We start from the raw sequence: 57,671 nt of genomic DNA on the forward strand, positions 1-57,671 counted from the left end.
ATGGAAACAAAAGCACTTTGAGAAAAATTAATTAATAAGTTAAAGAAGGAAAAATTAATAGATCAAGACATTATTGAAGAATATATTGTTACTTCAGAATTAATTAAAATTTCAAATACAGAGTTCGTAATCCTTGTTAGATCTAATCTTGGTGTAACTATTTTAAATGAATTTAAAGAAGTATTTGTGTACGAATTTAAATCAGTTTTAAACAGTTATGTGTCTGTTGATTTTTTAACTAAAGAAATTTTTGAGAAAAATACAAAAAAAGAGAATAAAAAAGAACCCATAAATACTGTTTTATCTGAAAATGCACTTACTTTTGAGAATTTTATAGTTGGGTCAAGTAATAAACAAGCTAATTTAGCTGCTAAAAATGTTGTTGCAAACCCTGGTATGAGTTTTAATCCTTTATTTATTTATGGAGATTCAGGACTGGGTAAAACACATTTATTACAAGCTATTAAAAATCAAGCAGAATTAAATGGAAAAAAAGTTTTATATTTAACATCTGAAGAATTTACAAAAAGAATTGTTAATGCTTTAAACAAAGGTGATTTAAGTGAAATAGAAGAATTAAAAACTGAGATAAATTCTAATGAATTCTTTATTTTAGATGATGTTCAATTTTTAAGTAAAAAAGATAAAACAAACGAGTTTTTCTTTAACATTATTAACAATTTTACTGAAAATGGTAAACAATTAGTTTTTTCTAGTGATAAAACTCCTGAATTGTTAAATGGTTTTGATAAAAGAATGATAACTAGATTTAATTCAGGTTTATCAACACCTATTAATGCTTTAGATATTCCAACTGCCAAATTGATAATTGAAGCTGAAATTAAAAAACAAGGTTTAAAACAAAAAATTAAAGAAGATGCCGTTGTTTACTTAGCTCAAAACTTTAGCGATGATGTTAGAAAAATTAAAGGTTTAGTTAATAGATTACTTTTCTTTGGTATTCAAAACGATTTAGGTCACATAATTGATTTGGAAGATGTTATTGACTTATTTAAAGATACACCTTCAGCTAATTTAGGATTATTAAATGTTAAAAAAATTAAAGAAGTTGTTGCTAAAAAATATGATGTTACTATAAAAGCCATCGATGGTAAAGCAAGAACAACTGCTATAAAAAATGCTAGACATCTTTCTATGTATTTTGCAAAAATAATTTTAAACCATACATCAACTCAAATTGGTGCAGAATTTGGTGGAAGAGATCATAGTACAGTTTTAAGTGCTATTTCGCGTATTGAAAAATTAATATATAAAGAAAAAGAATTCAAAAAAATAGTTGAGTCTTTAAAAAACGAAATAATAGGAAAATAGATGTAAATTCGCATCTATTTTTTTTGTGTGGAAAAGAAATTAAACTTGTTGAATAAAAAGTCATTTAAACCTTTATTTACCGTTGTTTTATGAGTGTTTTCCACATATCAACTGCATTATAAATATTACTTATATAAAGAATAATATAATATATAAAAGCATGCGTATTTCTTTTGTTTTTATTTTATAAATATGAGATAATATATATTGTAAATAAGAGGTGTTATATGAGATTAAGTATAAATAAATCAGTTCTATTAAATGAATTAACAAAGGCAAGTAAATTAATTGAACTTAAAAATGTTAACCCAGCATTACAAGGGGTTTATATGGAAGTTAGTTTTGATAAACTTGTTATAGTTTCATCAAACACGTCTACATCTTTTAAAGCTGAATTAAATAATGAAAACTCAGATTTAATCATAGAACAACCAGGACGTATATTAGTTAAACCTAAATTTATTTTAGAATTACTTAGAAAGTTAGACAGTGAGTTTGTAACACTTTCTACATTTGCTGAAAATGAATTAGAAATAATAACAGAAAAATCAAATTTAAAAGTTTCTATATTAAATGTAGAAGAATTCCCATTAATTGGTTTTGTTGAAAATGGTTTAGAATTATCTATTGATTCTCAAGAATTTAAAAGCACACTTACTCAAACTATTAGTTCAATTAATGAATGAAACCAAAAAGTTGTTTTAGCTGGAATGAATTTAAAAATAAAAGATAACAAAATATCATTTGTTACAACTGACTTATTTAGAGTTAGTTTAAAAGAAATCATTTTAAATGAAGCAACTAATCAGGAAGTAGATATTATTATTCCATACAAAACTTTAATAGAATTAAGAAACTTAATAGAAAACGTTAAAGAATTTAAAATTATAATACATGATACTAATGCAACATTTAAATTAGATAATGATTTATTACAATCTACTTTAATTGATGGAAGATATCCAAATGTTCATTCAGCATTCCCTACAACACATGAAATAAAATTAGAATTAAAAGCTAAAACATTATTAAAAGTTTTAAGTAGATTTGAATTAACAAACGATCAAAACATTACTTCAGTTGTTAATTTAGAAATTCAACAAAGTGGAATTATATTAAAAACAACAATTGCTGAAACAGTTAAATATGAAGAAAAATTTACAGAATATAAATATGAAGGTTCAAGTAATTTAAATATTAACTTTAATACAAAATATTTAATTGAAGCTATAAGAAGTTTTGATGATCAACTAATTCATTTAACTTTTAATTCTCAAAATAAACCTGTATTAATAACAGGAGCACAAAAAAGAGATTTGAAACAAGTAGTTTTACCAACTTATGCATAATAAAAAAATCAGGAAATTTCCTGATTTTATTTTTTTGTATTATTAAACTTTAAAGAACCTTCAATATCTGAATATCCACGTTTTTTTGAAATAGTAACTGGGAAGTTAAAGAAATCTTCAAAGAAATCTTTAACACCACTTATACCAGCTAATTCACCAGTAACATATAATCCATTTTTAACAACACCACTTCTAACTAATGCTGAAGAATTTTCTAAAACAGATGTTATTAAGCTTTTGTAGTTTGTAAAAGATTTAATGAAAATCTTTTTAAATTCTTCACTAACGCAAACAACACTTCTTCTTTCGTTAGTAATAATATCTTTACCTACGATACTTAATTCTAATTCATCTCTTAATTTAATAATTGTTCCAAGTGATCATTTAATTTTTTCAATCATATCACTATCAACAGAAATAGAATATTCTTCTTTAATAAATTGATTTAAAGAATCATCTAAAAATTTCTCAGCATAAATTGTTTCTTTTTCTTTAATTATTTTACCTTCAACAATTAAAGCAACTTTAGCGTAAGCTTGATTAATATCTAAAATTAATACTCCATATTCATCTTTAATATCTGCATTAGCACCTAAAGCAGAAAGTATTATTCTTGGAGAAAAAGAAATTGAAGCAAAGTTTGTATTCTCGCTAAATAAATTTTGGAAGAATTCTTGAATGAAGTCATTATCTGAGTTAGGACAAGATATAACAATTTTAGCTCCGTCAAATTCGTCTTTAAATCTTTCAACAAGAATTGTTACATATTGTTTAAAAATTTCTAAATCTTGAATAATGTACTTATCAAGAATATTAACAACTTTTAAAGGATCATCTAGTCTACCAATAGTATTTTTAACATCACGACCATATAAAACAATTTCAGTTGTTAAAACGTTTCAACAAACTAAACTAAAGTCATCGTAAATTTTGCCTTTCTCAGATGAAATTATTCTTGTAAATTCTTCACCAAAAACTATTCCTATTTTTTTATCACTCATAATATTCCTCACTTTTCTCACATTAATTATAGTATATAATAAACTTAATGTTAGATATAGGTGAATTAATGGCAAATGAAATAATTATTGTTGAAGGTAAATCAGATTCACAAAAATTAAAGAAAATTTATGGCGAAAATTTAATAACATTCGAAACAAATGGACTAGGAATTGATGATAAAAAATTAAATTCCATAAAAGAATTAAGTAAAAAAAATAAAATTATAATTTTTACAGATCCAGACGGACCAGGTAAAAAAATTAGAGAAACAATAATTGAATTTTTAGATGTTGATGTTTTTAATGCATTTGTTTCAAAGCAAGATATTGATAAAAATTCTAAAAAAATAGGTTTAGCTGAAGCAAGTGAAGAAGCTATTAAAAAAGCTTTAGATAATTTAATTACATATAATAAAAAAAATATTTCAATTTCTTGAGATGAATATGTTAAAAATGATTTTTACATAAAAGCAAACAGAATTATAATTGCTAATCATTTTAATTTGAGTGAAGATATGAGTTCAAAGAGTTTATTCAAATGATTAAATTGAATGAATTTAAAAGTTAAAGATATAGAAAAAATAATAGGTGAGTAGAATGAAAGTTGAAGCAAAGAAAAAATTTGGTCAAAACTTTATTAGTGATCAAAATTTAATTAATAAGATAGTTTCAATATTAGGTAATGATAAAGATCAACTAATTATAGAAATTGGTCCAGGAACAGGAGCACTAACTAAATTACTTGCACAAAAATATAACAAAGTAGTAGCAATAGAAATTGATACTGACATGGAGCCTATTTTAAAAAAAGAAATAACAAATGACAATTTCGAATTATTTCTTTCAGATGTGTTATTAGTTGATTTTGAAAAATTAATAAAAGAAAAAAGACAACATGAAAATCAAAAAGTTTCAATAATTTCTAACATGCCTTACTATATAACAAGTGAAATACTTTTTAGAACATTAAATGTAAGTGATAAGTTAACAAAAGCTGTTTTTATGATGCAAAAAGAAGTTGCTATTAGAGTGTGTTCATATAAAGGCGAAAATAATTACAATAATCTTTCAGTTGCTTGTGAATTTTATGCAGATAAAAAATATGAGTTTACAGTTCCTAAACATATGTTCTACCCAGTACCGAAAGTGGATTCTGCAATAATATCATTAACATTCAACAATAAATACACTGAACAAATTAAAGACAAAGATAAATTCTTAACATTTTTAAGAAAAATATTTAATAACAGAAGAAAAACAATATTGAATAATTTATCAAATGTAACTAATGACAAAACAAAAGCTAATGAAATCCTTGATAATCTTAATATTGATAAATCATTAAGACCTGAAGTAGTTGGTTTAGAAGACTTTATTAGAATTTACAACAAAACTAGATAATATTTTGTAATTAAAAGTGGCTTCTTGCTACTTTTTTAATTTTTATTTGTGCTAAAAACTTGAAATAAAGCAATTTAAGGGCATTTTTTAAGCATTTTATTAAAAATCAGTACTTTTTATGGGTTTTAACTCCATTGCCTGTTTTTATAGTAAAAATGGCTTAATTAATATATAATATATATTAAGGAAACTTAGAAAGAAACGGGTGAACAAATTATATGGCAGAACAAAATTATGGTGCTGAATCGATTAAAGTTCTTAAGGGTTTAGAAGCTGTTAGAAAACGTCCAGGTATGTATATTGGATCAACTTCTAAAGCAGGTCTACACCACTTAGTTTGAGAAATCATGGATAACTCAGTCGATGAAGCAATGGCAGGGTTTGCAAACAAAATTATTTTAACTATTACTAAAGAAGGGGAAATCATTGTTCAAGATAATGGACGTGGTATTCCTGTTGGTATTCAAGCTGACTCAGGGAAATCAGCTTTAGAACTAGTTTTTACTCAGTTACACGCTGGGGGAAAATTTGACTCAGATTCATATAAAATTTCAGGAGGATTACATGGGGTTGGTGCCTCAGTTGTTAATGCCTTATCATTATATGTTGATGTTCAAGTTAAACGTGAAGGTAAAATTCATCATCAAGTATTTAGTGGCGGGGGAACTCAACAAACTGAAATTGAAATTATTGGTGAAACAAATGAAACAGGAACAATTGTTAGATTTAAACCAGATCCAGAAATCTTTTTAGAAGGAACTGAATTTGATTATGAAACAATTAGAAATAAAGTTAAACAACTTTCATATTTAAATAAAGGTTTAGTAATTGAATTAAACGATTTAAGAATTGACAAACATGTAGAGTACCACTTCCCAAATGGTATCTTGGATTATGTAAAAGAAAAAAATGAAACAAAAGTAAAAATTAACCCAAGCATTTTCTATGTTGATGATAAACATGATGATATTGAAGTTGAAGTTGCATTACAATACAACGCAGAATATCAAGAAAACTTAATCACATTTGTTAACAATATTAATACTCATGAAGGTGGAACTCATGAAGACGGTTTAAGACAATCTTTAGTTAGAGTTATTAATCGTTATGCTGAAAAAGTTGCAACAGGTAATAAACCAGCTGCTAAATACTCATGAGATGATATTAAAGAAGGAATGGTATGTATAGTTTCAATTAGACATACTGATCCACAATATGAAGGGCAAACTAAAACAAAATTAGCTAACCCTGATGCTAAAAAAGCTGTTGATGCTGTAGTTGGTGATGCATTTGAAGAATTCTTATTAAAATCACCAGAAGATGCAAAAGCAATTATTGATAAAAATGCAAATGCTCAAAAAGCTAGAATAGCTGCACAAAGAGCTAGAGAAGAAACTAGAAGAAAATCAGCTCTTGATACATTCTCACTTCCTGGTAAATTAGCGGATTGTGAAAGTAAAGATCCAGAAATCGCTGAACTTTACTTAGTCGAAGGGGATTCAGCCGGAGGTTCAGCAAAAACTGGACGTAACCGTAGATTCCAAGCTATCTTACCTTTAAGAGGGAAAGTATTGAACGTTGAGCGTGTTGCTGAAGTTAGAGCTTTTGCAAATAATGAGATTAAATCAATTGTTACAGCAATTGGTACAGGTATTAAAGAAGATATTGATTTATCAAAATTAAGATATGGAAAAATTGTTATTATGACTGATGCCGATGTCGATGGTGCTCATATTCGTACTTTATTATTAACATTCTTTTACAGATACATGAAACAATTAGTTGTTGATGGTCACGTGTACATAGCACAACCACCGCTTTATAAAATTGAAGCAGGTAAAAAAGTTGCTTATGCATATAGTGATGTTGAACTTGAAGAATTAAAAGCAGGTGACTTTAAAGATTCAAGATTTACAATTCAACGTTACAAAGGACTTGGAGAAATGGATCCAATCCAATTATGAGAAACAACAATGGACCCTGAAAAACGTACAATGTTACAAATTAAATTAGAAGATGCTGCAATCGCTAATGAAGTTTTCTCAGACTTAATGGGAGAAGACCCAGAACTAAGAAGAAATTATATTCAAGAAAACGCAGAGTTTGTTGAAAACATTGACTTCTAGACAAAGAATAGAAAAGGTGAATTAAAATGAGTGAAAAAAACTTAGAACATAACCACGGTATTATCAAGGGTATTGATATTGCTGCTGAGGTTAGAAAAGACTTTTTAGAATATTCAATGTCTGTTATTGTTAGTCGTGCGCTTCCAGACTTGAAAGATGGTTTAAAACCTGTTCACCGTCGTATTATTTATGCGATGAATGACTTAGGTATTACTGCAGATAAACCACACAAAAAATCAGCACGTATTGTTGGGGAAGTTATTGGTAAGTACCACCCCCATGGTGATACAGCTGTTTATGATTCAATGGTAAGAATGGCTCAAGACTTTTCATACCGTTACCCATTAGTTGATGGACATGGTAACTTTGGTTCAATCGATGGTGATGGAGCTGCTGCTATGCGTTATACCGAAGCTAGATTAGCTAAAGTATCAAACTTCATCATTAAAGATATTGATATGAACACCGTTCCTTTTGTTGATAACTATGATGCTAGTGAAAGAGAACCTGCTTATTTAACAGGATACTTCCCTAACTTATTAGCCAATGGAGCTATGGGTATTGCTGTTGGGATGGCAACAAGTATTCCACCCCACAACTTAAGAGAAGTAATTAGTGCAATTCATGCTTTCATTGATAATAAAGACATTACAATTGATGAAATTTTAGATAACCACATTATGGGACCAGATTTCCCAACAGGTGCGTTAATGACAAATGGAATCAGAATGCGTGAAGGTTATAAAACTGGTAGAGGTGCTGTAACTATTCGTGCTAAAGTAGCTCTTGAAGAAAATGATCGTCATGCAAGATTTATAATTACTGAAATTCCATACCAAACTAATAAAGCTAAATTAATTGAAAGAATTGCTGAATTGGTTAAAACAAAACAATTAGAAGGTATCTCAGATATTCGTGATGAATCTAACTATGAAGGTATCAGAATTGTTATTGAATTAAGACGTGATTCAAATCCAGATGTTGTTTTATCTAAGTTATATAAATTTACTAACTTACAAACAACATATTCATTAAACTTATTATCATTACATAATAACATTCCTGTGTTATTGGATTTAAAATCAATTATTAAACATTATGTTGATTTCCAAATCAATGTAATTATTAAACGTTCAATTTTTGAAAAAGATAAAATTGAAAAACGTTTCCACATCTTAGAGGCTTTAGATACTGCATTAGATAACATTGATGCTATTGTTAATATTTTAAGAAACTCACCAGAGTCAAACGAAGCTAAAATGAAATTAACAGAAGCGTTTGGATTTGATGAAGAACAAAACAAAGCTATCTTAGATATGAGATTACAACGTTTAGTTGGATTAGAACGTGGAAAAATTCAACAAGAAATGGCTCAAATCAAAGAAAGAATTGATTATTTAACATTATTAATTTCTGATGAAACAGAACAAAACAATGTTCTTAAAAATCAATTATCTGAAATTGCTGAAAAATTCGGTGATAACAGAAGAACTGAAACAATTGATGAAGGATTAATGGACATCGAAGATGAAGAATTAATTCCTGATGTTAAAACAATGATTCTTTTAAGTGATGAAGGATATATCCGTCGTGTTGATCCAGAAGAATTTAGAGTTCAAAAACGTGGTGGTAGAGGAGTTAGTGTTAACTCATCTAATGAAGACCCAATTGTAATTGCTACAATGGGTAAAATGCGTGACTGAGTATTATTCTTTACTAATTCAGGAAAAGTATTTAGAACAAAAGCATATAACATTAGACAATACTCACGTACAGCACGTGGATTACCAATTGTTAACTTCTTAAATGGATTAACAGCTGGAGATAAAATTACAGCTATTCTTCCATTAAGAAATGTAAAAGAAAAAATGAATTACTTAACTTTCATTACTGAAAAAGGAATGATTAAAAAAACAGATATTTCATTATTCGACAATATTAACAAGAATGGTAAGATTGCTATTAACTTAAAAGAAGATGATCAATTAGTAACAGTATTTGCAACAACTGGAGAAGATACAATTTTTGTTGCTAATAAATCAGGAAAAGTTATTAGAATCCAAGAAAATATTGTTAGACCACTTTCAAGAACAGCATCAGGAGTTAAAGCTATTAAACTTGATGAAAATGATGTTGTGGTTGGAGCAGTTACTTCATTTGGAATTGAAAACATAACAACTATTTCATCAAAAGGAAGCTTCAAGAAAACAAATATTGATGAATATAGAATTTCAGGCCGTAATGGAAAAGGAATTAAAGTAATGAACCTAAATGAAAAAACAGGTGACTTTAAATCAATTATTGCAGCTAGAGAAACTGATTTAGTATGTATTATTTCAACTGATGGAAACTTAATTAAAACTAAAGCATCAGACATTCCTGTTTTAGGAAGAGCTGCGGCGGGAGTTAGAGGTATTCGTTTAAGTGAAGGTAATAAAATTCAAGCAGTAATGCTTGAGTACCGTAAACATGGAGAAGAAAACCAAGAATTCGAAGAAGATTAAAAAAGAGGGCAACCTCTTTTTTTTATAAAGTATTTCGATAAAAACGAAATACTTTATAATTTTAAGATGCTAAAAGAAAAAGCTTTATATTATGGGAAAATATTCCAGAAAGGAAATAGTTATATGGAAATAAAAATATATGCTCCTGTTGATTGTGAAGTTTTAACTATTGATAAATGTTCTGATAAAGCTTTTTCACAAAAACTATTAGGAGATGGGCTTCTTATTAAACCGAAAAAAGGTAACTTTACTTTGCCGTTTGATGAAGCTAAAACTATTATGGTATTTGATACAAAACACGCATATGGTTTTGACATTAGCGGTGTTGGTATTTTAATACATTGTGGGCTTGAAACAGTAAACTTAAATGGTGAACCATTTTCAACAAGTCTGCAACCAAACCAAACGGTTAAAAAGGGCGAAAAAATATTTGATGTTGATTTAAAAATTTTGAAAAACAAAAATATTTCTTCAGAAACTCCAATCGTATTTGATAAAAATGTAAAAATAAAAAATTTAAGGGAAGGTTCATATAAACAAGGTGAATTAATTTGTAATATTGAATTTTTAAATGAGAATAAAGATCAAGAAATTAAAATTGATTCATTAGAAGATTTTTTTAATGTAAAAAATAAATATCAAAAAATTGCTTTTGATATTAATAAATGTGTTGGTAATAAAGAAAATTATAAAAATGTTTATAACTGTATGACAAGACTTAGATTTCAAATAAAAAACAAAGAATTAGTAAATGAAGAAGAACTTCAAAAAATTAGTCTTGTAAAACAACTTGTTTGAAATGGGGCAGAACTTCAGGTAATTATAGGGCAAGAAGTTTATAAAGTAAAAGATGAAGTTGTTGCCCAAAATGAATTTGTTGAATCTGTTGTTAAAGATGCCAATAAAGAAAAAAAATCAATTATTGGTAAATTTATGCAATTAATTGGAGGAACCTTAATTAGACAAATTCCCGTAATGACTGGGTGTGGAATCATTCAAGCTTTAATGGCCTTGTTGGTTATTGGGGGTATTATGCCTTCAATAGTTACATCAGGAACACCTGGTGAAGGACAAATATCTTTATTTGATCCTAATCTTAATGCAGGTTGAGTTGCCTTATTTATTATTGCTAGAAGCGCAACATACTTTGCAGGTATAGTTGTTGCATATTCAGCTAGTGAGTACTTCGGTTTAAATCCAATTTTAGGTATAACAATTGGTATTATTCTTTCATCTCCACTTATTTTCTTATATGGTGGTCCAAATGGAATTGGTGAGGAAAAACTTTGAATTAATTTAGGTGAATTAAATACAAACAACATACCATTTAATAATATAACTAGAATATTTAAGATAGCGCCGTTAGGGACGAAAGTATTTGTTATTATGCCTGTTATTTGAATTGCATCAAAAATTAACACATGAGTGTTAAAATGAATGCCAACAGCTTTAGATTTAATGTTTAGACCATTTATTTTATTCTTGGTTTGTTCACTTGTTGGATTCTTCTTATTTGCACCTGTTTGATATACTTTTGAAGCTTTATTTGGTGCACTTATGTATTATGTAACTAGTGCACCATTAGGTATTGGTGTAGGAATTTATGTAGGAATGTGACAACTTTGTGTTATTTTCGGATTACACGGTCCATTAGGAATAGCTGCTCAAGTTGAATATTTATCAAACGGAGGTTGATCATACCTTGCAATTGGTGGTTCAGTTTCAGTTTGAGCTCAAGTTGGGGCATTAATTGGAGTTGCTATTATAACAAGAGATAGTGTATTAAAAAATCAAGCTTGGGGAATGGTTCCTATGGGACTTTTAGGAATTACAGAACCAATACTTTATGGAATAAACCTTCCTAAAAAAAGACCATTAATAGCGGGTATAATGGCTGCATTTATTGCTGGAGCATTTATGAATTGAATGGGTGTTTCTATGAGAGCTCAAACCGGAATAGGTGTATTTGAAGCTATTGGATTCTTTGCTGATCCTACAATGGGAGGAACGGCAACTTTAGGTGGATTACAAAACGGATTATTCTATATTTTTGGTTGCCTATTATCAGTTGGTTCTGCAATTGGTATAACAATGTTAATTTATAAAGAAAGATTTGAAGAAAAATCTTTAGTTGCTAAAACAACAAGAAAAATGTTTAAATATGTTGTTAAAGAAAAAGATTTTGAAAAAGAATTAGCAAAAAACTTAAAAGAAAATCTTAATGAAATATCACAAACTTATACAAAAGAAGAAAATAAATTTATTAAGGAACAAGAAAAAAATATTCAACAATATTTAAAATTAGTTGCAAAAATAAATGAAAAAAATATTCAAAATGATGAAAAAATTGAAAAATGTTATAAAGAAGGAAAAAAAGCAATTAAATCAAATAATAATAGTAAAGCTTTATTAATGAAAGAAAAAATTGATTCTCTTTCAAAATTAGATCTATCAGATTTAGAAAGAGAAAAAAATGAATTAAAATCAAAAATAGACTTTAATGGAATTAATGAAATTAAAAATCAAAAACTAAAACTTATTAATGCTATTGTTGATAAAGTTGAAAAAGAAAATAATGTTGATTTATCAAAATATAAAAATGAATACTCAAAAGATGTTGATTCATTGTTATTAAATTATGCTTTATAGAGAGAATTAAAAAATGAAAAAATTAAATTTCCCAAAATCATTTTTATGAGGTGGAGCAACATCTGCTGCTCAAATAGAGGGTGCATGAAATATAGATGGTAAGTCACTCACTTTGCCAGAAATACAGCCCTTTATAGAGCTAAAAGATAAAAGTGATTTATCAAAATTACATAATGAAAGAAATATAATTTTTAAAAATGCTTTAGAAGGTAAGTTCGAAGGTCATTATCCAAAAAGATTTGGAATAGATTTTTATCATAGATATAAGGAAGATATTGCTTTATTCAAAGAAGCTGGAATGAACATATTTAGAATGTCTATTTCTTGGGCAAGAATATTCCCAAATGCATTCGATGAAAAACCAAATTTAAATGGCCTTAAATTTTACAGAGATGTGTTTGAAGAATGTAAAAAAAATAATATGGAAATCATGGTTACAATGAGTCACTTTGATTATCCTTTTGAATTAATGAAGTCAAACCCAAAAGGATGGCTAGATCCAAAAGTTAAAGAATTATTTTTAAAGTATGCAAAAACAATATTAGATGAGTATGCAGATATAGTTAAATATTGACTTCCTTTTAATGAAATTAATATAGGTGCTTTTGCTGTAGAGGCAGGCTTAGGTATTATGCCAGATAGCAAAAGAACTGAAGCAGAAACTAAAGAGCTTTCAATAAAAGGTCTTCATAATCTATTTGTTGCGCAAGCAGAAATAGTAAAGTATGCAAAAAAATTTAAAAATATTAAATTAGGTTGTATGATGGCAGATATGACAACTTATTCACTAGATTGCAACCCTGTTAATGTTCTTGCAAATATGAAGAGAGAACAAATACTTAAGTTCATGTTTTACGATGTAATGATCAAAGGAAAATATCCAGGTTACTTTAAAAATATCGTAAAAACATTGACTAATAAAGAAATAACTTTTGATGAAAATGAGTTAAAACTTTTAAAAGAAAATCCTCTTGAATTTATAAGCTTCAGTTATTATATGTCTAACACAGTTTCAACTGATCCAAATCAAGAAAAAACTCAAGGTAATTTAACATCAGCTGGAAAAAATCCGTTTTTGAAAGCAACAGATTGAGGATGACAAATTGATCCAATTGGATTAAGATATGTTTTAAATCAGCTATGAGATAGATATGAAGTTCCTTTATTTATTTCAGAAAATGGAATTGGTGTTTTAGAAACACTAAATGAAGAAAATGCAGTTAATGATGACTATCGTATAGACTATCTAAGTAAACATATTGAACAAATAGATTTAGCCCTAAAAGACGGTGTTGATGTTTTTGGATATACAATGTGAACTCCAATAGATCTTGTATCTGCAAGCACCTGTGAAATGGCAAAAAGATATGGATTAATATTTGTAGATTATGATGATTATCATAACGGGACTGGTAACAGATATCCCAAAAAATCATTTAATTGATTTAAAGAATTTATTAAAACAAAAGAAATTTAAAATAGTGCTCTTTAAGGGCACTATTTTATTTTATAATTATAAAAGAATAGAGGTTTTTATGAAAGAAAAAATGGCTTTTAGATTTCTTGAAGAAATAGCTGAACAAGATTTCAATTTAACTAATAAATTAATAGCTGAAACTTTATTAGAAAATGCTATGAAAGGTCATTTTTTAGCTCAAAAAGACGTTTGTGATAAATGCTTTGTATCTGCAAGTACAATAACTAAATTCTCTAAAACTTTAGGTTATGAAGGTTTTCGTGAACTTATATTTTCATTAAAAAATGAATATGACGTAATTGCTCAAAAGAAAAAAACAATTGATAAAATTAATATATTTGAATCCATTGAATCATGAATAATTAATTCTAAAAATTTTATTGAAAATTTAGGAAAAAATATAATTAATTCTAAAAGAATTAATATTTATTATTCTTATTGTTTAAAAAGCAGTGCAGAGTCTTTATATGAAACAATTCTTGGAATAAATAAAGATGTTTTTCTTATAAATCATAATCAAATATCAATAATTAATCATCAATTAAGAACAGGTGATATAAACATATTCTTAGTATCTGGAAAAGATAACCAAACCCTTCTGAAATACTATCAGTATATTTTGGCTAATCAAAAATCATCAAATTTTGTAATTGCTTCAAAACTAAGTAATTGAGTAGAAAAAAATAACGATTTTGCTATAACTTTTGATATTGGTGATGATTTTTCTCTTTCTTTATATAGAAATATAGCTCTTCAATGCTTGACATTAGAGTTGTTAAAATTAATAGTTTAAACTACTTTCTATTTTTAGAAGTATTTTTTTTATTTCTTTCAGAATATATAAATATATTGTTTTTAGGGATAATTAAATTAGAAGAGCTTTTATTAAAATATTTGTTCTTTCCACCATCTAAATAATTTAATAGATTGGTGTAAAAAATTAAATTAAAACGAAAAAAGAATTTTAAAAATATAAGAAATATTAACGTTTTATTATTTATGAAGGAGTAAGAAATGAATAAATTTCCAAAAGATTTTTTATGAGGTGCGTCAACAAGCGCTTATCAATTTGAAGGAGCTATTAAACAAGGTGGTAAAGTAAGTTCTATTATGGATAGATTTGACGAACAGCCGTCATATCCAAAAGGAATAACAGGTTTTAAAGAGGCTTCAGATCACTATAATCATTGAAAAGAAGATGTAAAACTTATGTCTGAAATGGGATTCAAATCATATAGATTTTCGATTTCATGACCAAGAATTATTAAAAATAAGGAAGGTGAAATTAATAAAGAAGGAATTAAATTTTATAATGATTTAATTGATGAACTTTTTAAACATAAAATTGAACCAATAGTGACAATGTTTCATTTTGATATACCAGATTTTATCCAAGAAATTGGTGGTGTATGTACTAACGAATTTACAAAACAATTTGAAATTTACTCAGAAGTTTTATTTAAAAATTTTGGTTCAAAAATTAAATATTGATTAACAATAAACGAATTGAATATGTTTGCTCTAGCAGGACAAATTATTGGTGTTGTCCCAAGCGATCAAAAGATTAATTCATGACAATTAATGCACCATTTAAATGTTGCACAAGCTAAAGCTATTGTATTGTGTAGAAAAATTTGTCCATCTGCAAAAATAGGGCCTGCGCCAAATATTTCAACTGTTTACCCAGATTCAAATAAACCATTAGACTATGTAGCAAAATTAAATTTAGACATGGTTAGAAATTGAGTTTACTTAGATATTGTTTGTAGAGGTGAATATAGTCCAATATTTATTAATGGATTAAAAAAAATGGGACTTGAAATTACTATCACGGAGGAAGAAAAACAAATTCTTAAAAATTCTAAACCTGATTTTATTGCATTTAATTATTATTCAACAATGACTGTTAAAATGCCTACTGAAGAAAGTTTAAAGAATACAAAAAAAGATCAACAACAAGGATTATCTATGCCAGGTTTTGGCGAAAGTGTTAAGAATGATAAACTTGAAAAAACTCAATTTGGTTGAGAGATTGACCCAGTTGGTTTTAGAAATACATTAAGAGAAGTTTATGACAGATATCAACTTCCAATCATGATAACAGAAAATGGAATCGGTGCAAGAGATGTTCTTGAAGAAGACGGAAAAATTCATGATAACTACAGAATAGAATACTATGAAAAACACATACAGCAAATGGCTCTTGCAATTGCTGATGGAGTTGAAATGATTGGTTACATGCCTTGAAGTGCTATCGACTTAGTTTCGACTCACGAAGGTATTTCAAAAAGATATGGATTTGTATATGTTAACAGAGATGAATTTGATTTAAAAGATATGAAAAGATATAAAAAAGATAGTTTTCATTGATATAAAGAATTAATTAAAAATAATGGTGAAAATATTTAGAGGAGATAGATACATATGACTAAAAAATTAGAATTTCCAAGCAATTTTTTATGAGGTGGTGCTACTGCAGCATCTCAAATAGAAGGTGCTTATAATGTAGATGGAAAATCTCTTTCTGCTATTGAAATGATACCGTTTATTGAATTAAAAGATAGAAAAGATTTATCACAAACAAGAAAGTTAACAACCCAAGATTTACTTGACTCTATTGAAAATAAAAAAGGTTTACATTACCCTAAAAGATTTGGAATAGACTTTTATCATAAATATAAAGAAGATATTGCTTTGTTTAAAGAAGCTGGAATGAAAGTGTTTAGAATGTCAGTTGCATGAACACGAATTTTTCCCAATGGAGATGAAACAGAACCTAATAGAAAAGGTCTAGAATTTTATAAAAACGTTTTTGAAGAATGCAAAAAACAAGGTTTAGAAATAATGGTAACTATAAATCATTTTGACATGCCTTTTTCAATAATTCAAAAATATGGCGGATGAAAAAATAGACAAGTAATTGATATGTATTTTAAATACTCAAAAACTTTAATAGACGAATTTCATAGCTATGTTAGATACTGATTACCTTTTAACGAAATCAATTTAGGTGTTTTATTTTCTGCAATGGGATTAGAGGGTAATAACGAAGAAAAAAGTTTAGCGGAAAGATTAGCAGGAACTTATCAGGATCTTCATAATCAATTTGTAGCGCAAGCAAAATTCATAGAGTATTCAAAAAAATTTAGTAATACAAAAGTTGGGTGTATGGTAGCAGATACAACAACATATGCAATTGATTGTAATCCAGTTAATGTTTTAGAAAATCAAAGAAAAGAACAAATGAAAAAGTTTTTTTACTATGATGTTATGACAAAAGGAGAATATCCAAGCTATTCAAAAAGATACTTTAAAGAAAATGGGATTAATATTGTTAAAGAAAAAACAGATGATGAATTACTTAAAAATAATACAGTTGAATTTTTATCATTCAGTTATTATATGTCTAGCACAATTGCTAAAGAAGAAGTTGAATTAACCGAGGGTAATTTAATGAAAATGGGAAAAAATCCGTTTTTAGTTGCAACTGAATGAGGATGACAAATTGATCCTATTGGACTTAGATATTGCTTAAATCAGTTATGAGACAGATATCATTTACCTTTATTTATTTCTGAAAATGGTATGGGTGTTTTAGAAACATTAAATGAAAATAATACTGTAGATGATGATTATCGAATTGAATATTTGAGTAGACACTTTGAACAAATGAGCGAAGCTATTAAAGACGGAGTAAATTTATTTGGATATACAATGTGAACACCTATTGATGTTGTTAGTGCAGGATCAAATGAAATGTCAAAAAGATATGGATTAATATTTGTAGATTATGATGATTATCATAGAGGAACAGGGAATAGATTTAAGAAAAAATCTTTTACTTGATTCCAAAACTTTATGAAAACAAGCGAAGTTTAAGGAGATAAAATGAAATATTATACTTTTGATATAGGTGGAACATCTACAAAGTACCTAATTTTTGAAGATAAAAAAGTTATTAAATCTGGCGTAATTGAGTATAAAGAACAAATGAAAGAAAAAGGTTCAATTAGAGACAAAATAACTTTAACTAAAATATTTGATGAAATATCAGTTATGCTTGAAAATGAAAGTATGGATTTTTGTTTAGGGCTATCAATTCCAGGTATTGTAGATAGTAAAAACCAAAAAATTTTAAGTGATTCTGGAATATCTGAAACAAATATCGATATTCAAGATTACTTTAAAAAATTTAAGAATATTATTAAATTAAGTATTGAAAACGATGCTAAATCAGCAGCATATGGTGAATTTTATTTTGGACAAGATCAAAAACCTATAAATATGGTACATCTGACTTTTGGTACAGGATTAGGTTGCGGAATTATTATAAATAAAGAAATTTATAGAACAATAAATCATAAGGCCGGAGAAATTGGCAAAAGTTATTCAAACATAAATAGCACAGAGTCAGTTGTAGTAATGGACACAAGCGTTATTGCAATATTAATAAAATATAAAATGGCAACAGGAAAAGAAATAAGTGGAAAAGAATTCTTTGAATTATACGAGAAAAAAGACCCTTTAGTTCAAAAATTAATGAAGGATTGAACATCAGCTGTTGCAAGAACCATTATTGGATTAGATTATAGTTTTGACTTTGATTTATTAACAATTGGTGGTGGCGTTAGCGATAATAAAATTTTTCAAAAACTTTTATTTGAAGAACTTGATTTAAATAAAGACTTTGAATTTATGGGAAATAAACTATCATCAAATGGTCAAACAATAAGCAAAGTAAAAATATCTAATTTAAAAAATGATGCAGGTTGTTACGGAATGTTGGCAATTTTAAAACAAAATTAATAAAAAAACAAAGTTTAAAATTAAGACTTTGTTTTTTATTTACCTAAACAATACTTTTTGAATATATTATCAATTATTTCTTCGTCATATTGCTCACCAATTAATTGATTTAAATAATCTCAAGCTTCATGAAGATCAACATTAACAATATCAATTGGCATACCACCAATAATTGCGTTTAAAGATTTTTCAAGTCTGTCTTTTACTTGCTCAACAAGAGTTATTTGCTGTAAATTAATTAGTATTAAAGAATCGTTATTTATTATCTCTTCATTTATATGCATTTGTTCAATTTTCATTATTAAGTTATCTATGTCATTATTAATCGCGCTAGTATAGACAAAATTATTATGTAAGTCTTTAATTTTATTTCTCTCTATGTCATTAATAAATTCACTTTTATTAAATACAAGTATGTAATTTTTGTTTTCTAATTTGTCAAAAATCATTTTATTTTCTTCATCATTAATTGATTTGAAATCAACAACAAATAAAACTAGTTCTGCTTCATCAATAATTTTTAATGATTTTTCAATTCCAAGACCTTCTACAATATCAGTTGTTTCTCTAATACCGGCTGTATCAATTAAATTTAAACTTATATTTTCTAAATTAATTTCTCCAGTTACAATGTCTCTTGTTGTACCATGAATGTCTGTGACTATTGCTTTATCCTCATTTAATAATGCATTTAATAATGAAGACTTTCCAACATTTGTTTTACCAACAATAGCAGTTTTTATACCATTAGTATTTTTAATGGCCATTTTTGATCTTTTTAATAAATTGTTAACTTCTTCATTTATGCCAGATAAGGCTTTTGCTAATTCAGGAATACTGCTTCCCTCAACATCGTCATAATCAGGATAATCAATTGAAACTTGAATTCTAGAAATAATGTCTAATAAATTACCTTTTAGATTTATAATACTTTGATTATGGGCGCCACTCATATTATTAACACCAATCTTTAAAGCTAATTCATTTTTAGCGAAGATTAAATCATTAATACCCTCAGCTTGAATTAAATCTATTTTATTGTTTAAAAATGCTCTTTGACTAAATTCACCTTTATTAGCCATTCTTGCGCCATTCTTGATAATTAAATTGATTATTCTCTGAGTGTTTAAAATACCCCCATGACAAGCAATTTCAACAACGTTTTCACCTGTAAAGCTTGCAGGAGAAACAAATGATGTTATAACAACTTCATCAACCAACTCTTGACCATCAAACATTTTTCTAACTCAAACATTTTTTTCTTCTTTAATTTTTGTTTTTAATAATTTATTAATAATGTTAAAACTGTCATCACCACTAATTCTAATTAATGAAATAGCTTGTGTTGATATATTAGTTGTTGGTGCTACTATAGTTTGATTTAAATTGTTCATGTAGATCTCCTGTCTTTATTACTTATTATACTATTTTAACAATAAAAAAGATTCCGAAGAATCTAATTGAATTAAGCAATATTACCGCCAATAGCACCACCAATTGAAATCATAACAATTGAAAGTATAAATAGAATAACTAATATAGGTCACATAACTTTAAAGAATTTTGTGTAATCTATTTTTGCAATACCAATAGCAGCCATTATAATACCCGATGTTGGCGTGAATAGATTTATGAATCCGTTTGCCATAGAAAAGGCAGTTATAGAACCACTAGCCAATACATCTGAGTCTTTTGCAAGAACTCCTCCTAGTAATGGGAATACTGCTCTTGCAAACCCTGATGTTGAAGGAATAAATAATGAAAGAGGAATAAATAATATAAATAGAATAATTAGAATACCTATTGATGAATTAATTCCACCAATTGAACTAGCTAAACCAGAAACAACTAATTGTTGTATAAGTGATTTTTCAAGTGCTCAACCAATTCCACCTGCAACAGCAATAACTAAACAAACTCCAAATAAATCTTTGGCTCCAGCCATAAATTGATCTAAGAAACCATCTTCACCTAATCCATTAACTAATCCAAGCACAATTGAAGATAATAAGAAAATTGCTGAAACAACAATAAATCCACCATTTCCAAAACCTTCAGCTTGACTTGATAAATAGGGAATGTGTGTATTTATTCATTCTCCAAATTTATAAAAAGGCCCATAACTTGTTTTGTTATCATAACCTAAAATACTATCTCAACCAACCATATAGAAAATCATTAAAATAAATGTTAATCCAAAAAATACTAAAGTTAATTTTCTTTTTCAATTCATGTCTATTTTTTCAGCTGCTTCATTTAAAAAGAATTTTTTATCTTCTTCCATTGTTTTGAAAACAACTGATTTTTGAGGATTCATTTTAACTCTTCATGAATATCACATTACAAAAATTATAGATGCAGTTGTCATAACAAATCAAGATGTAAGTCTTCAAACTAAACCATCACCAACAGATGTTTCAATGCCAGCACCAGAACCATTTATTGTATCAACAGCAACCCCAATTGCAAAAGGATTAACTGTTGAGTTCATTACACCAACACCAGCACCAAGTAAAACAATCATAAAACCAGTTAATTTATCAAAACCAGCTGCCATCATTAAAGGAATACAAATCATATAGAATCCTAAAGATTCTTCTGCCATACCTTCTGCACTACCAACTATAGAGAAGAAGACCATTAAAGGTATAATCGCTCATATTTCTTTACCTTTTAATGCAGATGTTATATTTTGCGAAAATCCTTCTAATGCTTTAGAACAAATAACAATATTTAAAAATCCTCCTAAAGCAACTAAGAAAACAATAATCTCAGCGCCACTGACAAATCCATTAATAGGAGCAATAAATAAATCAAATATTCCTAAAGCAACAATATCATGTGATTCATTTTTGTCATCGATAACACTAACACCACTTCATTTTAGAATTCAGCTTATAAAAATAATAAATGCAATGATTAACAAAAGAATTGTAAAAGCGGAAAGCATTTTAAATTGTTTTTTTTCTTTTGTTGATGGAACATCTTTATTTTTTTTGAAAGGATTTTTTATTTTAAAATCGTTTTTCATTAGAATTGACCCCAATCTTTAAAATTTATTAAGTAAAATGATTATATAAAAAAAAGAGTACTTTTAGTACCCTTGAAATATATTAATTTTCTTTTCTTTTAAAAACCTTATTTTTTAAATAGATTAAATCAGTTTTTATACTTATGCTATCTTCAATTTCAATGTTTGGGTTGATTTCTCCATCTCACCCATCCAAATATGGATCTTTCTTAAATTTGTATTCTTGAATTAAGAAAACAATAACATTAATAGTTAAAGAAACCACTAAGATAATTAAGAATCACATTCCTGACTGAGTTATTCCTCAGTCACCTTTAGCAATGTTTTTTGGCTCTCAAATAAATGCGAAAATTCCAAAGAAAATAAATATAGCCATAAAGAGTGAAGAAATAATCCCACAAACCATAAATAATTTAGTTTGTTCAACTTTAACTTTCTTTGTGAATCTATTAACAACACCTGCTACCATAACAGCTAATACCATTATAAAAACTAATGCACTAGTTCCAGAAGAAAACCAATTTATATAATCAGTTGGTCTATTTAATAACTCTTCTACATTTTCAATGCTTCCTGAGCCAACGGCTGAACCTATTCCATCTCATCCATCTCTTGTTGTAGAAATACCTATAGTTATTAGGAAAGTGTAAGCAACAATAAAAATTATTAATTGTATGAAACCAGCTTCTTTATAGTTCATACTTCTTTTTTTTGTATAAATTGTTTTATTGTTAGCATCAGATGCTAAATCAACTATAGCGATATCAACGAATATGTTTGATCCTAATAAACATATACTCATCAGTATTAAGTTTGAGATAATTCTGGCAGCAGCACTTTCTTTACCACCTAACATTTTTTCTAATAACTTAACAATTGATCCATCTGGAGAACCCATAAACAATGATAAGGCCATTAGTACATAAAATATAGCAACAAATATCATACCTGCGAATAAAGCTTTTGGAACAACATCTTTATTTGTTGCAGTTTTTTGTGCATTAGCAATATATACATATCCATCAAATGCAAATAAAATACCACCAAATCCACCTAGGAAAAGTATTGGTGATCATTCATTTGTTCCTCATGTATTTTTGTCAATTCCACCATTTCATCATGCACTTGTACCACCTGTTTTATCAATTAAAATAAAACCTGCAATAAACGCAATTAGTAAAGGTAAAAATTTAATTAAAATACCGACAACTTGAATTTTTCTGTTAATAAATCTTTTATAGATAGACAAAATTGTACAAGTAATAAATATACTTATCCCAACAACTAAATAAATTAGTAATTGTTGATAAGGTGTAATTGGAGCACCAATTGCTAATAATAAATAGTTAACAGCTCCAGCCACAAAAACACTTTGTGTGCTGGGTATATAAACTCATCCATACATAATAGAGAAAAAAGAAGCAGTTTTTCTATTTATAAATATTTTAGCTCAGTTCCCCAATGTACCATTACCAAAATGTTTTGTTGATGATGAAATTTCAATAAAAACAATCATTGACATGATACAAATAACACCAACAAAGGATCAAAGAATTAATGCAATTATTGGGTTGTTTGTTTGATTTAATAATTCACTATTTTTCATATAAATACCAGAACCAATTACAGTTCCAATAACCATTACAAAAAGAGTTAAAAATTCAAACGTTTTAGTTTTAGTTTTTTTAGTATTCATTGTTTTAACTTTCTATAAGATTAAAAATAATTGTAATATAAAATTTTTAAAAGTGAAAACAAAATAAAAAAACACTCTAAGTGTTTTAATCGATGTATTCTTTGTTATCAAAATAAGGCTTTAAAGCAGTAGGTAAAATTAATTTTTCCCCATCTCAATAGTTTTCTAAAATTGCAGCAATTAATCTGTCTATAGCAACTCCAGAACCATTTAAAGTATGTGCTAATTTAACTTCACCATTAGCATCTCTGTATCTAGTTTGCATATTTCTTGCTTGGAAATCTGTACAATTTGAACAGCTTGAAATTTCACGATATTTATTTTGTTCTGGGAATCAAACTTCTAGATCGTATGTTTTACTTGAACTAAAACCAACATCACCAGTACAAAGTTCAACAACTCTATATGGCAAGTTAAATAATTGAAGAACAGCTTCTGCATCATTAACCATTGCTTGAAGCTCTGCTTCACTTGATTCTTGATTTGTAATTTTTACTAATTCAACTTTATTAAATTGATGTAATCTTATTAAACCTTTTGTATCCCTACCAGCACTACCAGCTTCTTGTCTAAAACATTGAGAATAAGTTGTATAGTGAATTGGTAATTGGTTTAGGTCTAAAATTTCCCCTGCATGTAAATTAGTTAGTGGAACTTCACCTGTTGGAATTAAATATTGATCGTTTGTTGTTATATAAGCGTCTTCTTTAAATTTTGGTAATTGACCAGTACCATACATTGCTTGAGGATTAACAAGAAGTGGAACTGTTATTTCTGTATAACCTTTGCTTGTGTGAAGATTTAATAATATGTTAGATAAACTTCTTACTAATTTTGCTCCTAAACCAGTATAAACAACAAATCTTGACCCACTTAATTTTGGACCTGCTTCGAAATCAACTAATTTTAATTTATCCGCAATATCTCAGTGAGGAGTATTGTGTTTTTTAATTAATTCATTACCTCATTGTCTAACTTCGACATTATCATTATCATCATTCCCAATTGGCATATTATCATTAGGAATATTTGGAATGTTTTGCAATTTACTTGTTAATTGCTCTTGAACCAATTTTAATGAATCATCTAATTTTTCTATTTTAGAATTTATTAAAGTAACTTCTTCTTTAATTTTGTTAGCTTCATCACTTTGCTTGTTTCGCATTAATTCACCAACTTGTTTAGATAAATTATTTTTATTGGCTTTAAGATTTTCTACTTCCTTTAAAATTGATTTTCTTTGAACATTTAATTCAACAGCCTCATCAATAATTAATGAATAGTCACCGCTTCTTTTATTTAATTGTTCTTTTACTTTAACTAAATTACTCTCTATAAAATTTATGTCTAACATTTTTCCTCCAAGATCACTATGTGATTGCTATTTAAAATTATAATACAAATTAAGTTATAAAAAATCTATTCTTATTAGATAGAAAGCTATAATGTAATATTTATTATAAAAATAAGGTAAAATTTAAAAATGTATAGGAGATGTTTAAATGGATTTACAAGTAAGGGCGATAAGCCATAAACATAACGCAAAAATAGCAATAGTAGATATTAGTGAAAGTATGAGAGAGATTTGTGATTTACAAAAAACAAATCCATTCATTAGTATTGCATTATCAAAATTCACTTTAGGTAATACATTGATTTCTTTAGATAATAAAGAGCTTGCAAAAATTAATTCAAACTATGTTTCAAAAAATGGAGCAGTTAAAAAAATGATTGCTGAATTTCAAAACAATAAAGTTAGAGCATATGCACAAGTTAAAGATTTTGATATAGAAGAATATATTCCTAGATTAAGTAATAATCCTGTTTATGCCACCGTTGGTACTGAGGGACAATTATTAAATAGTAGAGATATGGGATTAAAAGAACCATATATTTCAACAATTAATACAGATTCTCCAAATATGGATCATATTTGAATGGATTTTTTAAGAGATAGTAATCAAGTTGGTTCTCTTTTAACTAGTGAAGTTAAATTGGATGATGAATTAAAAATAAAAAAAGTTGTAGGTATATTAATTCAATTACTACCAGAACACACTCAAGAAGATATAGACTTGCTTGACTCAAAGTTAGGTAATACAAAATTTATTTGTGAAGTATTGATGAAATCAACAAATTATAACCAGGTTATAAAAGAAATATTCGAAGATGCAGTTATATTAGAAAGCAAGCAAATTATTTTTGAGTGCACTTGCAATGATAATAAAATATTAGATTCAGTAAAATTATTGGGACAAAATGAAATTCAGCAATTAATAGAGAATAAAGAAGATGTCCAAGTTATCTGTGATTTTTGTAACAAAGAATACATTGTAAATAATCAAAATCTTAAAAACTTAATATAAAAATAACAATAGATTGGCCTTTTATTTTGCCAAAAATCTTTTGTTTTTTTATTTAAATGTTAAAATTATTAAGATATTGTTTTAACATTTTATAAATTTTTAAGGAAAGAATAGGGATAATAATGGCTAATAACAAAAAAAACACAAACACAAATACTTGATCAAAAGCCACAAATACAAAGGCTGTTAATGCTCAAAAAGCTAATCAAGTTAAAAATGAATCAGCACATAATAAAGAAATAGTTGATAAATATAAAGAAGCTATCAATTCAACAAATAAAAACTCTAAACAACCAACTAAAAAAGTTGTTGAACCAAAAACTTCAACAGTTGTAGCAAATTCAAATACAAAAAAACCTTTATCAAAAAGTGAAGAAAAATTAATTAATAAGATAAATGAAAAAGAATTAATAAAGCAAAAGATTGCTGAAGATAAAAAATTGAAAAAACAAAATAAAGCAGAAGCTAAAAGGATTTATCAAGAACAAATTAAACAAGAAAAAAACAGAATTTTATTGGAAAAACAAGAAAAAGATCTAAAACAAATACAAGAAGCGGAAGCAAAGGCCAAAAAAATGGAAGCTGAAAGAATAGCAGACGCTAAAAAATTAGCTCTTGAAGAAAAAGCGGCGAAGCAAGCAGAAAAAGCTCAAGCTAAAAAAATGGAAGCTGAAAGAATAGCTTTAGAGAAAAAAGCTGCTGCAGAAAAAGCGAAAGCAGAAAAGCAAGCAGAAGCTGAAAGAATAGCAGCCGCTAAAAAATTAGCTCTTGAAGAAAAAGAAAGAGAAAAATTAATTGAAGCTCAAAAATTAATTGAAGAGAAAAAAGCTGCAGAAAATGCTAAGAAAATTGAAGATGAAAAAATTCAAAAAGAATTAAAAACAAAAGCAGAATTTGAAGCAAAACAAAAAGAAACAGAAAATAAAAAAATAGCAAAAGAAGAGAGAACAAACATGGGACAAACTCAAACTGAAAAAACACCTAAAGTAGGTAAAAATTCAAAAACTTCTGAAGCTAGAGAAATTCAAGTTTTTGAACCAACAGCAGAATCTGAAGCAAAACGTGAATTTATTGAAATTGATCCTAAAACAAACTTTGATAAAGGTGTTAAAGGTTTAAAACAAAAAAATAAATATCAAAAACAGTTAACAAGCAAATATTCTAAAGATATTTTAAGTGAAGGTACTATTGTTACAACAACAAACTGTAAACCAAATACTTTAGAACATATTATTGAATTAAAAGATGTTAGAAAATCATATATTACAGGGGACTTAGAAACACCTATTTTAAAAGGTATTGATGTCAAATTAGATAAAGGTGATTTCATCGTTATCTTAGGACCATCAGGTTCTGGAAAAACAACCTTCTTAAACGTTATCTCTGGATTAGATAAAGCAACTGAGGGTGATGTATTCATTTTAGGTTCAAACTTATCTTTATTAAAAGATTCACATTTAACAAAATTTAGAAGAAGAAATGTAGGATTTATTTTCCAACAATATAACTTATTAACAAATTTAACTTCAAAAGAAAATGCTGAAGTTGGACAAAACCTTGCGAATAAAAATAAACAAGGAATGAGCATTGAAGAAATTTTTGAAACAATTGGAATGAAAGAACAAATGAATAAGTACCCTCATCAAATGTCAGGGGGGCAACAACAAAGGGTTTCTATTGCTAGAGCTTTAGCTAAAAATCCTGAAATATTGTTTGCCGATGAGCCAACAGGTGCGTTAGATGAAGAAATGGGACGTAAAGTTTTAGAAATTTTAGTAAAAGTTAACCGTGAGCAAAAAACAACAGTTGTTGTAGTTACTCATAACCCTAACATTGCAAAAATAGCTAATACTGTAATTCATATTAAAAACGGATTAATTGACAGTTTAGAAAAAAACTCAAAACCTGCTGATCCAAAAACTATTGAATGATCATAAAAATGAACCTATAATGGTTCTTTTTTTTGTTTTTATCAATAATAAGTCTTATAATTAAAATATTATATAAAAAGAAAGATGTTGAAATAAAATGAAAAAACTATTATTAACACTATCATCTGTACTTATAGTTGGAGGAGCCGCTGGTTCTGTTATTTCATGTGGTGTAAAGCCAGAAAAAGAAGTTGTCTTTGCCTTAATTGGTGGGTCAACAATGAGTGATAATGACTTAGAAAAACTTAATGCATATAAAGAAATGGCTGATGAATTTAATAAAACACATTCCCAAGAAAATGGATTTGCTCCCATCAAGGTTGTCTGAAGAGATTCTAATTATCTTAATAATTCAGTTCTTTCTGGGGATAATTTACCTGACTTATATATATCTTATGTGGATGCTGCGTCAACATATCTTGAATCTACAGTTGCTGATCAAGTAAGAGATATGGAAGATTCTATGGGTGAAGAAGGTTTTACAAAGTTTACAAATGATTTAATAACACCAGCATTTATTAATGAGGGTAAATATAAAGATACTCAAGTTGTTTTACCATTTGGTAAATCATTTGATATATCAGTTATTAATGTAAATTTATTGTTTGAATTTATGGGGCTATTTAAAAATGCTGGAGTTGAAAAAAAACTAGAAGAGCTTAAAACAACATATGAAGCCTATAATATAAAAAGATCTGATGTTCTTGAGCAACAAACTGAAATGTCAGGAACAAAAGTGTTTAAGGATAATTTAAAAATAGTAGGCTCAAACAATAATGAAATAAAATCAACAGAAAATGAAATTGTTTTAGAGGAAAGTAACTACAATTATTTAATAAATCTTTTTACTAATGTGGAAAATAGTATTGAAGGTATTAAATCCATTTTTGCATCAACTGATAATGTTTTAGAATTGACAAAAGCAATGAATCAAATAATTCAAAGTGATGGTTTAGATGTAACTATTAAAATTGATAATAATCAGTATGTAAAACCAAAAGAAAGATATAATTTTGCCTTTGGAATCGATTCTCTTGATAATAAATACTACATGGATTATGCATCAACTGATACTGGAACTGAAATTATTGATATTCAAAACAGTGAAGATTTTTGATATAAAGCAACTTATGAAAATAAAAAAGCCAATATTGAATTGAATTCTAAATCTAAAAGCTTTAAGGATACATCAAAATACCTACAAGGTATGAAAGAAATTGCATTAAGCAATAAAGGCCAAGAAAATAAGCTGACTTACTCTGAACAATGAAATGGAGTTTTCTCGACATCAAGATATGAACAGAATTCTCAGTCTAGAACATATATAACGCAAGATTTTACAAAAGGGACTATGTTTATGGGCGGTGCATCATCAGCAAATGATTTTTACTTTACTTCATCATGAACAAAAAAAGTAGATGTTTATAGGTCTCAAGAAACTTCGTCGGCAATAGCACAAGAAAATAAGAATGTAACTTACACGCCTGTTACTAGAGCAGATATTATAACAACATCCAAAACAAATGAGTCAAATCCACAAAAAGCTGTGTTTATGTCTCAAGGGAGAGGAATAGCTGGTTTTAAATCTAATGGTAGTAATGCTGCTCAAAAAGAAGAAAGTGTAAAAGGATTTTTAAATTATATTATGCAGCCAATTCCTTCAGCAAGGTTTGCATTAAGAACAAGTTACATGCCAGCAACAAAATCAGGCATGTTAGTCTATGAAAATTATTTAAATGGAAATTTCAATAATGCAAATGGAGAGCCTCAAAATCAAACAGAATTAGAAAAAGCAGTAAAAGAAATAGAACAAACGTATAATGGTAATGAAAAAATAACAGATTCAGAAATTAAGGAATTGGTTCCAAAATATTTTTATCAAATAATGACTAATGGTAAACCTGAATGAAAAGCCGGCATTAGTCCAGTTAATACAGGATTTATAAATGATTATTTGAATCCAAAAATAGAAGATAATGATCCAAATATTAGTTTAGTTTCGTCAAAAGCAAATCCAGTGACTGATATAGTTAGAAGCGGTATTAAAAATTCAATAAATGGAACAAATACAATTATGGATTTAGCCAAAAAACCTAACATGAGTTTTTATGATTTATTAAGTGAAGCAAAAGATCCTAAAGACCCATCATATTTAACTTACTGATTAAGAAGAAATCAGGGTGATTTTTATCAAGAAATAAATATTAATCATAAATAAAAAATAATTCAATAATAACTAACATTTATTTTTGAATTTTTAAATTGTATATTTATATAGCAACTGAATATTAAGAAACTTATACAGGGTAGCATAATGGGCTACTGACCCCGCCATGAAACCTATTTCATGACTATAGGTCTTTATAAACACTTTAATTAAAGTTTCTTTCAACATCAAAACTTGAAAGAAACTTTTTATTTAGTTGAATTTTTAATAAAAAGAAAGGAAAAACATAATGAAAAAATTAATAGCAATTTTAGGGGCAGTTGGATTAACTGCTACAGGTTCAGCAAGTTTATTAGTTTCTTGCTCAACACCAGTTGAAAAAGATTTTTCTTCTGAAATAGGCAAAATGGTAAAAGATTACATAAAAATTGATCAGGGAACTATATATGAAGATTCAAATGAAATTTATACAAAATTGAAATCGTTTAATAAAGAAATGGAATCTGAAATTTTAAAATTAAAAAATGTAGATGGAGTTTCAAAGTTTAATGAAAAAGAAGGAACATTTTCTGATCCTGATTCAAGCATTAAACCATCAAGCGCAGATGCGGTATGATTTCATTCAGTTTACACATCATCAAGTGTAAGCGAATTCTCAAATAATAATGATTTTAATAAGTGAACAATTACTATTCAATACAGAACACCAGCAACTAATAAAACAACTGGTGAATTATATTGAGGAAAATATAATAAAACTTACATAAATGATATTGAATTTTTTAAAGCTAAAAAACCTAATGCGATATTAAAAAACTCAGATGGAACAGAGCAATCAGAAAATTCTTTTACTCTTGTAGATAATGAAGTAAAGATTAGAGTAGATAAAGGTTATAATAGAGAAAACATAATTCTTAATGGAAATGAAAAAATTACGGATATAAATATTTCACTTGATACTCAATTATTTGAAGAACCTGAAATAAAATTAGGCAATGATAAATTCCCAACATATTTTGATTTAACACTTAAATTAAAACAGGGACAAACATTATCAGTAGACCAAAAAATATTTATTAAATTACCATCATTTCAAGATATTAAACTAATAATTAAAGCACAAAATTAATAACAGTGATATAATTTTGTTAACAACTTAATATGAAAAACTTATACAGGGTAGCATATTGGGCTACTGTTCCGCCTCAAGACCAATCTTGAGACTATAAGTGTAAAGGTTTTTTGGTTATCAAAAAACCTTTTTTATTATCTAAAGTTTTTCTTTAGGTTGTATTCAAAATTAGGGGGAAATATGAAAAAATTATTAGCAATTTTAGGAGCAGTTGGATTATCAGTAACAGGAGCTTCAATAGTAGTTTCTTGTGGTGGTAATGGTAATACTGATATTACAGATCCTGAAACAGGCTTAGTTGCATTATCAAAAATAAAAAATTTAACTTTAGATTTAGGGGAAATTGGAGAAAACAGTTCGCTGAATATATCTAAAGCTTTTTTTGAAAAAAATGAATCTGTATTAAAAAAAGCTGTTGGAGATACATTAACTGCAAATATGTTTTATGTTTCAAAAATAACTTCAACTTCAGCAACAATTACAGGTAAAAATACTAACCAGGAATTATTAAGTCCATCTGCAGATTTTGCAGTAACAGTTAGTTTTACATCAGAAAGCGATGGAAGAATAGACTTAGCAAAATTAGAAGGTCTAGTTACAAGTAATTTAATTGTTAATAAAACAAAGTATCAAGGAACAGGAAATTATGACAAATCAAATGCTATTGCAGATGCATTAATAGAAGCAAATAAAGAACTACTAAAAGAAACAGTAGCAAAAGATTTTTATTTATTAAAGTCTGATCTTGTTGAACCGTCAGACGGCAAACCTGGTGTAGCAAAATTAGAAGGTAGCACATCAAGTTTAAAAGTAAAAAGTGGTTCACCAGTAGAAATAACATTTACACTAAGCGAATAAAACAAAAAATAGACATTGGTCTATTTTCTTTGTGACTCTTATTTAATTTGTATATATAATAATATCACAAAAATTAACACTTAACATTGTATTTAGTTTTTATAAAAAATAAATAATATATTATAATATCTTTAACTTAATAAAAATTAACTTATACATGATAACATATCGGGTTGTCGACCTGCCTTAAGACCGATCTTAAGACTATAAGAAAATAAATATTATAAAACATTAAGTTGCTTCTTTTATTAAGTAATAAGTTTTTAAAAAATAGGGGGAATATTTTTAAATGAAAAAATTATTATTAACTTTATCTTCTGTAACACTTGTTGGTACAGCAGGTATGAGCGTTATCTCATGTGGGGTAAAACCAGAAAAATCTGTTATATTTATGCTTCCAGGTGAAGCTGTGGGAGTAGGATCAACAGATAAAATTGATGCTTATAATGATTTAGTTGATGAATTCAATGAATTACATAAAAATGATTCAGGATTTGCGCCAATTAAAGTAAAGTGATCAAAATCAGGAACAATCAATGATTCAATCTTAACAGGTGATAATTTACCTGATTTATATATAAGTTATGCAGATGCAGTTTCATTGTATGCAAATACAAAAGTATCTAATCAAGTGAGAGACATGGAAGCTTCATTAGGTGAAGCAGGATTTGCAAACTTAAAAAATGACATAATAGATGATGCTTTTTTACAAGAAGGACAATATAAAGAACAGGGAAGTGACAAAGCAACTCAAGTTGTTTTACCATTTGGTAAATCAGTTGAAATGTCAGTTATTAACGTAAACTTTTTCTTAGAATTTATTTCAAAAATTAGTATTACAGATTTTGATGGAGCATCAATTTCGCCTAAAGTTAAAACTGAGTTTGAAAAATTTAATGTTAATGAAAGAAAAAATTTAACTAATGAAACAGGTGCAATGTCTAAAACAACAATTTTTAGTGATAAAACTCCTAAGTTAAATGAACAATGATTCACAGAACATGGTTTAAATGATGCTTTAACAACACTACAAACTGCTTTAGCACCATTAACAAGCGTTGGATCTAGTTCATACACAGGAGAATCTGTAGATGATCTAATTAGAACTATTTTTGCTAAAAATGATAATATAATAGCTTTAGCACAAGTTTACAACGAGATATTTAATGTTGAAAGTAATATTGAAGTTAAATATGCAAGTAAAGACGGAAGCGTTGTTGTAGATCCTTCAAATGGAAAACATTTTTCATTTGGAATTGATTCTTTAGCAAATAAATATTTTATGGACCATGCGGCTAGAACTAATAGCGGTTTAATTGATATTACTAATGAAGATAATGGTTTTTTCTACAGTGCAAATTATGATAAAGCAACTAGAGTAGCAAACGTTAACTTTAATAAGAATTCTGTAGGATTTAATGATACATCAGAATTCTTGCAAGCTTTTAAAGATATTGCTGTTAAAAACAATAAAAGTGGTGGTTCATACGCTGAACAATGAAATAACACATTAAATTTAAGTAGACAAGAAGGTACAACAAAATACTATACAAGTGATAGCTTTTTAAATGGTTCTTCATTTATGTCAAGTGGTTCATCAGCAGGGGCTTACAATTTTACCAAAACAAAATATGTAAATAATACAGGGTATAATCCTGTTACAAATGCTGATGTAATAACAACTTCAACTTCAACTAAAGAAGGGAAAAATTCAGTTTTCATGTCTCAAGGTCCAGGAATAGCAGGATTCAAATCAAATGGTTCAAATGCAGCTGAGAAAGAGAAAACAGTTACAGAATTCTTAAATTATATTATGCAACCAAAACAAGCAGCAGATTTTGCGCTTAAATCAAATTATATGCCTGCAACAAAATCTGGTATGTCTATATACCAAAACTATGTAAATGGTAATTACAATAATACAAAAGCAAATAATCAATCAAATGCAATAGTAAATCCAGAAGCATTACAAAATGTTGTTGCAGAACTTAACACAAAAGAAGGAACAACAAAATATACAGTAGATAATACTTTTACTGCGATTTATTCAACAAGTAAAGGTTCATTAAGTTCACAAGCATCTCCAAATGCAGTTAACTCAGGATTTATTGAAAAATATTTAGTTGGAAATTCAGAAAGAATATTAGTTGCTTCTACACCTACACCTATTGGTACAACAGTTCGTGATTCAATTGCAACAGCTATTACTGGTAGTGGAACAATTACAGATTTAAGTAAAGCACCGGGAATTAAATTTGTTGAAATATTAGATGCATCAAATACAGTTTATACATTACAAAATTATGTAATGAAAAAAAATAACACAGATATGTTTAGCAAAATTAATTTAACTCACAATGCAAAATAAAAGTAAATTTAAATAGAAAGTTTTTAAAAACATGAGTATTAAACTAAAAAATATAACAATTGACTATGGAAATTTCTTGGCGGTAAATGACCTAAGTGTAAATATTAATAAAGGGGAACTAGTTTCTCTTTTAGGACCTTCTGGTTGTGGAAAAACAACCGCATTAAATGCTATCGCAGGATTAATAAATACAACATCAGGACAAATTCTTTTTGATGGTGTTGATGTTACACACAAAACACCTCAGCAAAGAAATATAGGACTAGTTTTTCAAAGTTACGCATTATATTCACATATGAGTGTTTTTAAGAATATTGCATATCCTTTATATCACTCAAAAGATTTTAAAAAAGAATTAGCAAGAGACAATTTTAAATATAAAAATAGATTAAAAGATCTAAAACAAACAAAATCATACGAATTAATAATTAAACAACAAAATGATTTTTTAAATGATCTTAAAAGCTTTTTAAAATTAACAAATAATAATATTAAATTGTTAGAAACAGAGTTTTTAAAAAAACATAAAGATTCAATTATTTCATATACTGATCAACTTTTCATAAATTATGAAAATTCAGAAGTATTAAAAAATCATTTAGTTAGCTACTTATATGACAAACTAAAAATTAAATTTAATGAAATTGAATCTGTTATAGAGTCAACAATTTTAAAAAAATATAAATTGTTATTAACTCATAAATTAGACGTTAGATTTCAAGGAACAATTGGTTATTACAGTTGATTAAATGAAAAAAATGTAAAAGATAATAAAAAACACTTGGCAGAACTTATCAAAACTAGCAAAATTTCAAAAAAACAAATTAGAAAAGAACAAAAAAAAGTTAGTGCTGAATTAGATATTTTTACTGCTTCTTCAACAGAAAATGGGTATGATAATTATATTAATTCTAAAAACTTAATTACAAATTCTTTTATTGAGAATGAAGTAGCAGAACTTGAAAAAGAAATAAATGATTATTTTGATAAAGTTTTATTAAAAACAAAAGAACCAATTATAAAAAACAATAAAATTGAAAATTCTATTTCAAATATTTCAAAAAAAATTAATGCATTTAAAGTAAGTTATTTAAGTAAACATGAAAAATTAATTGTTAAATATATAAAAAGTATTTCAAACAAATTTCCTAATGAAATAGAAATAAAAGATAATTTAATTAATTACTTGTTTAATATATCAAAAATAGAATTTAATTCTGTTCAAGAAAAGTTAAATGAGTTGATTTTTGAAAATATGCAAAGTTTTGTAAATTCTTGTGATAAAGATGAGTTTACTCAGTTAATAAATTATTATCCTTTAAATGTGAATGCATATTTAGAAGTTAGTGAATCAAGTAATGAACTTTTAAAAATTAATAATGAATTACAAAAGAATACTGATTTTGATACATTAAATGATAATGAACATTATAAAAATTATCTTACTGAAAAAGAACAATTAACAGAATCATTGCTTTCAGAATTTGTTGTAAAATTGGAAAACTTTATTTCTGAAACTTTTGATAAATTACCAATTTTAGTTAATAATGAATTATCAAAAAATTCAATAAAAATTGATATTTCGGAATTAGAATCAGAAATTAGAAAAAATATTTTTTCAAAAAAACGTAAAATAAGATCATTAGTTTTAGAAGCTGCAAAACAAGTTGAAATTGAAACACAATTAAATAAAAAACCAAGTGAATTATCTGGTGGACAACAACAAAGGGTTGCTATCGCAAGGGCTGTTGTAAAAAAACCAAGTATTTTACTTATGGACGAACCATTATCAAATCTTGATGCAAAATTACGTTTAACAACTAGAGAATGAATTAAAAAATTTCAACAAAAAGTTGGAATAACAACTGTTTTTGTTACTCACGATCAAGAAGAAGCAATGAGTATTTCTGACTCAATTTTTGTTATGAATAAAGGGGTTTTACAACAAGGCGGAACTCCATTAGAAATTTATAATAAACCAAAAAATAAATTTGTAGCAAACTTTATAGGAACACCTAATATTAATTTCATTGATGTTAAAGTCAAAAAATCTATTTTTGAATTGCCTTCAGGCGAGGAAATGACTATTAAAAATTTAAAAATTGAAAAAGAAAATTGAACTTTAGGAATTAGACCTGAAAGAATAAGTATTTCAGGAACTAAAGGTAAAATTTTCATTGGAGAAGGTGAAGTTTCTCTTGTCGAACAATTAGGAAAACAAAATCATATTAAAGTTCGCTTAAATAAAGAATTGGAAATTACTTTAATATTAGAGCCACATGAATGAAATAATTTAAAAAATTCTTCAGTGTTAAAGCTTTATGCTAGAAAAGAAGACTTATACTTATTTGATACAAATACAAATTTAGTAGAGGTAAAATATGCGTAAAAATAAGAAAGATGAAGGTTTTGTTTTAATTGATGATAGAGTTATAAATCCTAAAGGTAAAAAAGCAAAATCTAAAAATATGGAAAAAGGAAGATTTGACCTAATAAACCAATTAATTTGGGTTTTACCAGGTTTATTCTTTGTATGTATATTTTCATACTTTTCAATTTTTATTGTTTTTAAATATGGATTAAGTGCGAATGGTGCAAATGGTGTTTTTATATTAAGCATTAAAAATATAGGTAATTTATTTACTGAGCCTACGCATGAATTTCCAATAGCGTTAAGAAATACTTTAATTTATGTTTTAGTTTCAGTGCCAATTTCATTGCTGATTGCACTTTGAACTGCCAAAGCATTAAGTAACGTTTTAAGTAAAAGAGCTTTTGCTTTTTTCCAATCAGCTTTCTTTTTACCATATGTAACATCAGCACTTGCTGTTGCTATGGCTTTCTCAATATTATTTTCAACAAGTGATACATCTCTTTTAACACAATTATTAGCTAAATTAGGTTTATCAAGGGTTGATTGAAAAGAACCTAAAAATGCTATGATAATGTTAATCATTTATGGTGTTTGAAAAATGTTACCTTTTAAAATTATTATGTTTACAGCAGCATTTTTAAGAGTTGATAAGCGATTATATCAAGCAGCATCTATAGACGGTGTACCAAGATGACAACAATTTTGAAAAATTTCTGTTCCTCAAATTATGCCAGTTATTATTTATATGATTACAACTGGTATTATTGGTTCATTTAAATTTATGCCTTTTGGTTTATTTGCTAACTATGAGGAAGCGGTTAAATCACAAGCTCAAACAGCAGTGTTCTTTATCTTTTCAAGAATTAACTCTGGTTCAGGAGGATTACCATCATATAGTACTGGTGGAGCAGCTTCTATAGTATTAATGGTTATTATTTTAATTATGACGTTAGCTAATAGACAATTAAGTAAGTACTTAAACAAAAAATATAGATAGGATTCAGCATGGAAAAAATAAATAACGAGTGAAGTAAAAAAACTAAAACTGAAGATTGAATTCACAAAAATTCATTTAAAAAGATTTCTGTTAAAGATAAATCTTTTAATCAATCTGAATCTAATGTTGATTCCATTATTTATGTTGAAAAAACAACAAAAGTTGTTAGTTCTGAAAAAGATAAACATGAAATAGTTGTAAATAAATTAACAAGAAAAGAAAAATATGAAAATGATTTAAAATTTCAAGAAGAACAAATAACTTTAAGAGAATCTAAAATTGTTGTTGAAGCTAACTTTTTTAAGAGAATATGATTAAAGTTTTGTTTATCATTATTTTTATTTTGAAATAAAAAACATTTTAAAATTAAGCACGCATTTTATATAAGATCAGTAAATAAAAGAAAAGATAAAACAATTAAAATGGCTGGTGATGTTTGATATAGAAGAATAGGGTCAAATTTATCAAACTATACAGTTTTAATTATTATGCTTATCGCCATGATATTTCCTTTTTATTGAATGTTAATAACATCTTTTAAGCCTTATTCAGAAGTTGACACAGGAGTAATGGAATCTCTTTGACCAAAACATTGAACATTACAAGCATATAAAGATATGTTTACATTTGTTAATAATTCTGGTGGTAGAGAATCAATTCCATTTTCAAGATTTTTCTTTAACTCATTGTTCATTGCGTTAGTTTCAACTTTAGTGCAATTATCAGTGTCAGTTATTGGTGGATTTGCAATTTATAACTGAAGAACAAAATTTAATTCATTATTTATGATTATTATGTTTTCAATTATGATGGTTCCAGGTGAGGCTATGTTGCTTGGTAGATATTGAATTGCAGTTCAAATGCAATGAAGAGATACTTTATTTGCCTTAATTGTTCCATTTATCGGTAACGTATTTACCATATACTTAATGAGTAATGCTTTTTACGGATTAAATAGAGATTTAAAAAGAGCAGCTAAAGTAGATGGATTATCAAGTTTTCAATACTTTATGAAAATAGCTTTACCTGCAGTTAGTGCAACTATATTAACATCATTTATTATTTCATTTATTGAATCATGAAACTCTGTTTTATGACCAATAACAGTTATTGATAATCAATCTGGACAATGAAGAACAATTCCAATGCTTTTATATTCACTAATGAATGTTAGTGGTATGACATCAGAAGAATTCCCAATTGCTGATCCTATTAATGTAAAAATGGCTGCCTCAATTTTAGCTATTTTACCAATGATTATTGTATTTATTGTTTTCAATAAATGAATTATTAATGGTTTAACAAAAAGAAGCGTTGGAGGAACTAAGGGATAATGAGAAAAAAAATAAACTTGCTATTTTTAAGCATGATACTTACTTTAATAGCTTTTTTGTCTATTTTAACAGTTTCTTGTGGAACTAAAATAAAAGAAATTACCGGCAATGTTTCATTTTATGTATTATCAATTGGAAGTGGAAATTTTACTTTTTTAGAAAAAGATGGTCATGCAGTTGTAATGGATTCTGGGGTTGGTATTGGTGAAAATAACAATGGAGATTCAATTGATTCAATATCATCAGAAACATTTGCTTTAAATAACGGAAGTTGAGTAACTGCAAATCCAAGGGATGGTAAAGCAATTACAGATTTTATGAAGAATACAGCTGGAGTTCAAGTTATTGATGCTATATTTATTTCGCACAAACATTCAGATCATTATAGTGCTTTAAAATATCTTGTTCAGGAATTTGAAGTAGGAACTGTTATTGCTCCTACAGATAGTGCAGGTTTAGAAAAAGCAATCAGAGGTTACCAACCAAAAGGTCAAATGCCAGTAGTTGATACAAATTTTTCGAAGACTTATGAATTTTTAGGTGGAACATTTGAAAATTTAACAGCATATTCTTCAAAAAATGTTGTTAAAAGTTTATACACAACAGATGATCCAAATGCCAATAGTATGGTTTTAAGATTTAAGGTAAATGGTAAAACATTTTTATTACCTGGAGATATGGAAAATACTTCAAAAGTTATGAGCGACAAAAAATTTTTAAAAGCAGTTTCATCACAACCTGTGGACTTTTATTTACTTGCTCATCATGGGTCAACAAATGGGGCCACTGAATTAACACCATTAATTGGTAATAAAGAACGCTCTCCAGAACATATAATAATATCTGGTACAGATAATATTGATGGTTTTGAAAATTGATCAGGACAAAGAAATGCAGTGAGCAATTCAAAAACTCCTGTTGGTGAAGTTTTAAAAACATATGGTATGAAAAAAGAACCTTATGTATACATAACAGGCTCAGTTTTAACTGAAACTTTAAATGATTTTCCTGACATAGTTGATAAAGATAATGTAAAATCAACGTTTGAATATAAATTCTCTGATAACAAATGAAATTTTATAGTTCATGATGAAAATATTTCAAATGGGTTTAATCAACAGTTAATTACTAAATAAATAATTAAAAAGTTTTGTTCATGTTTGAATAAAACTTTTTAATTTGTTTTATAAGTTTTGTTGTTTGAATTTTATTTTGTTAAAATAAATAAAAGAAAAGAGTGATTTTATGCCAATCTTAAAATTCAACGGTACTACTGAAGAAAAAGTAAAAGAATATTCAAAAAAAATAAACGAGATAGCTGACTTAATTGTTTCAAAGCCTGAAGCAATTTTAATGATGGTTAACAACAACAATATTTTTGTAGCTAAAAACACAAATAAAAGAATTTATGTTGAAGTAGACTGACTTAAAAGATCTGAAGAATCAAGAGTTTTATTAGTTCAACACTTAACCAATTTTTTTGGTAACCAAGGGGTTAATGTATCTGTAAAATTTACTGAAATAAATAATGACTTATACGTTAATAACGAAAAAAGAGGATAAGTATGAAAATAGGAAATGTAGAAATAAAAGGTAAATTAGTTCAAGGGCCAATGGCTGGTGTATCTAATCCACCATTTAGATTAATATCAAAAGAAAAAGGTGCTGATTTAGTTTGTGCTGAAATGGTTTCTGTAGAAGGAATGACACATAACAACAAAAAAACATTTAGCATGTTAGCAGTTGAAAAAAAAGAACACCCAATGAGTATGCAAATTTTTGGGAATGATGTTGAATCATTTATTGTGGCGACAAAGTGAATTGATGAAAATGTTGATTGTGACATTATAGATTTAAACATTGGTTGTCCTGCACCAAAAGTAGCTGTTAGATCAGCGAGTGGATCAAGTTTATTAAAGACACCGGAATTAATATATGACATTGTAAAAGCAGTTGTTGAAAATACATCAAAGCCAGTTACTGCAAAAATTAGATTAGGTTGAGATAAAGAAAGTGTTAATGCTGTTGAAGTTTCTAAATTAATTGAAAAAGCAGGAGCTAGCGGAATTACTGTTCATGGAAGAACAAGAAGTGAATTTTATTCAGGCCATGCAGATTGAGAAAAAATAAAAGAAGTTAAAGAAGCTGTAAATATTCCAGTTATTGGTAATGGTGATGTTATTGACGGGCCAAGCGCAAAAGCAATGTTAGAATTAACTGGTTGTGATGGAGTAATGATTTCAAGAGGATGCCAAGGTAATCCTTGAATTTTTAGAGAAATTGCACACTTTTTAGAGACAGGTGAAGAATTAGATAAGCCAAGTTTTGCAGAATGAAAAGAAACAGTATTGAAGCATGCTAAAATGTTAATAGATTATAAACAAGACGAAGGTAGTGCAATTAGAGAATTTAGAAAACATTTAACTTGATATTTTGCAGCATTGCCAAAAACAGAAATTTTAAATCAGTTAAAAGAAGAAGCAAATAAGATTAACACATTTAGTGATTTAGAAAATATTATAGAAAAGTATAAAGAGGTATAAAATGTCAGAAAGAAAATTTACTGAACAAGAATTAGTTCGTAGAGCTAAACTTGAAAAATTAATTGAAAACAAATCTAATCCTTATGAAGTTAGCAAGTATGTAAGAACACATTCTTTAAAAGAATTGATTGAATTATTTGGTGGATATGAAAAAGATGAGTTAGCAACTTTACAACAAACAGAAATTAGCATTGCAGGAAGAATTAAACTTTATCGTGAGGCTGGTAATAAAGCAGCATTCTTAAATATTGAAGATCAAGATTCAGATATTCAAGTTTATGTAAGACAAGACGAAATTGGTGATGCAGCATTTGCTAACTTCAGAGAACTAGATCTTGGAGATATTGTTGGGTTTAAAGGAATTATGATGAAAACAAACCATGGTGAACTTTCACTAAGAGCAAAAGAATATACTTTATTATCAAAAGCTTTAAGACCTTTACCAGATAAACATGCTGGTATTCAAGACATTGAAGAAAAATACAGAAGAAGATATGTTGACTTAATCACAAACCCTGAATCAAAAAGAGTTTTTCAAGCAAGAACTAAAATTATTAGAACAATGCAACAAATTCTTGATGAACGTGGGTATATGGAAGTTGAAACACCTATTTTGCACAGTGTAAAAGGTGGAGCCGCTGCTAAACCTTTTATTACACATTACAATGCTTTAGATGTTGATGTATATTTAAGAATTGCAACAGAGCTACATTTAAAAAGATTAATTGTTGGTGGATTTGATGGAGTTTATGAAATTGGAAGAATCTTTAGAAATGAAGGAATGAGCACAAGACACAATCCAGAATTTACTTCTTTAGAATTGTATGTTGCATATGAAGATATGTTCTTCTTAATGGACTTAACTGAAGAAATATTCAGAAAATGTAATGCTGCAGTTAACGAATCATCAGTTATAGAATATGGTGGACATAAACTAGATTTATCAAAACCATTTAAACGCTTACATATGGTTGATGGAATTAAACAAGTGACAGGAGTAGATTTCTGAAAAGAAATGACTGTTGAAGAAGCTCTAGAGTTAGCTAAAAAACATAATGTGCATGTTGAAAAACATAATTATACAGTTGGACATATTATTAACTTATTCTATGAAGAATTTGTTGAGTCTACAATTATTGAACCAACTTTTGTTTATGGACATCCAAAAGAAATATCACCTTTATCTAAATCGAATGCTGAAGATTCAAGATTCACTGATCGTTTTGAGTTGTTTATTGTCGGAAGAGAATATGCAAATGCATTTAGTGAATTAAATGATCCAATCGATCAATATGATAGATTTAATGAACAAATAAAAGAAGCTGCGGCGGGAAATGATGAAGCAACTGAAATGGACATTGACTTTATTGAAGCGTTGGAACACGCAATGCCACCAACTGCAGGTATCGGATTTGGAATTGATCGTTTAGTTATGTTATTAACAAATTCTGAATCAATTAAGGATGTATTATTATTCCCACAGTTAAAACCAAGAGATTAATATGTTAAAAAACAAACCTTAATGGTTTGTTTTCTTTATGCATTGGCTATACTGTTAGCTTCTTCGTCTAATATTAAGGTAAAGAAAGGATGTAGTGTTAATATTGAAGAAGGAACTTTTTCAATAACTGGACCATTAACAATTTGATCAATAACCTCAGCTTTGCCTTTTCCATTTGCAATCATAATAATATTTCTTGCAGCCATAATATCTCTAGGTCCCATTGTTACAAACTGATCATGAAATAAGTTTAGGTCTAGTTTAGGAACGCTAATATTTCCTTCTAAGTCAATATTATTTATAAGTCTTGTTTTGTCACCAAATTTTGTAACACCAGACATGTTTCCACAAAAATGACCATCTATACCAATTCCCAAAAGAACGACATCTAGACCACCATCTTTGTATAATTGATCTATATATTCTTTATAATTTAGAACATTTAGTCTATGAATATTTTTTTGTTTAATTTTTGCTTTGCTAAAAAGCAATTCTTCTAAATCTTTACTGGTAATACCTGTTGAAAGGTCATTTCTAAAAGGCACTTCATCAAAGTTATAGAAGTGTATTTTATCTAAGTATGCAAGTTCATTTAAAATACTTATTATTTTTGAGTAAAATAGTTTTGGACTATTACCACCAGTTACAGAAACATTAATTCGCTCTTTGTGCTTATTTTTTTCAAGTATTTCCATGAAAGCTTCAATTGTTTTATCGGTCATGCTTTCATAATCTTTTGTTTTTATTATTTTCATATGTTTACCTCTTTGTATATAATTAATATAAGTTTTAATTTATTGAAATGTGTAAAAAATATTTTTTAAGTAAACTACTTTACTAATCTAAAATTTATTTCTAGGAGGATTATGGAAAATTTTTACGAAAAACTAGAGTATCTATCAAAAGGTTATGTTGATTCTGCTTATAAAAATATGTCAGTAAGTTTATTGTCATCAATTAGGAATGGGAATTTTAAAAAATCAAAAGAGTTGGCCGAAGAATGTTTTGTAAGTGAATCAACTGTTACAAAGTTTAGTAAGTACTTGGGTTTTTCTGGATATAGAGAAATGATATTTTTTTTAAAAGAAGACCATAATTCTTTTTTTGTTAAAAAGACAACTAAAAAAAATAAGAATTTTTCTAGCTTAATAGAATGAATATCATTGCATGAAGACTTTATTGATAAATTATGCAAAGCAATTGAAGTAAAGAATGTACAAGTTAATATATTTGGCTCATATCAGTTACAGGAATCTATTAGTTTATTGAATAAACTTTTACTTTCATTTGACATTGATTCTAAAATACTTTATCAAAATGTTTTATTTGCTAACACTAAAATTTCAAAGCAAGCTGTAAACATTATATTTTTTTCTGGAAGAGATAACGAAACTTTAGAAATATTTTTGCAAGAAATAAATAAAAGCAAAAAGCAAATAAAAAACTTTTTAGTTATTAGTGAAAAACAAAAGAATAAAGTTAAGTTTGAATGCGAACAAATACAATTTAGTCAGGATCATTCTTTTGTTAACAGAAACTTATCTGTTATGATGATGTGTCATGAAATAGCAAATAAATTGTCGTTAAAGTAATTATTAAATAAAGACAAGTACTTTACAAAAAGTAGGGCTTGTTTTTTTTTTTTTTTTGCTTTCTCCAAAATAGAACAATAAATTGGAAAATATTATTGAAAGGAAATAAAAATATGGAAATTAAAATATATGCTCCCGTAAATTGTGAAGTTAAATCAATGCAAAAATGCAGTGACCCAACTTTTGCAGGAAAAATGCTAGGTGACGGAATCGTTATTGAACCCAAGAATAATGTTTTCACATCTCCATTTGAAAATGCAACATGCACAATGGTTTTCGAGACAAAACACGCGTACGGTTTTGAAGTTCAAGGTTGTGAGTTCTTAATTCACTGTGGAATAGACACTGTTAATTTAAATGGAAAACCATTCAAAACTAATTTACGACAAAATATGTCTGTAAAATTAGGTGATCAAATTTTTTCAGTTGATTTAAAATCAATTAGAGAAAATAACCTTTCAACAGAAACACCTATAATTTTTACAAGTACAGATAAAAAAATAAAAATTAAAAAATTCAAAGAAGGAACTTATAAAAAAGGAGAATTAATTTGTGTTTTTGAGGTTACTTCTGAAATAAAAAAGAAAGCTAAAATCGAAAAAGAAAATGAAGATATTATTAAATTTGAAAGTAAGTATGCAAAAACAGCAAAAGAGTTCATTGAACTAGTTGGTGGTAGACAAAACTTTTCTGATGTTTATAACTGTATGACAAGACTTAGATTCAAAATTAAAAATAAGGATCTTGTTGATTCAACCAAAATAGAAAAAAACTCTATTGTAAAAGGAATCAATTGAAATGGTTCAGAATTACAAGTTATTATTGGAGGTGAGTGCTACAAAGTTAAAGATGAAATTTTAAAACTTGATAATGCTCAAGTTGAAATATCATCACAAGGCACTGAAGAAATTGCAACTTCAACTTTATCTCAAAAAATATTTGCAGCCATTGCAGGTATTATGGCGCCCAACATTCCTATTTTAATGAGTGCAGGTATAATCGCTGCAATTTATTCAATACTAAATACTATTGGTGTAACAGTAGATTTAGGTAGTGGAGATAAAACAATTGAAGCAGATATGCTGTCATTAATATTGTTCGTATTATCTAAATCAGGAATTTTACTAATTGGTGTGTTCTTTTGTTATAACACAACCAAATATTTTGGTGGAGACCCATTATATGGTTTGTTAATAGGAATAATATTAGCATCTAGATTCTTTATGGGAACAGGTGCTGAATCAAATGCTATAACTAATCCATCAGAATATGAATTTGGTAAATTTATAATGGATGCACAATTTGGTTCTAGAGGATGATACTTATTCTCAATTTCAAATTATCCAATTGTTATTAAATCTTATGAAGGTAGTGTTCTACCTTATCTAGCAGCAGGTATTATGGCTGTTTATATTGACATTTGAGTAAAAAAATGAATGCCAGCAGCAATTGATATTGTGTTTAGAGCAGCAATAGTTGTTGTTCTAACAGTAGTTCCTGTTTTATTTGTAATTGGACCGGCGTTATCATTAGTTGAATTTGGTATGACATATGTTGTAAAAGGGCTGGGATATATTCCGCTTGGAATAGGTGTAGGTTTATTTGCGATGATATGACAACCACTTGTTTTAACAGGGGTTCACGTGGGAGTGGCAATGACATTGTTAATTCCATTAATGACTCAACAAGAACCAAGTATATTCTTACCAGCATTGCAGATCGCTGTATTTGCTCAAGTAGGAGCCTGTTTAGGAGTTGCAATTCTAACTAAAAACCCAATGGAAAGAAGAGTAGCATTAGGAGCAATACCAGGAGGGGTATTTGGTATTACAGAACCAATTATTTACTCAACTAACTTGCCTAAAGTGAAACCTTTCTTAGTAGGTTGTGTTGCTGCCTTTGTAGGTGGAACAATTTCAGGTATTATTGGTATTGCTCAAGTTAACCCAGGTGCAGCACAGGGATTCTTATACATCCTTGGTGTTGATGGTTTAACAAATCAACTATTACTTGCTCTGATCTTTGTTATAACAGTTGCAGTTGCTTTAGGACTTATGTTCTTAACATATTCACAAAAAGTAAATGAAACAAAATACTCACAAAAATTAAATAAAAAAATTGATTCAATTTTAAAAAATACAAAATTATCAGAAAAAGCTAAAAAAGAAATAAATGAAAAACTTTTAGCAATTACAGAAATGTTTAAAGAAAACAAAGAAGCTTATTTAAAATATGAAAAATACATTCAAAATATTTCAAAATTTGAAGCTTCATTAATTTCACTAGAAGAAAAAGAAGAAAAACATAAAACTAAATTATTTAACAGAGTTAATAAATTGAAAAAAGCTAAAAAACAAAATGCAGAACTAGTTAAAAAAGCAATTGCTGAATTTAATTCTTATAGTTTAGAACAAGAAAAACAAAAAATAGCTGACGAAAAAGAAAATTACATTAAAGAAAATGCTGAATTAGTTTTAATTTATGAAAAAGCTAAAAAACAAAATGAATTAAGTATTCAGAAATATATTGATTATATTCAAAATCAAGAAACTGTTTCTGAGTTGGCTAACTATTCAAAACTTTATTCAAATGCCTTAAACAGTGTTGAAATTGGATATGGTTTACAAGATAAAGTCGTTTATAAAATGCCAAAAGAATTTAAAGTAAAATTAAAAAATAAAGAGGTGTAATATGAAATTTGAAAAAAAAGATTTTTTATGAGGAGGTGCAACTTCAGCTTCTCAAGTTGAAGGAGCTTTTGATGCGGAAGGGAAATCATTAACAATTGCAGAAATGAGACCTTTCAATCCAAACCTAGATAGAAAAAGCGTAGATGAATTAAATAAATATACAAGATCTGATTATGAGAAATCAATTGATAATAAAGATAACCTTCATTATCCAAAAAGAATTGGCATTGATTTTTATCACAGATATAAAGAAGATATAGCTTTATTCAAAGAAGCAGGAATGAACATTTATAGAATGTCAATTGCTTGATCAAGAATATTTCCTAATGGTGATGAAGCACAACCAAATGCAGCAGGTATTAAATTTTATAAAGATGTATTTGAAGAATGCAAAAAAAATGGAATGGAAGTAATGTTAACTATTCAACATTATGATGTACCATATCCAATAACAAAAAAATATGGTGGTTGATCAAACAAAAAAGTTATTGATTTATACATTAAATTTGCAACAGTTATTATGAAAGAATACAAAGACTTAGTTAAATATTGATTACCATTCAATGAAATCAACGTAGCTACATTAGCTCCAACAACAGGTTTAGGTATTTTTAGAGAAGACTTTGATACTACTGAAGATTATAAAAATGCTTCATGACAAGGTTTACATAATCAATTTTATGCCCAAGCAAAAGTTATTGAGCTAGCAAAATCTATTTCAAGCAATATTAAAATTGGGTGTATGGTTGCTAACATGACAACATACTCATCAGATTGTAACCCTGTAAATATTTGAGAAAATTTAGCTACTCAACAAATGCAAAGATATTTCTACTATGATGTAATGGTAAAAGGAGATTATCCATCATATTCAAAAAGATATTTCAAAGAAAATAATATTAAATTTGAAACAACTCCTGAAGAAATGGAAGTAATTAAAAATAATAATATTCAATATATTACATTTAGTTACTATATGACATCAACAATTTCAAAAGAATTAAAAGATGCAGCAGGTGGTAATTTAATGATGGGTGGAAAAAACCCATTCTTAAAAGCAACTGAATGGGGATGACAAATTGATCCTATTGGTTTAAGAATAACTTTAAATGAACTATGAGATAGATATCAATTGCCTTTATTCATTTCAGAAAATGGAATTGGTGTAATTGAAACTTTAAATGAAAATAACACAGTTGATGATGATTATAGAATAGAATATCTATCAAAACATTTTGAACAAATAAACGAAGCAATTAAAGATGGGGTTGATGTATTTGGTTATACAATGTGAACTCCAATTGATGTTGTTAGTTTATCAACAAATGAAATGTCAAAAAGATATGGTTTAATATTTGTTGATTATGATGATTATCATAAAGGAACTGGAAATAGATTTAAAAAGAAATCATTTGAGTGATTCAAAAACTTTATAAAAACAAAAGAATTATAAAAATAAAAAACTTTCTTAGGAAAGTTTTTTGTCTTAATATATTTTATTTTTCAACGGTGTTAATGTATAACAAATAATTGGTATTGTTATCAAATATAATAGTAAATCAAATACAGAGTTAACTGCATTAACACTCATTGAATATATTCAAACCCCTTGACCTTCAGGGGCATATTGTCCATAAAATAAAACGCCCGCAAAAGTTTTTGATCAGAAGCCTAAAAATGAATAAATTATTATAACTAATATAAAAACCCATCTATTTAAAATTCATAAACTAATTCTTTTAACGTTGAATTTAACTCTGTCTCAAAATTTTAAATTTACATTTGCTTTTTCTAAATATTGTTTGTACTCTCTTGGAATAAAAACACTGCATAAAGCAACTAAAAGAAGCGGAATAAAATAATCAAATAAATATGCCAAAGGAATTGCTGAATCGTAGTTTGCAGGCATGAAGAATGCTATTATACCTGCCAAGAAAACAACAATTAGTGTTCGTAATCAATCTGTATAACAAGCTAAAACAAATAATGGTATAAATTGTAAATTTAATGTTATAAAAAATGGCGGTATACTATATCCCGCTATTAAATTTAATACTAAATACAAAGATAACATCAAACCCATAACAGCAATATCTTTTGTTGTTATCTTTTTAATGCTCAAATAAAAATATCTTTTCATGTAAAAGAACCTCCTACATAAAAAGACAGAAAAAATATTTTAGGACTTCCTACGCTAGTATTAACTAGATCAGGTTCTAAGAGTATTTCTCAAGCTTTCGCTACCTCTGCCTTCTTACTCTTTAATAGTAGCATTTTATTTTAAAAAAATAATTTGTTTTTTGGTAAAATTATAAATAACAATAATTATAGAAAGAGGTATCATATATGCCTAAGAAATTTTACGTAACAACACCAATCTATTACCCAAGTGGTAACTTACATATAGGACATGCATACACAACAACTTTAGCTGATATTCTTAAAAGATATAAAGACATGCAAGGTTATGAAACATTCTTCTTAACTGGTAGTGATGAACACGGTCAAAAAATAGAAGAAAAAGCAACAGAAGCTGGCTTAACACCAATTGATTATCTTGAAGATAAAGTTGAAAGTTTTAAAACACTTTGAAAAGCTTTAAAAATTGACTACACAAAATTTATAAGAACTACAGATTCATATCATGAAGAAACTGTTAAAAAAATATTTACTTTATTATTAGATAAAGGTTTTATTTACAAAGGCAATTATGAAGGATTATATTGTATTAGTTGTGAAGAATTTTTAAATGCTGATCAAATAGACGAAAACAATATGTGTAAAATATCTAATACAAAATTAGAATTAGTTAAAGAAGAAACTTACTTTTTAAAAACTTCTTTATTTCAAGAGTTCATGGAAAATGAAGTTTTAGCAAGTGAATTTTTAATTCCAGCATATAGAAGAAATGAAATGTTAAATTCTTTTGTTAAACCAGAGCTTAAAGACTTATCAGTAACAAGAACTTCTTTTTCATGAGGTATACCTATTAATGAAGATCCAAAGCATGTTGTTTATGTTTGATTAGATGCTTTAACAAACTATATAACAGCTCTTGGTTATTTACAAAATGATGATTCAAATTTTCAAAAATTTTGAGCTGATGAAAATACAGAAATTTTACAATTAGCAGGTAAAGAAATTATTCGTTTCCATTCAATATATTGACCTATAATTTTAAAATCACTAGGCTTACGCCAACCAACACACTTATTGGGTCATGGTTGAATTTTAAGCAAAGACACAAAGATGAGTAAGTCTCTAGGAAACGTTATTGATCCAATAGAGATGATTAACAAATATGGAGCAGATGCTTTAAGATTTTATATTGGTTATGAGTTACCAACAGAAAAAGATGGTAATTTTACTGATGATTTATTTATTGAATCTTTTAATGCACACTTAGCTAATAATGTTGGTAACTTAATATCAAGAATAAATCAAATGATAACTAAATATTTTGATGGTTTTATTGAAAACGACAATATTGTGTATGATGACAACTTAACAGCGAAAGGTATTGAAACAATTAATTTATATATACAAAATATGGATCAATACAAAATCAGTGATGCAATAAGAAATATATTAGACTTAGGTAATGCATGTAATAAATACATCGAAGAAACAATGCCTTGAAATTTAGCTAAAGAAGAAAAAATAGATGAACTAAAAAATGTAATGGCAACATTGCAACGTAATATATCTATTATGGTTTTCTTGTTAAAACCAATACTTGTAGAAAACTATGAAGATATGATTGAGCAAATTGGTTTAAGTGGTGTTGAATTAACGTTTGATAAAATAAACAATTGAGATAAAATAATATTTAAAAAATTAGGAGATAAAAAAATTATCTTCAAAAGAGTTAATTAATGGCTTTATAAGCCATTTTTTTAATATTAAACAAGGATAAAAGTTTGCTATTAAGCCCATAGAGAGTATAATAAATATAGGAATATTTTTTATTTTTTTATGTTATTTTTGAAAAATTTTCCAAAATTGTATAAATTTACACACTTTATTGGATATTTATTCCAATAAATAAAAATTATTAAGAGGAGTTATAAATATGAAAGTTATTGTTTTAGGTACTAACCATGCAGGAACAACTGCAGTTAGAACATTAAAAAGACTTAACCCAGAAATCGAAGTTACTACTTATGATAGAAATGATGTTATTTCATTTTTAGGATGTGGAATCGCTTTATGAGTTAAAGGTGAAGTTAAAGATCCAAATGGATTATTTTACGCAACACCAGAAATTTTAGAATCAGAAGGAATCAATGTAAAAATGAAACATGAATGAGTTTCAATTGATGCTGATAAAAAAACTGTTTTAATTAAAAACTTAGAAACAGGTGAAACATTCGAAGACAATTACGATAAAGTTATTGTTGCAACAGGTACATGACCTTTATTACCACCAATCCCAGGATTAGACTTAAAAGGTGTACAAATTTGTAAAAACTATGACCATGCTAAAAAAATTCAACAAGCAAACCTAGATGATTCAATCAAAAAAGTTACTGTTGTAGGAGCTGGATATATTGGAGTTGAATTAGTTGATGCATTTGTTGCTCATGGTAAAGAAGTTACATTAGTTGACTTTGCTGATAGAATCATGCCAGTATACTATGATGCAGAATTTACAAAACACGTTGAAGAAAGAATGGAAAAAGCTGGAGTTAAATTAGCTTTAAGCCAAGGTGTTAAAGAATTTAAAGGTGCTAATGGAAAAGTTACACATGTTGTTACTGACAAAGAAGAAATTCCAACTGATTACGTAATCTTCTCAGTTGGTGTAGTTGCTCAAACTAAACAATTAGAAGGTGTTGTTGAATTAAATGACAGAAAAGCTATTTTAACAAATGAATACTGTCAATCATCAAACCCAGATATTTATGCAATTGGAGATTGTTCAACAGTTTTCAATAAAGCATTAAACATGGAAATGCCAATTCAATTAGCAACTACTGCAGTTAGAACAGGTATTCTTGCAGCAGCAAATATTGTTAATGGAAATAAATTAGCATCACCAGGTTTCACAGGAGCAAATGGTATTGAAGTATTTGGATTTAAAATGGCTTCAGCTGGTGTAAGTGAAACAAGTGCTAAAAAAATGGGATTAGATTATGAAGCAATTTTATTATCTGATTCAGACCGTCCAGAATTTATGTCAACTTATAAAGAAGCTTGAATTAAATTAGTATGAGACAAAAAAACCAGAAAAATTATTGGAGCTCAAGTAGCTAGTGAAAATAACCATACAGAAATTATGTATATGCTTTCATTAGGAATTCAAAAAGAATTAACTATTGATGAATTGCCATTAGTTGATATATTCTTCTTACCTCACTTCAACAAGCCATACAACTTTGTTACATTAGCAGGTTTAGAAGTATTAGGATTAAATTACTTTAAAAAATAAGATGATTAATCTATTTATTTCAAAATCAAACGATCCAGCATACAACTTAGCTGTTGAAGAGTATTTGACATATCATTACCAAACTAAAGACCCTATTTTGTATATTTGACAAAATAGCAACACAATTGTTGTTGGTAGAAATCAAAATACTTATGCTGAAATTAACATTGCTGAAGCGATGAAAGATGAAGTAAAAATTATAAGAAGAAACACGGGTGGAGGTACTGTTTTCCATGATATGGGAAATGTGTGTTATTCACTAATTGTTAACAATGATAAAAATTCACAATCTAACTTTGAAATTGCTTTACAACCAATTATTCAGTATTTAAGATCTGAAGGTTTAAATGCTAATTTCTCAGGAAGAAATGATATTGAAATTGACGGTTATAAAATATCAGGAAATGCACAATTAAAAACAAATAATAAAATTCTACAACATGGTACATTATTGTTTGATGTTGAATTACCAAGAATTTTAAAATATTTAAATGTAGATCCTGAAAAAATTAAACACCAAAAAGTTAAATCTAAACCAGCTAGAGTTGCAAATATAAAAGCACTTTTAGAAGGTATAAATAAAAATATTGAACTTACTGACTTTATAAACAATATAATAAATAGCTATACAAAAAATGAAGAAACTAAATGAATCGAATTTAGTGAAACTGATGAATTAGCTATTAATAAATGTTTTGAAGAAAAGTATCAATCTCGTGATTGAACATTTGCTAAAAATGAAAATTTTGAAATCAGTAACAAGAAATACTTAGAATCAAAAGGTTTAACAGAAATTAAAATAAATGTTGATAAGGGAAAAATCCAAAATATTAAAATTTATGGGGACTTCTTAGGGTACATTGGAACTGAAGCATTAGAATTTTCATTATTAAATGTTAATTATGATTATCACTCAGTTAAAAACATTCTAGATAAGTTTGCATTAAAAGAAATATTTGGTGATAACTTTGAAGCAGAAGATATTTTGAATTTAATATTCAATTAAGAAAGGTATAAATATGAAATATATAGGAAAATTTGATCCTCAAAAAGATGAAATTGTTCGTGTAATGGATAAAGATGGTAAAATCATTAATCCTAAATTAGCTCCATCAATTTCTGATGAAGAATTAATAAAAGCATACTCAATTATGAATCTTTCAAGAAGACAAGATGATTACCAAAACAAAATGCAAAGACAAGGAAGATTATTATCTTTCTTAAGTTCAACAGGACAAGAAGCTTGTGAAGTTGCATATACAATGGTTATTGATCCAAAGAACGATTTCTTCGTTTCTGGATATAGAAATAACGCAGCTTGATTGACAATGGGTCAAACAGTTAGAAACATTATGTTATATTGAGCAGGAAATGAAGCTGGAGCAAAAGCACCAGAAGGTGTTAATTCATTACCACCAAACATTATTATTGGTTCACAATACTCTCAAGCAACTGGAATTGCTTTTGCTGAAAAATACCAAGGTAAAAAAGGTGTAGCAGTTACAACAACTGGAGATGGTGGAATGAGTGAAGGTGAAACTTATGAAGCAATGAACTTCGCTAAGTTACATGAATTACCAGTTGTATTTGTTTGTGAAAATAACAAATGAGCTATTTCAACTCCAACTGTTCAACAAACAAAATCTTTAAATATTGCAGTTAAAGCAATAGCAACAGGAACTCCATCAATTAAAGTTGACGGAAATGACTTCTTAGCAAGTTATGCTGTAGCAAAAGAAGCTGTTGAATTTGCAAGAAGCGGAAACGGTCCTGTATTAATTGAATTTGATACATATAGACTTGGAGCCCACTCTTCATCAGATGCACCAGACGTTTACCGTCCAAAAGGTGAATTTGAAGATAGAGTTCCTTATGAACCATTAATAAGATTAAAAGCTTATATGATTGAAAAAGGAATTTGAAGTGAAGAAAAACAAACTGCTTTAAATGAAGAGCAAGATAAACATATTGCAGCTGAATTTGCTTGAGTAGAACAAAATAAAAACTACCCAATTGAAGATATATTCAACTATCAATATGCTGAATTAACAAATGATTTAAAAGATCAACTAGCAGAAGCTAAAGAGTTTTTTGCTAAATACCCAGAAACTAAAGACGGAGGACACCACTAATGGCAGTTATTAATAATATTAAAGCAGTTACTGAAGCACTTGATGTTGCAATGGACCGTGATAAAAACGTTATTGTTTTTGGTGAGGACGTTGGTTTAGAAGGTGGAGTTTTTAGAGCTACTCAAGGATTACAACAAAAATATGGAATTGAAAGAAGTTTTAATGCCCCTATTTCAGAAGCAATGTTTGCTGGTGTTGGATTAGGAATGGCAATGAATGGTATGAAACCTGTTGTTGAATTACAATTCCAAGGTTTAGGATTACCAGCATTACAAAACGTTATTGCTAATATTTCACGTATGAGAAATAGAAGCCGTGGTAAATGAACAGCACCTATGGTTATTAGAATGCCAATGGGTGGAGGAATTAGAGCCTTAGAACATCACTCAGAAGCTTTAGAAGCTATCTTTGCACATATTCCAGGTATTAAAACAGTTATGCCTTCTACACCTTATGATACAAAAGGTTTATTATTAGCAGCAATTGAATCACCAGATCCAGTTATTGTTTTAGAACCAACTAAGTTATACCGTGCATTTAAACAAGAAGTACCAGATGGATACTATACAGTTCCAATTGGTGAAGGTTACAAAATTCAAGAAGGAAATGATTTAACAATTGTTACATATGGAGCACAAACAGTGGACTGTATGAAAGCTGTTGAAATGATTAAATCAACTCACCCAACAGCATCAATTGAATTAATTGATTTACGTTCAATTCAACCATGAGATAAAAAAATGGTAATTGAATCAGTTAAAAAAACAGGAAGATTATTAGTTGTTAGTGAAGCGGTTAGATCATTTGGTGTACCTGCAGAAATTATTGCAACAGTTAATGAAAATTGTTTTGACTCGTTAAAAGCACCTTTAGCAAGATGTACTGGATATGATGTTGTTATTCCTTATGACAGAGGGGAAGGATTCCACCAAGTGAACCCACAGAAAGTTGTAGAAGCAATTAAAAAAGTGCTTGACTACAAATTTTAGTAGAGAGGAATTAGAATAATATGTTTAAAGTAAAATTTGCCGACATTGGAGAAGGGCTTACTGAAGGAAAAGTAGCAGAAGTTCTTGTTAAATTAGGGCAAGAAATAAAAGAAGGAGATGCTTTATTTTTTGTTGAGACAGATAAAGTTAACTCTGAAATTCCAGCACCAGTTGGTGGAAAGATTGCAAATATTTTAATTTCTCAAGGACAAGAAATTAAAGTTGGAGATGTTGTTATTGAAATTGATGATGGTTCTTCAGCGGCTGAAGTAACACCTGTAGCAGAAATTAAAACTAAGAATGAACCAATTGAAGAAAATGCTTCAGTTGTAGGGTCAACACCTGTATCAAATGATGTTATTGCTTCAAGAGCAACAACAAATGCAGCAGCAGAAATTTCAAATAGTGGTGTTAAAGCAACACCTTTAGCTAGAAAAATTGCAGCTGATAAAAAAATTGATTTATCAACAATTAAAGGTACTGGACCTCATGGAAGAATTTTAGTTTCTGATTTAGATTCAGCACCAGTTGCCGTTCCAAATACAAACTCAGCAACTAAAACAGTTGTTAAATCTGTTGATGTAGATGCACCATTATCATGAGATTCAATCCCAATGAATGGAATTAGAAAAGCAACTGTTAAAGCAATGGTTAAATCTCAATCAGAAAATGCAGCATTTACAGGAATGAAAAATATTAACATAACTCCAACATATGATATGCGTGCAATGTTAAAAGATGGATGTGAATCAAAAGGAATTAAATTAACTTACTTAGCATTCATCGTAAAAGCAGCTGCTAAAGTATTGGAAGAAATGCCTAATATTAATGTTCGTATAGATGCTGAAAACAATGCAATCTTACAAGTACATAATATTAATATTGGTATCGCAGTTGATACTGAAAAAGGTTTAATGGTTCCTGTTATTAAAGGAGCAAACCATTTAACAATATTTGAAATCGCTAATAAAATTGGTGAATTAGCTAAAAAAGCTAGAGATGGTAAATTAGCAATGACTGAAATGAAAGATGCAACTTTTACAGTTTCAAACTTTGGATCAGTTGGATTAGATTATGCCACACCAATTATTAATTCACCTGAGTCAGCAATCTTAGGAGTAGGTACAATGACAAAAACACCTATTTTTGTAAAAGATGAAATTAAAGCAGGTTGAATCATGCCATTCTCAATGACATGTGATCATAGAATAATTGATGGTGGAGATGCCGGAAGATTCTTAATGAAAATAGAAAATTATTTAAGTAATCCAGCATTACTATTAATGTAAAAGAGGAGAAGCAAGATGTTTAAAGTAAAATTTGCCGACATTGGAGAAGGGCTTACTGAAGGAAAAGTAGCAGAAGTTCTTGTTAAATTAGGGCAAGAAATAAAAGAAGGAGATGCTTTATTTTTTGTTGAGACAGATAAAGTTAACTCTGAAATTCCAGCACCAGTTGGTGGAAAGATTGCCAAAGTTTTAATTTCTGAAGGACAAGAAATTAAAGTTGGAGATGTTGTTATTGAAATTGATGATGGAAGTGCTACTGTTGAGGCAGCACCAGCTGCAGAGGAAGAAAATGCTTCAGTTGTTGGTTCAACTCCTGTATCAAATGATTTAATTCCAAGTAGAGGGCCAGCACCAACTCAAAATGTTGCTGCTCAACCAACTCCAGCACCAGTTGCAACAAAACATACAGATATTGAAGAAAGCTTTGATGTTATTGTTGTAGGAGCTGGTATTGGTGGTTATGTTTCAGCTATTAAAACAGCTCAACTAGGATTAAAAACATTAATTATTGAAAAACAATATTATGGTGGTGTTTGTTTAAATGTTGGATGTATACCAACTAAATCATTATTAAGAACAGCTAAAGTTTTTGAAGATATAGTTCA

General features: G+C 27.8%; 42 protein-coding genes and 4 riboswitches (1 of these 46 running past the window's edge). Of the genes, 35 read left to right on the top strand and 7 right to left on the bottom strand.

Annotated elements, in window-relative coordinates; all coding sequences use genetic code 4:
- Together dnaA and MFL_RS00010 are read left to right on the top strand one after the other, a co-directional pair.
- Entirely contained in the window at window positions 1–1,332 is a 1,332-nt protein-coding gene (gene dnaA / locus MFL_RS00005) for a chromosomal replication initiator protein DnaA (RefSeq protein WP_011182898.1), read from the top strand.
- Window positions 1,333–1,559: 227 nt separating this feature from the next.
- Window positions 1,560–2,681, top strand: coding sequence for a DNA polymerase III subunit beta (locus MFL_RS00010; protein ID WP_011182899.1), 1,122 nt, complete (start codon window positions 1,560–1,562; stop codon window positions 2,679–2,681).
- 26 nt (window positions 2,682–2,707) lie between these two features.
- Here the strand turns inward: MFL_RS00010 and MFL_RS00015 are convergent, their stop codons facing one another.
- The gene (locus tag MFL_RS00015; RefSeq protein WP_011182900.1) at window positions 2,708–3,682 is read right to left on the bottom strand and encodes a rod shape-determining protein; all 975 of its coding nucleotides are present in this window, start codon (window positions 3,680–3,682) and stop codon (window positions 2,708–2,710) included.
- A 68-nt stretch (window positions 3,683–3,750) separates the two neighbouring features.
- Here MFL_RS00015 and rnmV point away from each other — a divergent pair, with 68 nt between their 5' ends.
- From rnmV to MFL_RS00065, 10 genes are all read left to right on the top strand, one after another.
- Window positions 3,751–4,278, top strand: coding sequence for a ribonuclease M5 (gene rnmV, locus MFL_RS00020; protein WP_011182901.1), 528 nt, complete (start codon window positions 3,751–3,753; stop codon window positions 4,276–4,278).
- Window position 4,279: 1 nt separating this feature from the next.
- Window positions 4,280–5,083, top strand: coding sequence for a 16S rRNA (adenine(1518)-N(6)/adenine(1519)-N(6))-dimethyltransferase RsmA (gene rsmA / locus MFL_RS00025; protein WP_011182902.1), 804 nt, complete (start codon window positions 4,280–4,282; stop codon window positions 5,081–5,083).
- Between the two features lie 218 nt (window positions 5,084–5,301).
- Window positions 5,302–7,209, top strand: a complete 1,908-nt coding sequence (gyrB, locus tag MFL_RS00030; protein ID WP_011182903.1) for a DNA topoisomerase (ATP-hydrolyzing) subunit B — start codon at window positions 5,302–5,304, stop codon at window positions 7,207–7,209.
- Between the two features lie 26 nt (window positions 7,210–7,235).
- The gene (gene gyrA, locus MFL_RS00035; protein WP_011182904.1) at window positions 7,236–9,713 is read left to right on the top strand and encodes a DNA gyrase subunit A; all 2,478 of its coding nucleotides are present in this window, start codon (window positions 7,236–7,238) and stop codon (window positions 9,711–9,713) included.
- Between the two features lie 123 nt (window positions 9,714–9,836).
- Window positions 9,837–12,362, top strand: coding sequence for a glucose PTS transporter subunit IIA (locus MFL_RS00040; RefSeq protein ID WP_011182905.1), 2,526 nt, complete (start codon window positions 9,837–9,839; stop codon window positions 12,360–12,362).
- Between the two features lie 13 nt (window positions 12,363–12,375).
- Window positions 12,376–13,839, top strand: a complete 1,464-nt coding sequence (locus MFL_RS00045) for a glycoside hydrolase family 1 protein (protein ID WP_011182906.1) — start codon at window positions 12,376–12,378, stop codon at window positions 13,837–13,839.
- A 58-nt stretch (window positions 13,840–13,897) separates the two neighbouring features.
- Window positions 13,898–14,632 (top strand): transcriptional regulator, encoded by a 735-nt coding sequence (locus MFL_RS00050; protein WP_011182907.1) that lies wholly within the window; start codon window positions 13,898–13,900, stop codon window positions 14,630–14,632.
- Window positions 14,633–14,853: 221 nt separating this feature from the next.
- A complete protein-coding gene (locus MFL_RS00055; protein WP_011182908.1) occupies window positions 14,854–16,248 on the top strand; it encodes a glycoside hydrolase family 1 protein in 1,395 nt (464 codons plus the stop codon).
- A 15-nt stretch (window positions 16,249–16,263) separates the two neighbouring features.
- Window positions 16,264–17,718: a glycoside hydrolase family 1 protein gene (locus MFL_RS00060; protein WP_011182909.1), complete on the top strand. Its 1,455-nt coding sequence runs from the start codon at window positions 16,264–16,266 to the stop codon at window positions 17,716–17,718.
- 9 nt (window positions 17,719–17,727) lie between these two features.
- Window positions 17,728–18,645, top strand: a complete 918-nt coding sequence (locus MFL_RS00065; RefSeq protein WP_011182910.1) for an ROK family protein — start codon at window positions 17,728–17,730, stop codon at window positions 18,643–18,645.
- A gap of 35 nt (window positions 18,646–18,680) precedes the next feature.
- Here MFL_RS00065 and mnmE read toward each other — a convergent pair whose 3' ends face one another.
- The 4 genes from mnmE to serS all read right to left on the bottom strand — a co-directional run bounded on the left by mnmE (window position 18,681) and on the right by serS (window position 24,726).
- Window positions 18,681–20,039, bottom strand: coding sequence for a tRNA uridine-5-carboxymethylaminomethyl(34) synthesis GTPase MnmE (gene mnmE, locus MFL_RS00070; protein WP_011182911.1), 1,359 nt, complete (start codon window positions 20,037–20,039; stop codon window positions 18,681–18,683).
- A gap of 71 nt (window positions 20,040–20,110) precedes the next feature.
- Window positions 20,111–21,676, bottom strand: a complete 1,566-nt coding sequence (locus MFL_RS00075) for a YfcC family protein (protein ID WP_011182912.1) — start codon at window positions 21,674–21,676, stop codon at window positions 20,111–20,113.
- A gap of 82 nt (window positions 21,677–21,758) precedes the next feature.
- A complete protein-coding gene (locus MFL_RS00080; protein WP_011182913.1) occupies window positions 21,759–23,372 on the bottom strand; it encodes an APC family permease in 1,614 nt (537 codons plus the stop codon).
- 85 nt (window positions 23,373–23,457) lie between these two features.
- The gene (gene serS / locus MFL_RS00085; protein ID WP_011182914.1) at window positions 23,458–24,726 is read right to left on the bottom strand and encodes a serine--tRNA ligase; all 1,269 of its coding nucleotides are present in this window, start codon (window positions 24,724–24,726) and stop codon (window positions 23,458–23,460) included.
- 148 nt (window positions 24,727–24,874) lie between these two features.
- On the opposite strand from serS, the gene MFL_RS00090 reads away from it, so the two are divergent.
- The 13 genes from MFL_RS00090 (at window position 24,875) to lysS (ending at window position 42,943) form a co-directional block, all read left to right on the top strand.
- Window positions 24,875–25,738, top strand: a complete 864-nt coding sequence (locus MFL_RS00090; protein ID WP_011182915.1) for an Hsp33 family molecular chaperone HslO — start codon at window positions 24,875–24,877, stop codon at window positions 25,736–25,738.
- 1,070 nt (window positions 25,739–26,808) lie between these two features.
- On the top strand, window positions 26,809–27,675 hold the full coding sequence (locus tag MFL_RS03725) for an ABC transporter ATP-binding protein (RefSeq protein WP_407635196.1): 867 nt from the start codon (window positions 26,809–26,811) through the stop codon (window positions 27,673–27,675).
- Between the two features lie 91 nt (window positions 27,676–27,766).
- The gene (locus MFL_RS00100; RefSeq protein ID WP_011182917.1) at window positions 27,767–29,887 is read left to right on the top strand and encodes a hypothetical protein; all 2,121 of its coding nucleotides are present in this window, start codon (window positions 27,767–27,769) and stop codon (window positions 29,885–29,887) included.
- A 77-nt stretch (window positions 29,888–29,964) separates the two neighbouring features.
- Window positions 29,965–30,028, top strand: a riboswitch (nucleoside riboswitch).
- Window positions 30,029–30,125: 97 nt separating this feature from the next.
- Entirely contained in the window at window positions 30,126–30,965 is an 840-nt protein-coding gene (locus tag MFL_RS00105; RefSeq protein ID WP_011182918.1) for a lipoprotein, read from the top strand.
- A gap of 39 nt (window positions 30,966–31,004) precedes the next feature.
- A riboswitch (nucleoside riboswitch) is annotated at window positions 31,005–31,067 on the top strand.
- An 81-nt stretch (window positions 31,068–31,148) separates the two neighbouring features.
- Window positions 31,149–31,826 carry a lipoprotein gene (locus tag MFL_RS00110; RefSeq protein WP_011182919.1) on the top strand — a complete coding sequence of 226 codons (678 nt, stop codon included), beginning with the start codon at window positions 31,149–31,151 and terminating at the stop codon, window positions 31,824–31,826.
- 149 nt (window positions 31,827–31,975) lie between these two features.
- Window positions 31,976–32,038: riboswitch (nucleoside riboswitch) on the top strand.
- 77 nt (window positions 32,039–32,115) lie between these two features.
- Complete coding sequence (locus MFL_RS00115; RefSeq protein ID WP_011182920.1) at window positions 32,116–34,194, top strand: sn-glycerol-3-phosphate ABC transporter substrate-binding protein; 2,079 nt, start codon at window positions 32,116–32,118, stop codon at window positions 34,192–34,194.
- A gap of 31 nt (window positions 34,195–34,225) precedes the next feature.
- Window positions 34,226–36,583 carry an ATP-binding cassette domain-containing protein gene (locus MFL_RS03690; protein ID WP_011182921.1) on the top strand — a complete coding sequence of 786 codons (2,358 nt, stop codon included), beginning with the start codon at window positions 34,226–34,228 and terminating at the stop codon, window positions 36,581–36,583.
- A complete protein-coding gene (locus tag MFL_RS00125; RefSeq protein ID WP_011182922.1) occupies window positions 36,576–37,565 on the top strand; it encodes a carbohydrate ABC transporter permease in 990 nt (329 codons plus the stop codon). Before MFL_RS03690 ends, MFL_RS00125 begins: the two co-directional genes overlap by 8 nt.
- An 8-nt stretch (window positions 37,566–37,573) precedes the next feature.
- Window positions 37,574–38,899 carry a carbohydrate ABC transporter permease gene (locus MFL_RS00130; RefSeq protein ID WP_011182923.1) on the top strand — a complete coding sequence of 442 codons (1,326 nt, stop codon included), beginning with the start codon at window positions 37,574–37,576 and terminating at the stop codon, window positions 38,897–38,899.
- Window positions 38,899–40,035, top strand: a complete 1,137-nt coding sequence (locus MFL_RS00135; protein ID WP_011182924.1) for a ComEC/Rec2 family competence protein — start codon at window positions 38,899–38,901, stop codon at window positions 40,033–40,035. The genes MFL_RS00130 and MFL_RS00135 overlap by 1 nt, the downstream gene beginning before the upstream one ends.
- 109 nt (window positions 40,036–40,144) lie before the next feature.
- Window positions 40,145–40,462: a DUF1904 family protein gene (locus MFL_RS00140; protein WP_011182925.1), complete on the top strand. Its 318-nt coding sequence runs from the start codon at window positions 40,145–40,147 to the stop codon at window positions 40,460–40,462.
- A gap of 2 nt (window positions 40,463–40,464) precedes the next feature.
- Window positions 40,465–41,442, top strand: coding sequence for a tRNA dihydrouridine synthase DusB (gene dusB / locus MFL_RS00145; protein ID WP_011182926.1), 978 nt, complete (start codon window positions 40,465–40,467; stop codon window positions 41,440–41,442).
- 1 nt (window position 41,443) lies between these two features.
- Window positions 41,444–42,943 (top strand): lysine--tRNA ligase, encoded by a 1,500-nt coding sequence (gene lysS, locus MFL_RS00150; protein ID WP_011182927.1) that lies wholly within the window; start codon window positions 41,444–41,446, stop codon window positions 42,941–42,943.
- Window positions 42,944–42,978: 35 nt separating this feature from the next.
- Here lysS and MFL_RS00155 read toward each other — a convergent pair whose 3' ends face one another.
- Entirely contained in the window at window positions 42,979–43,698 is a 720-nt protein-coding gene (locus MFL_RS00155; protein WP_011182928.1) for a glucosamine-6-phosphate deaminase, read from the bottom strand.
- A 111-nt stretch (window positions 43,699–43,809) separates the two neighbouring features.
- Between MFL_RS00155 and MFL_RS00160 the strand changes: the two genes are divergently transcribed.
- The 3 genes from MFL_RS00160 to MFL_RS00170 all read left to right on the top strand — a co-directional run bounded on the left by MFL_RS00160 (window position 43,810) and on the right by MFL_RS00170 (window position 48,678).
- A complete protein-coding gene (locus tag MFL_RS00160; protein WP_011182929.1) occupies window positions 43,810–44,535 on the top strand; it encodes a transcriptional regulator in 726 nt (241 codons plus the stop codon).
- A 113-nt stretch (window positions 44,536–44,648) separates the two neighbouring features.
- On the top strand, window positions 44,649–47,225 hold the full coding sequence (locus tag MFL_RS00165; RefSeq protein ID WP_011182930.1) for a glucose PTS transporter subunit IIA: 2,577 nt from the start codon (window positions 44,649–44,651) through the stop codon (window positions 47,223–47,225).
- Between the two features lies 1 nt (window position 47,226).
- Window positions 47,227–48,678 carry a glycoside hydrolase family 1 protein gene (locus MFL_RS00170; RefSeq protein WP_011182931.1) on the top strand — a complete coding sequence of 484 codons (1,452 nt, stop codon included), beginning with the start codon at window positions 47,227–47,229 and terminating at the stop codon, window positions 48,676–48,678.
- Window positions 48,679–48,711: 33 nt separating this feature from the next.
- On the opposite strand, the gene MFL_RS00175 is transcribed toward MFL_RS00170, so the two are convergent.
- Window positions 48,712–49,365 (bottom strand): energy-coupled thiamine transporter ThiT, encoded by a 654-nt coding sequence (locus MFL_RS00175; protein ID WP_011182932.1) that lies wholly within the window; start codon window positions 49,363–49,365, stop codon window positions 48,712–48,714.
- 29 nt (window positions 49,366–49,394) lie between these two features.
- Window positions 49,395–49,483: riboswitch (TPP riboswitch) on the bottom strand.
- An 88-nt stretch (window positions 49,484–49,571) separates the two neighbouring features.
- On the opposite strand from MFL_RS00175, the gene metG reads away from it, so the two are divergent.
- From metG to lpdA, 7 genes are all read left to right on the top strand, one after another.
- Entirely contained in the window at window positions 49,572–51,101 is a 1,530-nt protein-coding gene (gene metG / locus MFL_RS00180; protein WP_011182933.1) for a methionine--tRNA ligase, read from the top strand.
- Between the two features lie 196 nt (window positions 51,102–51,297).
- Window positions 51,298–52,656, top strand: a complete 1,359-nt coding sequence (locus tag MFL_RS00185; protein WP_011182934.1) for an FAD-dependent oxidoreductase — start codon at window positions 51,298–51,300, stop codon at window positions 52,654–52,656.
- 1 nt (window position 52,657) lies between these two features.
- A complete protein-coding gene (locus tag MFL_RS00190) occupies window positions 52,658–53,662 on the top strand; it encodes a lipoate--protein ligase (RefSeq protein WP_011182935.1) in 1,005 nt (334 codons plus the stop codon).
- A gap of 13 nt (window positions 53,663–53,675) precedes the next feature.
- A complete protein-coding gene (gene pdhA / locus MFL_RS00195) occupies window positions 53,676–54,788 on the top strand; it encodes a pyruvate dehydrogenase (acetyl-transferring) E1 component subunit alpha (protein ID WP_011182936.1) in 1,113 nt (370 codons plus the stop codon).
- A complete protein-coding gene (locus MFL_RS00200; RefSeq protein WP_011182937.1) occupies window positions 54,788–55,777 on the top strand; it encodes an alpha-ketoacid dehydrogenase subunit beta in 990 nt (329 codons plus the stop codon). Before pdhA ends, MFL_RS00200 begins: the two co-directional genes overlap by 1 nt.
- 20 nt (window positions 55,778–55,797) lie before the next feature.
- Window positions 55,798–57,066, top strand: coding sequence for a dihydrolipoamide acetyltransferase family protein (locus tag MFL_RS00205; RefSeq protein WP_011182938.1), 1,269 nt, complete (start codon window positions 55,798–55,800; stop codon window positions 57,064–57,066).
- 15 nt (window positions 57,067–57,081) lie between these two features.
- Window positions 57,082–57,671: the beginning of a dihydrolipoyl dehydrogenase gene (gene lpdA, locus MFL_RS00210; protein WP_011182939.1), read on the top strand. Its footprint extends 1,219 nt past the window's final position; the window shows 590 of its 1,809 coding nt (coding positions 1–590); its start codon is at window positions 57,082–57,084; its stop codon lies beyond the right edge, outside the window.

Source organism: Mesoplasma florum L1 (assembly GCF_000008305.1).
Lineage (GTDB): Bacteria > Bacillota_I > Bacilli_A > Mycoplasmatales > Mycoplasmataceae > Mesoplasma > Mesoplasma florum.